Source organism: Methylotuvimicrobium sp. KM1 (genome assembly GCF_044788715.1).
Classification (GTDB): Bacteria; Pseudomonadota; Gammaproteobacteria; order Methylococcales; family Methylomonadaceae; genus Methylotuvimicrobium.
Map to the genome: position 1 here is coordinate 3,805,593 of NZ_CP173170.1, position 57,671 is coordinate 3,863,263.

46 protein-coding genes (3 of these 46 running past the window's edge) are annotated in these 57,671 nt (G+C 48.1%); 16 read left to right on the plus strand and 30 right to left on the minus strand.

Going from position 1 to position 57,671, the window contains the following annotated elements; all coding sequences use genetic code 11:
- Position 1: a 1-nt sliver of a type II secretion system F family protein gene (locus ACINK7_RS16325; protein ID WP_404356863.1), read on the minus strand. It extends 902 nt beyond the left edge of the window; just 1 of its 903 coding nucleotides falls inside the window; only part of the start codon is in view: it crosses the left edge, with 1 base visible at position 1; the stop codon falls past the left edge of the window.
- Positions 1 to 1,283: the 5' portion of a CpaF family protein gene (locus ACINK7_RS16330; RefSeq protein WP_404356865.1), read on the minus strand. 7 nt of this gene lie to the left of the window's left edge; 1,283 of the gene's 1,290 nt are visible here — the first part of the coding sequence; the start codon lies at positions 1,281 to 1,283; the stop codon falls past the left edge of the window. Before ACINK7_RS16330 ends, ACINK7_RS16325 begins: the two co-directional genes overlap by 8 nt.
- Before the next feature lie 11 nt (positions 1,284 to 1,294).
- The gene (locus ACINK7_RS16335) at positions 1,295 to 2,512 is read right to left on the minus strand and encodes a CpaE family protein (RefSeq protein WP_404356867.1); all 1,218 of its coding nucleotides are present in this window, start codon (positions 2,510 to 2,512) and stop codon (positions 1,295 to 1,297) included.
- Positions 2,513 to 2,516: 4 nt separating this feature from the next.
- Entirely contained in the window at positions 2,517 to 3,878 is a 1,362-nt protein-coding gene (locus ACINK7_RS16340) for a type II and III secretion system protein family protein (protein WP_404356869.1), read from the minus strand.
- Positions 3,879 to 3,929: 51 nt separating this feature from the next.
- The gene (cpaB, locus tag ACINK7_RS16345) at positions 3,930 to 4,907 is read right to left on the minus strand and encodes a Flp pilus assembly protein CpaB (RefSeq protein ID WP_404356871.1); all 978 of its coding nucleotides are present in this window, start codon (positions 4,905 to 4,907) and stop codon (positions 3,930 to 3,932) included.
- 853 nt (positions 4,908 to 5,760) lie between these two features.
- Positions 5,761 to 6,270, minus strand: coding sequence for a TadE/TadG family type IV pilus assembly protein (locus ACINK7_RS16350; protein WP_404356873.1), 510 nt, complete (start codon positions 6,268 to 6,270; stop codon positions 5,761 to 5,763).
- Between the two features lie 277 nt (positions 6,271 to 6,547).
- Complete coding sequence (locus ACINK7_RS16355; protein WP_404356875.1) at positions 6,548 to 7,066, minus strand: prepilin peptidase; 519 nt, start codon at positions 7,064 to 7,066, stop codon at positions 6,548 to 6,550.
- Between the two features lie 49 nt (positions 7,067 to 7,115).
- The gene (locus tag ACINK7_RS16360; protein WP_404356877.1) at positions 7,116 to 7,307 is read right to left on the minus strand and encodes a Flp family type IVb pilin; all 192 of its coding nucleotides are present in this window, start codon (positions 7,305 to 7,307) and stop codon (positions 7,116 to 7,118) included.
- A gap of 461 nt (positions 7,308 to 7,768) precedes the next feature.
- Entirely contained in the window at positions 7,769 to 9,142 is a 1,374-nt protein-coding gene (locus ACINK7_RS16365; RefSeq protein WP_404356879.1) for an alanine/glycine:cation symporter family protein, read from the minus strand.
- 26 nt (positions 9,143 to 9,168) lie between these two features.
- Positions 9,169 to 9,651, minus strand: a complete 483-nt coding sequence (locus tag ACINK7_RS16370; RefSeq protein ID WP_404356881.1) for a hypothetical protein — start codon at positions 9,649 to 9,651, stop codon at positions 9,169 to 9,171.
- Between the two features lie 248 nt (positions 9,652 to 9,899).
- Positions 9,900 to 10,106 (minus strand): cold-shock protein, encoded by a 207-nt coding sequence (locus tag ACINK7_RS16375; protein WP_026130375.1) that lies wholly within the window; start codon positions 10,104 to 10,106, stop codon positions 9,900 to 9,902.
- Between the two features lie 1,112 nt (positions 10,107 to 11,218).
- Positions 11,219 to 12,601, minus strand: a complete 1,383-nt coding sequence (locus tag ACINK7_RS16380; protein WP_404356883.1) for a type VI secretion system contractile sheath domain-containing protein — start codon at positions 12,599 to 12,601, stop codon at positions 11,219 to 11,221.
- 170 nt (positions 12,602 to 12,771) lie between these two features.
- A complete protein-coding gene (locus ACINK7_RS16385; protein WP_404356885.1) occupies positions 12,772 to 13,731 on the minus strand; it encodes an alpha-L-glutamate ligase-like protein in 960 nt (319 codons plus the stop codon).
- A 4-nt stretch (positions 13,732 to 13,735) separates the two neighbouring features.
- On the minus strand, positions 13,736 to 15,256 hold the full coding sequence (locus tag ACINK7_RS16390) for an inactive transglutaminase family protein (protein WP_404356887.1): 1,521 nt from the start codon (positions 15,254 to 15,256) through the stop codon (positions 13,736 to 13,738).
- Positions 15,257 to 15,319: 63 nt separating this feature from the next.
- Positions 15,320 to 15,877 carry an ATP-dependent zinc protease gene (locus ACINK7_RS16395; RefSeq protein ID WP_404356889.1) on the minus strand — a complete coding sequence of 186 codons (558 nt, stop codon included), beginning with the start codon at positions 15,875 to 15,877 and terminating at the stop codon, positions 15,320 to 15,322.
- Between the two features lie 879 nt (positions 15,878 to 16,756).
- A complete protein-coding gene (gene rluB, locus ACINK7_RS16400; protein WP_404356890.1) occupies positions 16,757 to 17,596 on the minus strand; it encodes a 23S rRNA pseudouridine(2605) synthase RluB in 840 nt (279 codons plus the stop codon).
- A 19-nt stretch (positions 17,597 to 17,615) separates the two neighbouring features.
- A complete protein-coding gene (scpB, locus tag ACINK7_RS16405; RefSeq protein WP_404356892.1) occupies positions 17,616 to 18,275 on the minus strand; it encodes an SMC-Scp complex subunit ScpB in 660 nt (219 codons plus the stop codon).
- A gap of 466 nt (positions 18,276 to 18,741) precedes the next feature.
- Positions 18,742 to 19,557, minus strand: coding sequence for a segregation and condensation protein A (locus tag ACINK7_RS16410; RefSeq protein ID WP_404361468.1), 816 nt, complete (start codon positions 19,555 to 19,557; stop codon positions 18,742 to 18,744).
- Positions 19,558 to 19,596: 39 nt separating this feature from the next.
- Positions 19,597 to 20,253, minus strand: coding sequence for a site-2 protease family protein (locus ACINK7_RS16415; protein ID WP_404356894.1), 657 nt, complete (start codon positions 20,251 to 20,253; stop codon positions 19,597 to 19,599).
- A gap of 15 nt (positions 20,254 to 20,268) precedes the next feature.
- Positions 20,269 to 20,889 (minus strand): L-threonylcarbamoyladenylate synthase, encoded by a 621-nt coding sequence (locus ACINK7_RS16420; RefSeq protein WP_404356896.1) that lies wholly within the window; start codon positions 20,887 to 20,889, stop codon positions 20,269 to 20,271.
- Between the two features lie 39 nt (positions 20,890 to 20,928).
- Entirely contained in the window at positions 20,929 to 21,612 is a 684-nt protein-coding gene (gene tsaB, locus ACINK7_RS16425) for a tRNA (adenosine(37)-N6)-threonylcarbamoyltransferase complex dimerization subunit type 1 TsaB (RefSeq protein ID WP_404356898.1), read from the minus strand.
- Positions 21,609 to 23,528, minus strand: coding sequence for an ATP-dependent DNA helicase (locus ACINK7_RS16430; RefSeq protein WP_404356900.1), 1,920 nt, complete (start codon positions 23,526 to 23,528; stop codon positions 21,609 to 21,611). The genes tsaB and ACINK7_RS16430 overlap by 4 nt, the downstream gene beginning before the upstream one ends.
- A 9-nt stretch (positions 23,529 to 23,537) precedes the next feature.
- On the minus strand, positions 23,538 to 24,572 hold the full coding sequence (gene lpxD / locus ACINK7_RS16435; protein WP_404356902.1) for a UDP-3-O-(3-hydroxymyristoyl)glucosamine N-acyltransferase: 1,035 nt from the start codon (positions 24,570 to 24,572) through the stop codon (positions 23,538 to 23,540).
- A 470-nt stretch (positions 24,573 to 25,042) separates the two neighbouring features.
- Between lpxD and fusA the strand changes: the two genes are divergently transcribed.
- The 6 genes from fusA (at position 25,043) to ACINK7_RS16465 (ending at position 32,109) form a co-directional block, all read left to right on the plus strand.
- Complete coding sequence (fusA, locus tag ACINK7_RS16440) at positions 25,043 to 27,127, plus strand: elongation factor G (protein WP_404356903.1); 2,085 nt, start codon at positions 25,043 to 25,045, stop codon at positions 27,125 to 27,127.
- A 170-nt stretch (positions 27,128 to 27,297) separates the two neighbouring features.
- Positions 27,298 to 28,629 carry a flavohemoglobin expression-modulating QEGLA motif protein gene (locus ACINK7_RS16445; protein ID WP_404356905.1) on the plus strand — a complete coding sequence of 444 codons (1,332 nt, stop codon included), beginning with the start codon at positions 27,298 to 27,300 and terminating at the stop codon, positions 28,627 to 28,629.
- A gap of 250 nt (positions 28,630 to 28,879) precedes the next feature.
- Positions 28,880 to 29,497, plus strand: coding sequence for a phospholipid-binding protein MlaC (locus ACINK7_RS16450; RefSeq protein ID WP_404356907.1), 618 nt, complete (start codon positions 28,880 to 28,882; stop codon positions 29,495 to 29,497).
- Positions 29,498 to 29,592: 95 nt separating this feature from the next.
- Positions 29,593 to 30,117 carry a glycine cleavage system protein R gene (locus ACINK7_RS16455; RefSeq protein WP_404356909.1) on the plus strand — a complete coding sequence of 175 codons (525 nt, stop codon included), beginning with the start codon at positions 29,593 to 29,595 and terminating at the stop codon, positions 30,115 to 30,117.
- 9 nt (positions 30,118 to 30,126) lie between these two features.
- Complete coding sequence (locus ACINK7_RS16460; protein ID WP_404356911.1) at positions 30,127 to 30,600, plus strand: peroxiredoxin; 474 nt, start codon at positions 30,127 to 30,129, stop codon at positions 30,598 to 30,600.
- A gap of 96 nt (positions 30,601 to 30,696) precedes the next feature.
- Positions 30,697 to 32,109 (plus strand): PhoH family protein, encoded by a 1,413-nt coding sequence (locus tag ACINK7_RS16465; protein WP_404356913.1) that lies wholly within the window; start codon positions 30,697 to 30,699, stop codon positions 32,107 to 32,109.
- Positions 32,110 to 32,214: 105 nt separating this feature from the next.
- On the opposite strand, the gene ACINK7_RS16470 is transcribed toward ACINK7_RS16465, so the two are convergent.
- Both ACINK7_RS16470 and glgX read right to left on the minus strand, forming a co-directional pair.
- Positions 32,215 to 33,315 carry an AI-2E family transporter gene (locus tag ACINK7_RS16470; RefSeq protein WP_404356915.1) on the minus strand — a complete coding sequence of 367 codons (1,101 nt, stop codon included), beginning with the start codon at positions 33,313 to 33,315 and terminating at the stop codon, positions 32,215 to 32,217.
- Positions 33,316 to 33,714: 399 nt separating this feature from the next.
- Complete coding sequence (glgX, locus tag ACINK7_RS16475; protein WP_404356917.1) at positions 33,715 to 35,838, minus strand: glycogen debranching protein GlgX; 2,124 nt, start codon at positions 35,836 to 35,838, stop codon at positions 33,715 to 33,717.
- A 323-nt stretch (positions 35,839 to 36,161) separates the two neighbouring features.
- Here glgX and ACINK7_RS16480 point away from each other — a divergent pair, with 323 nt between their 5' ends.
- Entirely contained in the window at positions 36,162 to 37,616 is a 1,455-nt protein-coding gene (locus ACINK7_RS16480) for a M48 family metalloprotease (RefSeq protein ID WP_404356918.1), read from the plus strand.
- 488 nt (positions 37,617 to 38,104) lie between these two features.
- On the opposite strand, the gene ACINK7_RS16485 is transcribed toward ACINK7_RS16480, so the two are convergent.
- Positions 38,105 to 40,423 (minus strand): TonB-dependent receptor, encoded by a 2,319-nt coding sequence (locus tag ACINK7_RS16485; protein ID WP_404356920.1) that lies wholly within the window; start codon positions 40,421 to 40,423, stop codon positions 38,105 to 38,107.
- 213 nt (positions 40,424 to 40,636) lie between these two features.
- Between ACINK7_RS16485 and ACINK7_RS16490 the strand changes: the two genes are divergently transcribed.
- The 6 genes from ACINK7_RS16490 to ACINK7_RS16515 all read left to right on the plus strand — a co-directional run bounded on the left by ACINK7_RS16490 (position 40,637) and on the right by ACINK7_RS16515 (position 47,079).
- The gene (locus ACINK7_RS16490) at positions 40,637 to 41,584 is read left to right on the plus strand and encodes a ZIP family metal transporter (RefSeq protein WP_404356921.1); all 948 of its coding nucleotides are present in this window, start codon (positions 40,637 to 40,639) and stop codon (positions 41,582 to 41,584) included.
- A gap of 49 nt (positions 41,585 to 41,633) precedes the next feature.
- Positions 41,634 to 42,293 carry a TMEM165/GDT1 family protein gene (locus ACINK7_RS16495; protein ID WP_404356923.1) on the plus strand — a complete coding sequence of 220 codons (660 nt, stop codon included), beginning with the start codon at positions 41,634 to 41,636 and terminating at the stop codon, positions 42,291 to 42,293.
- Positions 42,294 to 42,482: 189 nt separating this feature from the next.
- Complete coding sequence (locus tag ACINK7_RS16500; RefSeq protein WP_017842585.1) at positions 42,483 to 42,677, plus strand: hypothetical protein; 195 nt, start codon at positions 42,483 to 42,485, stop codon at positions 42,675 to 42,677.
- Between the two features lie 305 nt (positions 42,678 to 42,982).
- Positions 42,983 to 44,155, plus strand: a complete 1,173-nt coding sequence (locus ACINK7_RS16505) for an EAL domain-containing protein (protein WP_404356924.1) — start codon at positions 42,983 to 42,985, stop codon at positions 44,153 to 44,155.
- Positions 44,156 to 45,047: 892 nt separating this feature from the next.
- Positions 45,048 to 45,872: an HAD-IIB family hydrolase gene (locus ACINK7_RS16510; RefSeq protein ID WP_404356926.1), complete on the plus strand. Its 825-nt coding sequence runs from the start codon at positions 45,048 to 45,050 to the stop codon at positions 45,870 to 45,872.
- Positions 45,865 to 47,079: a glycosyl transferase gene (locus ACINK7_RS16515; protein ID WP_404356928.1), complete on the plus strand. Its 1,215-nt coding sequence runs from the start codon at positions 45,865 to 45,867 to the stop codon at positions 47,077 to 47,079. Before ACINK7_RS16510 ends, ACINK7_RS16515 begins: the two co-directional genes overlap by 8 nt.
- Before the next feature lie 111 nt (positions 47,080 to 47,190).
- Here ACINK7_RS16515 and ACINK7_RS16520 read toward each other — a convergent pair whose 3' ends face one another.
- Together ACINK7_RS16520 and ACINK7_RS16525 are read right to left on the minus strand one after the other, a co-directional pair.
- Positions 47,191 to 49,371 (minus strand): putative bifunctional diguanylate cyclase/phosphodiesterase, encoded by a 2,181-nt coding sequence (locus ACINK7_RS16520; protein ID WP_404356930.1) that lies wholly within the window; start codon positions 49,369 to 49,371, stop codon positions 47,191 to 47,193.
- Positions 49,361 to 50,143 carry an MBL fold metallo-hydrolase gene (locus ACINK7_RS16525; protein WP_404356932.1) on the minus strand — a complete coding sequence of 261 codons (783 nt, stop codon included), beginning with the start codon at positions 50,141 to 50,143 and terminating at the stop codon, positions 49,361 to 49,363. The genes ACINK7_RS16520 and ACINK7_RS16525 overlap by 11 nt, the downstream gene beginning before the upstream one ends.
- 764 nt (positions 50,144 to 50,907) lie before the next feature.
- Here ACINK7_RS16525 and ACINK7_RS16530 point away from each other — a divergent pair.
- A complete protein-coding gene (locus ACINK7_RS16530) occupies positions 50,908 to 52,359 on the plus strand; it encodes a circularly permuted type 2 ATP-grasp protein (protein WP_404356933.1) in 1,452 nt (483 codons plus the stop codon).
- Positions 52,359 to 53,330 (plus strand): alpha-E domain-containing protein, encoded by a 972-nt coding sequence (locus ACINK7_RS16535; protein ID WP_404356935.1) that lies wholly within the window; start codon positions 52,359 to 52,361, stop codon positions 53,328 to 53,330. Before ACINK7_RS16530 ends, ACINK7_RS16535 begins: the two co-directional genes overlap by 1 nt.
- 611 nt (positions 53,331 to 53,941) lie before the next feature.
- Here the strand turns inward: ACINK7_RS16535 and ACINK7_RS16540 are convergent.
- Together ACINK7_RS16540 and ACINK7_RS16545 are read right to left on the minus strand one after the other, a co-directional pair.
- Positions 53,942 to 56,626, minus strand: coding sequence for a GNAT family N-acetyltransferase (locus ACINK7_RS16540; protein ID WP_404356936.1), 2,685 nt, complete (start codon positions 56,624 to 56,626; stop codon positions 53,942 to 53,944).
- Positions 56,627 to 56,774: 148 nt separating this feature from the next.
- Positions 56,775 to 57,044, minus strand: a complete 270-nt coding sequence (locus ACINK7_RS16545; protein ID WP_404356938.1) for a hypothetical protein — start codon at positions 57,042 to 57,044, stop codon at positions 56,775 to 56,777.
- Between the two features lie 479 nt (positions 57,045 to 57,523).
- On the opposite strand from ACINK7_RS16545, the gene ACINK7_RS16550 reads away from it, so the two are divergent.
- Positions 57,524 to 57,671, plus strand: the 5' portion of a protein-coding gene (locus tag ACINK7_RS16550; protein WP_404356940.1) for a hypothetical protein. It continues 263 nt past the right edge of the window; only the first 148 of its 411 coding nucleotides appear in the window; the start codon lies at positions 57,524 to 57,526; its stop codon lies beyond the right edge, outside the window.

Genomic DNA, 57,671 nt, shown 5'->3' on the forward strand with positions numbered 1-57,671 from the left:
AACGATTGACCTCCTTCTTCCGGAAACAAACGACCACCATCTATTTCGAATTTTTGACCGGACGGACGGGAACTGCTTGTCGAAAAATTTTTATTGACCCTATCGAACCTAAATAGCTCGTTCAGTCTAAACTGCCCTTCATGTAAACCATCCACTTCTGCGATTGAAATGATACGGCGCGTTCCGTCCGAAAACCGAGCGATTTGAACAATGATATCGATCGCACATACGATCATTTGCCTAAGTATTTCCGCTCCTCCTTGAAAGTTCGCCAAGGCCGCCAACATCTCCAGGCGACCTAAAGCGTCCCGAGCGCTATTGGCATGCACCGTACTCATCGAGCCGTCATGGCCGGTGTTCATCGCCTGAAGCACATCCAATACTTCTTCGCCGCGCACCTCGCCCAGGATAATTCGATCCGGCCGCATCCGCAAAGCATTACGAACCAAATCTCGAGCCCTCACCTCGCCCGAGCCTTCGACATTAGGTGGGCGCGTTTCTAGGCGAACGACATGATTATGACCGAGTTGGAGTTCCGCTGCGTCCTCAATGGTTACAATTCGCTCTTGCTCTTCGATGAACCGGCTCAAGATATTAAGCAACGTGGTTTTACCGGACCCTGTTCCTCCGCTCACCAAAATATTACAACGATATCTAACCGCTTTTCTAAGAAATTGCAGCATCGCTTCGTTAGCCGTCCCATAAACCAACAAATCGGACTCGCGTAGCGGGTCCTTGCGGAATTTGCGCACGGAAAGGCAAGGGCCATCGATAGCCAACGGCGGTATGATCGCGTTAATCCTGCTACCATCGGACAAACGCGCATCCACCATCGGACTCGACTCATCCAACCGGCGTCCGAGCGGTGCGATAATTCGCCTAATCACACGTAGCACATGGTCGTCATCGATGAACCTTAGATCGGCCTGCTCTACCTTTCCATTACGTTCTAAAAAAATATTTCGGGCGCCGTTTACCATGATATCGCTGATTTGGTCGTCCGCGAGGAGCGATTCAAGTGGACCGTAACCGGTCAGCTCGTTAATCATCTCTTCGGTCAGGTCATCGAGATCGTAGCTCGTAACGGCCAGTTGTAATTGAGCGGCATACCGCGATACATGATCATGCACATAATTTTCGATTTGCTCGTGACCCCATTCATTTAATGGAACATTGTCTTCTTCAACGCAATCGATCAAATAACGATGCAAGGAATACTTGAGATCCTGATAAGTTTCGGTATGTTTAAGACTGTAGTCATAGAGCGGATATTTAAGTCCCATTCTAAATGCCTCTACTTAACACTAAACCAAGAAACCAGATTTTTGAGAACCCCATTGTTTTTATTTTCTTTTTTAACCTCGCCGAGATCACGACTCATGATCTTCTTCGCTAACTTTTTAATCGCCAGGGTATAGGGATCGCGGGGCGCGCATTTGAATAAACTTTCACCGGAATTCATCATGCTCAATCTGGCCATGCCGGAGGGCGGCAATGTCGTCTGGAGCGGCAAACCGAATCCGCGCGATAAACTTTCGGCATCCGGAGGCAACTGAGGAAGATAACGGTCGACGATTAACTCAACGGAATCCATTGGAATCTTATGTTCGATCATTTTCTTTACTAATTGCATATTTTGCTTACAACTTGGTACGCTCTGCTCAACGAGCACCAGGGTATTATCGGCATTACTAAGCAGTAAATAAAGAAAATCCGATCTTGGAACACCGCCGAGATTAAGGATGATCCGAGAGAAATAACGACGCAGCATACCGAGCAAGACATAAATATCCGCGGAAGTAATTTCACTCATCGCGCTTTGCTCTTCCGGTAATGCCAATAAACTCAGACCGCTCTCATGTTTGGCGAAAGCGCTATCGATTAACATCGAATCGAGACGACGTAGACTCCTGACCGCATCGCTAAAACTGTAAGGCGAATTGAGCCCGAGATAAGTCAAAGTATCGCCGACGGGATTCCCAAGATCGAGTAGCAGCGTATTGCGTTCTGTTTGTTTGCCTTGCATGGCCAGAGCGAGATGAAGCGCCAGCATGGGCGTATCGGCCCCTGGACGGGCGCTGACTAAAGCGGTAATTTTACCCAACGAAGCCGTCGGCACATTGGGAGCCGGTGCGCGATTTTGTAAGCGTTGAACCAAGTTAATAACTTCACCGGGGCGGCTACCAGATACAATATAATCACGCGCACCGGCGCGCATGGCCGCTAGCAACATCGCATTATCGACATGGTCGGCCATCGCGATCACCGACAATAATGGTTTAACCGCAACCAAACCCTCGATCAGCGCGGTATCTTGCCGTAGCGACAATTCCGTCAATGCCACAAAAACGACTTGTGCACCGGTCAAATCGAGTATCTGTCGCACGCGTTCCATAGACGGCGAATCGGCAACAACCACCTCGCCTTCTTCACGAAATACAGTTTGCAACCAACGTAGGTGCTCCTGATTATTGGTGACAGCAACGTAACTGTGTTTGCGTATGATCGTCATGTCGTTATTTCGAAAAGCCCGACCGTGCGGGAGCCTTGACCTTAAACGAGCCCGACTCCAGGAAGAATGTTTGAAAAAAATTCGGGTCGTATTGTCGGAAACGTTCACCCGGCATCGCCGGTAAATCGGCGCCCTTCGCGAGTGGCTGCACCAAATGCGGCGTTACCACCATAATTAACTCCCTATCGTTGCGATCAATATGTGTGGAACGAAAAAATGCGCCGAGAACCGGAATATCGCCTAGCCATGGGAATTTATCGACACTCGCCAAGGTATTCTGACTGACTAAGCCGCTAATCACGAAACTTTCGCCATCACCCAGCGAAATACTGGTATCGGTTCGGCGAACGCGCAAGGCCGGCACCGCGACGCCTCCGCTTTGGATACCGGCGGTAAAATCCAGCTCACTGACTTCGGGCGCGACTTTTAAAGCGATACGGTTTTGATCCAGCACTGTCGGCGTCAACGACACACGCACCCCAAACTCCTTGAATCGAATGGTATTACTGCCGGACTGCGCGCCGCCCTGGGGAACGGGAATAGGAAATTCGCCACCCGCTAAAAAATTGGCGCTTTGCCCGCTCATCGCCATTAACGAAGGTTCGGCCAGTGTATAGGCAAAACCGTTGTTCTCAAGTATGGAAACCACACCGAGAATGCCTTCGCTGGCATTACCGTAAAGAAAATTGAAAGCCTGGGCATGAGGAAAGAAGCCGCTACTAAGCAAAGAAATCGCACCTTCGCCGGCAGATTCAAAACTGCCGACACCACTCAAATTTCCCGGCGTGGAGAGGGCCAAGGTTGTGTTCGCGGTATTTCTTCCGAGAAATAGACCGGCATTCTGCATGCGTCTGCGGCTGACTTCGACAATTTTGATATCGATCTGCACTTGCGTATCGAAATCCAAAGTCGTGGCGTCAATTGTGGATTCACTTTTTTCACTCAACGCTTCGAGCGCTTGATGATGCGCTTCGAGCGATTCACTTTTGCCGGTTAATTTTAGCTTTTCACCGGCTTCCGAGACTTGTAAACCAACTTCTTCTAGCTTGTCAAGCGCATGCCTTTCCAAACTAGCGGATGCTGTGACCATTAATTCCGTTTGAAAATCCGGCGCTGTAGAATCCATACCATGCCAAAGCATCAAATTCGTCACGCCCGGTTTTTTAGGCGTGATCAACAATTGCCGGTCGTCGATGACATCGATATCGGCAATTTGCGAATCGCCAACGGCGATACGTTTAAATCCACTTAAATAACGGAAGCTATGTTGCTTACCCATTTCGATATGGATCGTAGAATCGAAGGCATAGGCTAAATGAGTCGCACCTAAAAGAGTCGCAAAAAATACAGCTTTGAAAAAGTTCATCTTGGCAATTGCCTAACCCATCTTTGTAATAATTCTATTCGATAAGGCACGTTAACGCCCCAAGGTCAAAGTTTCAATTGAACTCCCTCTATGTACAACAATACTTCCTTGGTCCCGAGAACTGATGCTTTCGACATGAGCAGTCGACAGCGCCGATCCAGGTCTAAGCAAATCACTTAACACCCTATAATACCTACTCTGCGGGTCTTGTTCGGATTCGGCATAAGAATAATCGATATCGTTTGCACCAACCTCGGCGCTAGCCGAAACCTTAGCTCCCTGTTGGACGCCCCGTAGCGCCAGCCTAATCTTGCCGCCGGATTCGGCGAGCATCAGTATCGACGCATCGGACACGGCGACGGCTAATACGGCAGTCTTGCTTTTTTTACCGGTAGGCTCTACTTTCTTAGACTGCCCGGTAACGGCTTTGATGCCGCCGCTACTTGTTTCTGGCTGGCGACCACCGTCCTCATCAGAGTGCTGATCCGGCGACTGCAGCATATTGCCGAAAGCCAGCACGCGCACATCCGTTAAAACCACTTGGGCCGAACTATTCGGACCCGTTTCACGATCTGCCCGCAAATAAAGAAGCACATCAACGTGATCTCCCGGCTCGATGAAACCGCCTGTCCCGGTGACTTCGTCGACCTTAACAGCTACCGCCCGCTCCCCATGATGAAGGCTCAGCGCCAGTTGACTATAAGTCGGGAAATGTCCGGACATCAGCATTTCCCCCGTGGCGATATCGACTCTAGGTCTGCGGCCAACAATAGCGATGCCTGTAGCGTAAGATCGAACAGGACGGGTCGGCACAAGCGAGGTAGTCAAATCATCCTCAACAATAGCCTGCCCCGCCGGAATATCCCGCGCGGCGAATACGACCGCCTCGCCTTTTGGCTCTTCCGCCTCGACGCGCACGACTTCTTGATTGGGCGGTTGATGCTGACTGGCTCGATAACCGAAATAACCGATCGCAATAGCACCGATCGCCAACAATAAAGCGAGTACTCGTAAAACCGTACTACTCATGTCACCTCCTCCATCGACCGCGTCAGTCTATTTTTAATTATGATACTTCGACCGTTATGCGAATTATCCCCAGTAATCAGCCAGGCGTTTTAACGAGTACAAACATCAATTCGTTTTGAGCGCTTCGTCCGCGCCCCGGAGAATACTGAGGAACGAGCATGAAATAACTTCGACAACTGTCGGAAGGAAGTTGGTGGCTCGATTGACAGGTATCGGCGGCAGGGCAGATTTTTGCTCCTCGGCCATTGCTCCTGCATTGCCCTAATACACGCCATCCGTGGCGTAATGCAAAATCTGCATTCATGCCATCCTTGGCAATCAGTCGCCGCCGTCAAGCTTACATGGACGTATTCTCCCAGCACCTACTCCCTTCTTACTAAATAATCATTCAACTTTGTTGGCTATGGTTCGTTCCCTTGGATAATTTAGGTGCTGGGTTCACGGCGCCCTGTCAAGCGAGTCACCGAACCGCCGCAAAGCCTACTACTTGTAGCAGTTATTTTGTGCATATTCCTAAGGGACATAATTATATACTATTTGAGGCTTTATAATTTGTGTCCCGTAAGTGATCAGCAATTCCCAATTTGAAGATAAAAAAGGGTGCGGGGTATGCTTGGCGAGGATGTCGGAGGCAGGGCAGATTTTTGCTCCTCGGCAATTGTTCCTGCATTGCCCTAATACACGCCAAGGATGGGTTTACGGCGCTCCTCGACAGACATACCCCGCACCCTGAACACGGCGAAACCTCTTAAGCTGGGAATGGCTGGTAAGTGACGCGGCGGCTTTTTAATAAAAAATGGAGTGATGAAACTTGTTAGAATTATGAAAGAAGACACATTGCCTAGCCGGCCGCTCATAGCTGTACGGAGGCCCGCCCGGTTAAATGCTGAGGCAATCTTGGCACCGCGCCGATTCCGGGAAAGACTAGAATCGGAACCAATGGATTATCCGGATAATCCATAAAACTAACCGTTACAGTCAATAAACCACTTGCTGGGTCGAAAACCACCTGAACATTCTGATTACCTTCCCCTAACACCGCTACATGAGCGGCGGGCGGCAGCCAATTTAATAGCTCACCTACAACGTTACGAACTCTAGGCGCCACACCGTTTTGAATGTAATCGTCAGTACTACCGAATTCGGTCGATTCCACAGCAACGGCCGACCTGGCGCCTGAAGCCGCCGCATGCTGAAACGCCTGCAACATCAAAAGTGGCATCGAATAACTGACGATGGCATAAAACAACGTAAAAAAAATGACGAACAACAGCGCCGCCTCAATGGCTGCCGCTCCACGCTGGATACGCAAGCTACTTGATAATGGCTTAATAACGGTCCGTTGACGAGGCGTCTGTTTCATCGAAAACTCGCTCATCCGAGACTGTAAAAGAATTTTGGCCAAGACATCATAAAAAAGCCTTATTCGCTATGAAGTGCACGAAGATAACGAAAAAAAGAATTAGCACTTCAATGAAATAAATCTTCATATTCTTCATGCCTGTTTTCGTGGCATCGAATATATTCACAGTTTGGTAGGCATCTCTCAAAGCTGCCGGCCGTTCCCACGCTATTGAAAAGACATGCCCTGTGAAGCCAAGCAGGCCGGGTACGGCAGACGCCCAGCCCGAACCGCATGATTAAAACGGCAATGGCGCCGAGCCGGAACCGAACCCGAACAAAGCCACAAGAAATCCGGCTGCCAGCGCCGAACCGAACGGTAGGAATCTGCCTTTCGGTTCGGGCACGCCGGCAATGGAGATACCCATGCGCGACAACGGCAGCTCCAACAGAAAAAACCATCGGTACGCCGCCAGCCACAACAAGGCGACTCCACCCGCAAAAAAACTCGCCAAGGCAAACGTAATCAATGCCGCGTCGAAGCCGCCCAGCAAGCCCATCGCGGCAAAGAGTTTGACATCGCCCGCGCCGAGCTTCTTCAAGACATAGCCGGGCAAGGTCAAGGCCAGCGCCAAGGCCCAACCGGCCAGCCCTGCCGTCCACGGCACACCCAGCCAGCCTTGCCCGGTCACGGCATAAGCCGCCAGCGCCGCGCCCTGCGCACCGAGCGTCAGACCATTGGGTATGCGGCGCTGAATTAGGTCATACCCACCGCAAACAAGCGTCCATAACGCTACCAACCAATAGGGTAGTGACACTAACGTTACTATAACCAATGGCTGAATCTAAACCACTGAATTCTTGACCTTAACCTCCACCTCCAGCCGGTAACGCACCTTGAATTTGGGTAAATAAATTTGCAACCGCCGTATTAATAGGATCTACAAAAGCAATCAACGCCAATGCAACCATGGCTGCAATCAACGCATATTCAATTGCGCTCGCACCTTCTTCATCGTGCAGAAACTCGCCCCACCATTGTTTGAATTTAATGTTCATTTTTAACCTCTCCTTGGGCTATCAATTGACATTGCCCAATTTAGTTATTGTTGAAGGCTAACGATTCCTTTCGACTTTTTACGTCTTAACCTAAAACGCTAGATTAATTCGTTAGTTAATTATTATTCTCTTCCTTGCTAGCCATAGTCACAGAAAACCGTTAAAAAAAAGCCCGGCTTATTCACAGTTCTTAACTATTATTTGTTTAACAATTTAACGATAACTGCTAACGCGCCTTTCTTTCATCGACCAAATCCTGACAGGCTTTATGAGCCCATAACATTGGGCTTCTTGATTTATCAAATGCTTCAGATCCGCCGGTAACCATCATCAGGACAAGCCCACCTATCATCCGCATCCGGCAAAACTAGGCATTTATCTCGCATTAGATACTATAGCCGGCTCCGAGGACTTAACGCACAAGAGTCAAAATCCTAACCCCCAAACTCCGCCTGGTCAAGCTATTTCCTATCAAAAAACTCAACTTTTAGACTGTTTTCCGAGTTCACGTTGCGAGCGCTAAAGTAGCGCCGCGTCTCAGCGCGCACAACGTTAGAGAGCAGCAACAGCCCAATCAAGTTGGGCATGGCCATTAGGCCATTCATCAGGTCCGAGAAATTCCACACCAATTCCAGCTGCATCGTCGCGCCGATCACGATGACAGCAACGAAGACAACGCGATAAAGCACGATGACTCGCGCGCCGAGTAAATATTCTACGGCTTTTTCGCCGTAATAGCTCCAACCGATCAACGTCGAAAATGCGAACAATACTGTCGCCAGCGCGACGACCAGCGTTCCGGCGCTACCCAGCGTCTCGGCAAAACTCAAGCTAGTCAGAACCCCGGCACTGACACCTTCAGTCCACGGTGTCGCGGTTAGAATAACCAGCGCGGTGATCGTACACACCAGCAAGGTATCGATAAACGTTTGCGTCATCGATACCAGAGCTTGCTTGACCGGATCGCAAGTCCGCGCGGCCGCGGCGGCTATCGGCGCCGAGCCGAGCCCCGATTCGTTGGAAAACACCCCACGCGCCACGCCGAAGCGGATAGCGGCGGCGATAGTTGCACCGGCAAACCCGCCGCCCGCCGCAATCGGACTAAAAGCGTGATAAAAAATTAAACACAACGCGTCCGGTACTTCACTGATATTGATCGCGATAACGGTCAGTGCGGCACCGATATAAAGCACGATCATGAACGGCACCAACATTGATGTAAATCGACCGATGGAACGAATGCCGCCGATCAGCACGAAGCCGGTCAACGACATCAATACAATACCGGTCGCCCAGGGTTCGACGCCGAAGACCTTGTCCAGCATGACCGCGACCGAATTAGCTTGAGTCATGTTGCCGATGCCGAACGCCGCGCCGGCCGTGAACAACGCAAACAGCCAACCCAACCAAGGCAGCCCCGCACCCTTGGCAATGTAATACATCGGGCCGCCGCGCATGCCATGCTTACCTTGCTCGCGGTATTTAACCGCCAATACCGCCTCGGCATACTTGGTCGCCATGCCGACGATGCCGGTCATCCACATCCAAAATACCGCGCCCGGCCCACCCAGTGTGATCGCGGTTGCCACCCCGACGATGTTACCGATACCGACCGTGGCCGCCAATGCGGTGGTCAAGGCAGCAAAATGACTGATATCGCCGACCCCCTTGTGATCCTTGTCGAAAATCAATTTCAATGCGTGGCCGAGCGCCCGAAATTGCAAGCCGCGCAACAGAATCGTCAAATACAGTCCGGTACCCACCAACAAAATGAGCATCGGCGCGCCCCAGACCCAGCCCGATAAAGTAGCGACAACATTTTCGAAGGTTTCCATGGATATTCTCTTTATTGGTATTCGGCTTAGTTCGCGTCCAAGGATTGCATATTCCGGAACGCGGCAAAGAGTTTATAGAGCAATGCTTTTTCACTTTCGATAATACGGCCTCGTAAAGCATAAGGGTATTGTGTCGTGCAAGCAGCGGCGATATCCATGCAATATTTCAGAATGCTTCGAGTCCGCACAGGATCGGTCGATAGCGCCGAGACGACGACCATTTCGTTCAACGCGTCGAGCAGTCTTTGCTGCGGCCGTTGATGTGCGAAACGTTCTAAAAAATCATTCGCGTCATCGGTCGATATCAATGGAATTCCCGCCGCACGGTCAAGATGCGCGATGTGTTCTATGGTAAATTGATACAGCAATGCCAGCTCGGCTGGTTGATTCTCGCCGTCGGCCCATATCATTTCAATTAGCGGGATAAGATCTAGGAAATAGTAATCCGAAAGTTTAAGCTCGAACTCTTTTGCCAATAATTCAAAGTTATTTTGTTTGTCGTTACTCATAGGGCAACCATTATGCCAGTCCAATTGAAATGTTAATCCAGCTTTAACATTTACCTATTATACCTTTCACACTTCAAGTTTCTTGGCAAAAACAAAATGTTGGGGACGGGTTAAATAACCCGCCCCGCAGAGGGATACCATGTTTTCTCGCTTTCGAACCCTGCCCAACTAACTCGCAAAATACGCAGCATTCTTCAGGCATAAAAAAACCCGCGCCCATGAACTGGGCGCGGGTTTTTTAAATCGGTTTAGATAACCGTTACTTCTTCGGCTTGCGGTCCTTTTGGGCCGCGTGTAATTTTAAACTGAACATGCTGGCCTTCATCCAGTGATTTGTAGCTACTGGTGCCGCTCAGGATATTCCGGAAATGAACGAAAACGTCCGGACCTTGTTGTTGTTCGATAAAACCGAAACCTTTATCTGAATTAAACCATTTAACGGTGCCGGTAGTCATTGCTGCAGTATTCATAGTAGTCCTATAAAATTTTTAAATTAAAACCTTAAAAAAGGCGGGTAAAGCTGATAACGAGGAAATTACTATATGAAAAACAGGACGAATAACTACTGAAGAGACATCGAAATGGTAAACAAAGGTAAATCTAGTTTTCTAGCTGGGGCCTATTGTAGGCCGATTATTAGCATTGTCAATTTAATTCTGGAAAATCCGTCGATTTATTCTGTTTCCCTAGATTCTTCGCTCGTCGTCGCTCGCTGAAAATCTTGGAAACGGAGCGCTAGCGAAGTGAAGATTTTTAGTCCCCGATAGCCGTAGCGCCGGGTGTTTTGCCGGAGTCTGCGCGAATAGCGCAGGCGGAGGCAAAATACAAGGCATCGCGACACGGCGTAAAGCCATTTGTGGGAGTGCTACGGAGCCGCATCGAGTTGACGATGATGTGGCGTAGTGGCACGGACGCAGGGCGAATCGGGGCCGCCGAAGGCAATAATCGCCAAGTCATTTTTCGCTGCTGAAATCGGACGGACCCCATTTCAGCTTTCGCGAAAAATCTTGGCGCGCTTGTATATGCTGATTGTCGCCTAACGCTCTTGTCTTTCCCTCTCCTAGCGTTAGGTGAGGGACGATCTGGAAATCGCTCCCACAGAGCATTCGGAACCCCTTGTGGGATCGACGCCTTCGTCGCGGCTATCGAAGCCGCTAACGCTTTAACACCAATAGCCTTTCCGGACGGCACGACCATTTATACCTTTCGCACTTCAAATTTCGGTAGTGCCTAAGGAGGCGCCGGGGTGCGCGGCAAAGGCTTTGCCAGCATGGAGCTGGCATAGAGCCTACATGGATGTATTTACGGCGTCCTTTGACGGGCACCCCGGTGCCGAATTTTGATCTACGAAGGGTATAGCGCTGGAAAGAAAAATAGCGAGCCCGAAAGCCTGACCGATTTATACTTCGCGCGGCCATGTTTGCGGATTTTATGACAATGGTATTTTGTTCGCGAGCAAGGCTCGAAAACAGGCGCATAGCAAGCTATGTAACTGTTTTCGCAACGCAGCTATCGAATAAAAGAGCGCGTTAGAAAGCTGCAAATGTGGCCGCACGAAGTATATGGTTCAACGATCCGCTAACATCGAAATTATCGGCAACTGAACGCCTTGACGCTGACGGAATCCAATCAACGGTGTGATGCCTTTCGATAACAAAGCATTGACTTGAGTCTCGTTCAATAATGTTTCGGTGCCGGGCTGCAAAACCGGCTCATCATCTAAGGTATAACTAAATACCGGCACATCGCTCATCAATAATGCATCGTCAGTATCTTCTTGAGCCATTCTTATCAGCGCACGAACGCATAACAGGGCTGGATTTCCCCATAGCAGTTCATTCCGGACGGGGACCTCCGAACACTCTTCAAAAGCCAATGTTTCAATTGGATCACGCTTCAATCCGTAAGGTAATCTCAATAAGTAGCGAGGATATGCCAGCACCACGCTATCGGCATTAATCTCGCTACGGTATCGAGCCCAATCGCCGTCTTTTTGAGATTCCCCTAAGATAGCGTTATCGATCAATGACTGGTCAGCAGCGCCCAGAAAACAACCGCCGCAAGCTGTTGCCGTAGCGCTCAAAAACTTAAGCAATTCACCATCTTCAGCACTGTCGGTAAAGCTAAAATCGCCGACCAACAATACATCCCGCCCTTCGTCGTCCAATTGAACATGCGCCAATAAGTGCTGTTTAAACTCGCTGCCCCCTTCATTTACAGCGGCCATTAATTCGGCTTGACTGATATCGACTAAAAAGAAGCGTTGTTCGTCCGCGTATTCTTCATTGACTAATGCTTCGGTGGCTCGCCAAAGGGACTCGAGGCTTTTAAAGTCCTGCCGTTGCAGTAGGTTTCGCAAAAATTGGCTGATTGTATTTTCGATCACAACAATCAAAGTCTGATACTGCGGACTTACATCCTTGGTTATATAGGCCGACACCACCCGTTCGATCAATCTTTCCACCGTATCGGCTTTATCGGTCTTTGGCTCCGGCGCTTTGCCCAACAAACGCTGCAAGGTATCCGCTTCAGTCTCGACATCGACTTGCTGCGTTTGGGCCAAAATGTTTTGATTAGGGTCGGTTTGATTGAACGATTGAATTTTCGCCGCAGCCTGCGCCGCCGTTTTGGGATTACTCAACGCTTTTTTTAATTCCAGCAAGTCAGCCAAAATTCGGATTTTGTTAAACCAGGCATCCGGATGAAAGTCTTCGATCGATTCAAAATGCAATATCAAACCTGAGTCGAGATTGAGCGACGGCATGATTTGAGTCATTACCTGCTCAAATGTATCGCTGTCGATCCTTTTAATATTACGTTGACTCCATGCAGCATCTCGCTTTCCGGAAAAGTCCCCCAACACATAAATTCGATAGGCCTTAGCGTGTTCTTTTTTAGATGCTATGCCCCGGGCATTAAATCCCATCGTAAAATCAATTCTACTTGACATGCTTTTTCTCCCAACCCGACCGACAAAACCGGACAGTAGCAGACACGGTTTCATCAGACAAGCAATCAAATCGAATCATTTCTTTACGGTACGCGAAGCTCTGAAACTAAAAAGAGCAGCGTATCCTACAATTCACTTTGAATTTTGATCCGCGAGGGTACATGCCGAAGTTATTGTGTCCGATACAGTTTTTTGGCGAGTTCTACGCGTTCCGCAGCCGTTGCCGGGATTTTTTTAAGCTTCTCGACGGCTTCCAATCGGGGTAAAAGTCCTTTTTTATTAGCTAATTGAATGCTTAACCCGGGGCGAGCGTTGATTTCGAGCATCAGCGGACCGAGTTTCGAATCCAATACGATATCGACGCCGATATAACCGAGCGAAACCAACTCCTTGCAACCCGCCGACAACAGTAAGATTTCCTCCCAATTCGGCAAGTTTAGTCCTGTAATCGTATTCCCTGAATCAGGGTGCGCATCGATCATATCGTTTTGCCATACGCCGGTCGTGGTAACTCCTTGTTCGATATCGATACCCACACCAATCGCGCCTTGATGTAGATTGGCCTTACCGTCGGAAAGCCGAGTTGGCAAACGCAGCATCGACATCACCGGAACTCCCATAAAAATAATCGTCCTGATGTCGGGAACGCCTTGATAGCTCACTAGATCGAAAACCGGATCAAAATCGACCCGGTATTCAATCAATGCGACATCCGGTTGCCCGCCCAAACTGTACATGCCGCTCAATATATTGGAAATATGATGGCCGATTTCTTCCTCGGTCAACAAGGTGCCGTTCAGTTTGCGATAACAATTCTTGCTGCGACCATTGACAACGATAATCCCTTCGCCTCCGCTGCCATGCGCAGGCTTGATTGCAAACTCGTCGTAGTTTTTGAGCTTTTCGGCTAAACCGGCAATTTGATATTCCGCTTCAATGACCGCATAGAGTTCGGGGACGGCAATGCCTGAAGCTTGTGCGAGCTTTTTAGTTCGCAGCTTATCGTCGACCAACGGATAATATTTACGCGGATTGTAACGCAGTATATAGTCGCCATTACGCTGATTCATCCCCAATAAACCGACATCTCTTAGCCGTTTCGAGGGGCGTAAATAGTTTTTCCAAGACATGCGGCTATCCTTTTATGACGGAACGAAACCGCCACAGCTCAGTTAGGCGATAGCCGGTATAGCGGCCTAACAATAAGGTAAACGCTAGAAACGTCAATAATAATTCGGGAAATACAAAAATAAGATGCTCGAGTACGGGATGCGACATCAGCAAATAACTGATCGACGCGATGAATAAGCTGCCGATACATTGCTGCAGCGCCTCTGAAGGCCCGTGTTCTTCCCAAACCAAGGACATTCTTTCAATCGTCATCGAAATGATGACCATCGGGAACAAAGCGACCGACAAGCCGCGATCGATACCCATTTTATGACTCATCAAGCTTAGCAACGTCATCAATATCACAACGATGATCAGCACACTCGCGAGTCTCGGCACCAGCAGCAAACGCAAATACTCCAAATAAAAACGCAGCATTAAACCGAATGCGATTAGCAAACCAAATAAAAAAAGCCCCCAAGACAAGCCGGTCTCTCGAAACGCCATCCCGATCAAAATCGGCATGAACGTACCGAATGTTTTAAAGCCGACGACATTTCTCAAAACAACGATCAACAAGGCGCCGATCGGCATCATCAATAAAATCCGGTAAACATTTTGTGTTTGAATCGGTAAATGAAATAGCGAGAACTCCATAATCGGCGAATCGATTTTACCGATACGCTTTTGGGTTACCGCTGCCAATCCAAGCGACTGCTTATAAACCGAAAAGTCGATCTTTTCCGATCGCCCTCCTGTCACTTTCAGTAAGGGCGCGCTTCCGTAATACCAAATGATTGAATTTTCGGGAAAACCGGATGCCCCCGAATGCGGATCAAAGGTCAACCATTGTTCACCGTTATGCACCTGAAGCCAGGGCAGCAGCTTACTGTGTCTTGCCCCATCTTTAAGCATCAGGATGTTAACTTGACGAGTCGGAATCCTCGCCCCATGCAAAACATCGATCACTCGCTTCATCCAAGCTTCGGGACCGGTCGCGTCTTTTTTAATGATTTTTACATTGTCGTCGGGACTTGGCGCATTCAACCTTCGCAATAACTCTTGAGTAAAGGATTTGATATCCGCCGATTTGCTTCTGACATCGTCCAACAATGCCGAAACGGCCGTCTGCATTATCTCCGGATACTCGGGTTCTTCAGGATAAGGAACTTTTTTATCGATAAAAGTTTCTTTGTCCCCCGGAACGATTTGCATCCGGTAATACAACGTCTGTTCGCCTGCCGGTCGCCGAACCGCCCATTGAGCGATTCGATTATGATTGACGCTTTCAAGGGTAAGACCGTATCGACCTGAAACAAAGTTTTCATCCAAAAACATATATCCGGGAATTTGTTTCGGCAACATCAAATCGACTTTGGAAGGGCCGGGAGAAGGTTTATAGCTTACCTTGGCTTCTACAGCCCAAATAATCTCATCCTCGACCGGTAACAAAGGTAGATTTAGCTCTGTAACTTTGTAATAAGTGACCGCAACGCTCAATCCGACCAGGATAAGCGCCAAAACATTGACATGAAGGTTTTTCAAAACGATTGCCGTATTAAATAATTGTTGTTATAGGGCCTAAGATCAGAAAGAAACGATACCGAATTATTCTTCCAAGACCGGCTCCGGAAAACCAGGGGAACAAATAATATTTTTTAATTTTTTCGAGTGTTTATGCGTCACGCTTGGATCAACAACGACCTTGTTTTCCAGAAACCTACGACCTAGCAAGACCGGATAAATATAGTTGCCTCGGTCAGCTAGTGTGAACTCCGTCTCGTAATAATTCGAATTCATACAAAACCCTAATTCCACAACGAAACGCTTCGCCGATTCCAGTTTATGTCTTTTAATTCGCGTTTCCCTCACAACCGGCAGCTCTACAGTAGTCGCTTGAGCTTTTTTTTCCAAACCTTTCGGCAATGTAAAACGAATCCAGCTTTGCTCGTCCCGCTCGAACTCTTCAACATTTTTAGCATGGATCGAAGAGGTTCTCGCACCGGTATCAAGCTTTGCTCGAAACCGTATTTGCGCCGGAGATAGAATAATGTCTTCCACCCACCCTGCGATAATTTTTTGATCTTCATATGCGCTGGCTCGACCCAAAGGACTTAACATGACCAACACAATGAAAAGGCTTATACCAATATTTCGTTTCATCATATTTTTCATTAATAATCATATAGTTAAATCACCCATAAAGAGGGACTGATGCAGCACAATGTTTATAGCTTGTTTTTCCCATGAAGGGAAGAGAATTGAGCGCTTTATGAACCGTCCCAATATCACAGATAAACTCAATAGATAAACCCAATGCAGTAATATACCTTTCGCACTTCAAATTTCGGCAGCGCCAGAGGAGGCGCCTGGGTGTCCGATCGATTTTTGCTCCTGCAAAATCGACATTCACGCCATCCATGGCGCTCATAAAGGCTTTGCCAGCATGGAGCTGGCATAGAGCCTACATGGACGTATTCACGGCGTCCTTTAGCGGACACCCAGGCGCCGAATTTTGATCTACGACGGGTATACAATGTTTGTAACTATTCAGCCCTCCGGCAATTATCGCTCCCACGCTCTGCGCTCATCGTTATACATAAGTCAAAAATTACCGTTTTGCAATCTTAGCTAATGAGGCTTCGATACCATTTTTTGTCGCCCAACGTTCCCGACTTCGAAATCGCGATCTGGGGATCGCTCCCACAGAGCATCCGACCCTTTGTGGGAGCGACGCCTTCGTCGCGATTTTCGAAGCCATTGACTTTCAATATCCACTGATTTTTCAAACAGTACCGTTCACAGGTATTCGATAAACTCTGTTTAGCACCTTTACCGGTACTTGTGTATAACGGCGAGCGCTCTGCGTGGGAATGCCTGAGTACCGCTCCAGCGGTACGAGAAGCTCTTGCCCTGCGCTTTTGTCGAAGGGGAGCTTCTCGTACTGCATTCCCAAGCAAAGAGCTTGGGAACGAGCGAAATTGAAGCCCACGCCGCCATTCCCTGCTCCCACTGCTTACTGCTTACTGCTTACTAAATTAAAACTCACACCTTAGTTTTTTTATAGAACCCGTGCTTTCCGCTCTCCTGTTTACCGGGAGCTAAAGGCTTTTCCTTAGGCAAGCCGACCGATTCGAGCAACACATCCAATGTTTTCGATTCTAACTCGTGAAAAGCATGAGATTTTAATCCTTCCGGCATCATCAGCAAACCATAGCGTACGCGCATCAAGCGACTGACGGTTACACCTTGAGATTCCCATAACCGTCTAACCAAACGATTCCGCCCTTCGCTAACAACGACGTGATACCATTTATTAGCGCCTTCCCCGCCGTGAAATTGAATATCGTCGAATTTTGCCGGCCCATCGTCAAGTTCAACACCTTGTTTCAATCGTTCGAGTACCTCATCGGAAACCTCGCCCAAAATCCGCACGGCATATTCTCGATCGACTTGCATCGACGGATGCATCAATCGGTTGGCCAATTCGCCGTTATTGGTCAGCAACAGCAAGCCTGAAGTATTGATATCGAGACGCCCAACCGAAATCCAGCGGCCGACTTGCAACTTAGGTAATTGCGTAAAAACGACCGGCCGGCCTTCCGGATCTTGCCTTGTCACGACCTCACCGACCGGTTTGTGATAAATCAATACTCGGGTAGTTTGATGCGCAAATTTTTCCCAATGAACAACTCGGCCATTAAGCTGCAGATGATCGCCGTTTTGGATTCTATCACCGAGTTTCGCCTGCACGCCGTTAAGCCTGACTCGCCCCTCTTCTATCCAGCGTTCGATTTCGCGCCTCGACCCCATACCGCCGCGCGCCAAGATTTTTTGTATGCGTTCGCCGGTTCCATCTTGGGGCTTGGTCAATGTTTTTTTCATCGCGACGGGAGCCTCTACTTCATTCTTCCGTACTTTGGACGAAGGTCTCGACTTCTGCTTTAAATTCGGTTTCCTTCCCTTGTTCTGTGACTTCTGGTCGGTTGTTTTCTTGCTGTTCACTCTGTTCCTGCATTAGTTGCTGATTACTGGCTACCGATAAATCCAATTCTTTGATTTCCTGTAATGTCGGAAGCTCATGCAAGGAAGATAAATCGAAATAGTCCAAAAATTGTTTAGTCGTACCATACAGCGCTGGGCGTCCCGGCACTTCTTTATGCGCAATAATCCTGATCCATTCGCGTTCGAGAAGCGTGCGAATGATATTCGAACTGACCGCAACACCGCGAATATCTTCGATATCGCCTCTCGTAACCGGCTGTCGGTAGGCAATAATCGCCAGCGTCTCCAACAAAGCTCTGGAATATCTAGGCGGTTTTTCCTCAAATAAGCGTCCGACCCAAAATGATAATTCCGGCTTAACCTGAAAACGGTAACCGCTAGCGACTTTTTTCAAGGCTACAGGCCGCGTTGCGTAATCTTCAACAATCTCGTCAACGGCTTTTTGCAGCGTTTCGATTTCAGGTTGTTCGAGTTCGGGAAAAGTTTGCTGGAGTTGTTTGACCGTCATCGGTTTATCCGATGCGAATAATAGAGCTTCGACGATTCGTTTGATATCCACGAGAGTTGCTAGAAAGTTGCTTTTTTTAAGACTATACGTATTGTTAAATTTTTTCTCGCGCAGATGCGAAAGGGCGTAGAGGTGGTTTTACGAATTCGGTAATTCAACCCCTTCTGCGGGACGAATTATTTAACCCGTCCCCAACGTTTCGGTTTGTCCCCAAATATCTTGGATTGCGTTAGCAGGGTCGAAACATTTAAGACGGGGTTGCAACCCATACGCATCAAGCTAAAAACGGCCACCCCATATCTCGCTCTTTCCTAAGCTCCAGCTTGGGAAAGACACTCCGGAAGCTCCAGCTTCATGAGACCGACACAAGCTCCGCACATTCTTAATCAACCCCGACCTTCTCGTTCAATCTTCTTTGTTTGTCGGGAAGCTAGAGCTTCCTGATCAGGTTACCCAAGCTGGAGCTTGGGTAACAGCAAAATTCCTCTGCGCCTTTGCGCGAGAATCTTATTAAATCTTAAGCACTTGCAGCAACCGCTCTGACCACGATTTCGGTCAAAGGTTCGTGTTGAATGATTTCGATTAAGCCTTCTTTACTGAGCTCGAGAATGGCCAAAAAAGTTACGACGACGCCATGGCGTCCTTCTTGAGTCAGAAACAATCGATTAAAAATGACGCCTTCCCCGCCTTTGAGTCTCTCCAGGACACTCGACATGCGCTCTCGAACCGATAATGGCTCCTTAATAATGTGATGATGGCTTAATTGGTCGGCACGCTTTAATACGTCTTGCAAAGCCAATAACATTTCCCGCAATTGAATATCAGGTAACGGGCGTTCGATTTCAATCATCGATACATCGGCCTTGGCAATAAACAGATCCCGCTCCAGCCTCGACATGCCATCAATGTCCTCGGCCGCCTTTTTAATGACCTCATATTCCTGCAATCTTCGGATCAATAAGGCTCTCGGGTCTTCATCATCCTCTTCTTCGGCGACCTGCCTAGGCAGTAACATGCGCGATTTAATTTCGGCCAACAGTGCCGCCATGACTAGATATTCGGCGGCTAATTCGAGCCTAAGCTCGGTCATCATATCGATGTAACCGATGTATTGCCGAGTAATCTGCGCGATCGGAATATTCAGAATATCGAGATTCTGCCTCCGGATCAGATAGAGCAACAAATCCAGCGGTCCTTCAAAGGTATCGAGAAAGACACGCAATGCATCGGGCGGTATGTAAAGATCCTCGGGGAATTCCATGAACGGCGCGCCCTGAACAATAGCCAAGACTTTCTCAACCGGGGCCAAAACTTCCGCTTGCGCTACTTGCATCGTCAATAGATCACCTTAACCGAAAACCGATCAAAACTCTCATCCCAACCCAGCTAATGAAAAAAACATATTTTGCGCCAAAAACATCGGATAACCCAGTATGACATTCAATGTACCGGTGAATAACATCAGCAATAATATCAAAAAACCGTAACGCTCTAATTTGTTGTATTGCCAAGCCCATCGGTTCGGCAAAATGCCGGATACAACGCGACTGCCATCCAAAGGCGGTATCGGTATCAGATTAATCAGTGCCAGCACCAGATTGATCGATATCCCCGCAATACCCCAATAGATCATCGGCAGTGTCATGAAATCGACATTGATCATGACGCCCACTCGAGCGATCAACGCCCACCCCACAGCCATCAGTAAATTCGATACCGGACCCGCCAATGCGACGATGGCCATATCCTGCCGCGGATTCTTGAAATTTCGCGCATCGACGGGTACCGGCTTGGCCCAGCCGAATATAAAACCGGTTCCGGTCAATAACAATATGCCGGGCAGAAGAATCGTACCGACCGGGTCGATGTGTTTCAAAGGGTTCAAGGTCAATCGACCGAGCATTTTAGCGGTATTGTCGCCGTATTTTTTTGCGACCCAACCGTGAGCGGTTTCATGCACGGTAATCGCGAAAATCACCGGAATAACCCAGACGATAATACGCTGGATCAAAGACAATTCGTTCATCATAGAGGGATTTCTCGGTTAGTCCAACATCGGCGCTTGGCCTTTTCCTTGCCTGATAATTTCGAGATTTTTTCCCGAACATTCAATAATTGTAGTCGGTTCGTCCGGCACGATACCGGCATCGATTACGAGATCGAGTTCATGCTCGAGCCGATCGCGAATTTCATAGGGATCGGTTAGAGCCGACGACTCGCCCGGCAAGACCAGCGTCGAGCTGAACAACGGCTCTCCAATAGTCTCCACGAGTAATGAGGCGATCGCGTGATCAGGCACCCGAATGCCTATGGTTTTTTTCTTAGGATGTTGCAAGCGGCGCGGCACTTCTCGCGTAGCATTCAGGATAAAAGTGAACGGCCCTGGCGTCAATGCCTTGATCAACCGATAGGCGTCGTTATCGATTTTGGCAAAATTCGACACCTGCGTTAGATCCTGACAGATCAAGGTAAAATTGTGTTTATCGTCCAATTGCCTAATTCTACGAATTTTGTCCAGCGCCTGCTTATCGTCCATTTGACAGGCAATCGCATAGGACGAGTCGTTCGGATAGGCAATCACTCCACCATGCTGCAAGATCTCGACTGCTCGATTGATTAACCGTTGCTGCGGATTCTCGGGATGAATTTGAAAAAATTGCGCCATAGTATGCGTGCTTGAAATAAATTCGGCCATTATACCCGATTATCGCTCCGATTCTTTTTTTGCGACTTTATCGCGCAAATATACCGGCATTGCCTGTTCGACCGGTACGGCTTGATTCAAGTTGAAACTTCGCGCGCCGAGCAGTGCTATCGCCGAAGCTTTCGGCAAAGGCGTGTCGTCGACGCCGGCAAGCCAAGCATTCAAGCGCTCGTCCAATGCTTCACGGTAGGTTTTCCAGCCGCTACCGATGCCGTAGCCTTTTATTTCGGGGAAGTCGACGTTTTCAGCGGACCCTACCGACTCGGAGCCGAGCAATTCGGCAAACCCCTGGTCGTTTTTACGGTAAACACCCCAAAACACCTCGCCCATACGTGCATCCATACAGGCAAAAACCACGTCCCGGTCCGCGTGTTCAAAATAATTCTGAGCCAAGGCCGCCAGCGTCGAAACCGGAGCGACAAGCAAGTCTAAACCTAATGCAATACCTTGAATCACGCCGGTCGCAATTCTGACGCCGGTAAAAGACCCGGGGCCCCGGCCGAACGCGAGTCCGTCCAAATCCTGAGGCACGAACCCCGCCTCAGCCATCAGCGAATCAATCATCGGTAAGATCAATTGCGTATGTGTTCGCGGCGCCAGTTCAAAGCGTTCCAAGATTTCGCCATCGATATATAAGGCGGCCGAACAAGCTTCGGTCGCGGTATCTACTGCCAATAACTTCATGCATTTTGCTCGTTTTGAAAAAAAGCCCGGACATCCTCGATATCTCGAGTTCGCCGCATCGGCGGTACGCTGTCGAGAAACATTTGTCCATAAGCGCGTTTTAAGAGCCGCGGATCGCAGACCAGCAACACCCCGCGATCGCTGACATCGCGAATCAAGCGGCCGACGCCTTGTCTCAATGCGATCACCGCGGCCGGAATCTGGTATTCAAAAAAGGGATTCAAACCTTGCCGCTCCATCGCGCCGAGTCGAGCCTTCAAGACCGGGTCGCTCGGCGAGGCGAACGGCAATTTATCGATAATCACACACGACAAAGCCTCGCCTCGCACATCGACGCCCTCCCAAAAACTAGCCGTGCCCAGTAAAATAGCATTACCGGACCGTTTGAATTCATCCAACAAAATTGCTTTCGGCCGACTGCCTTGCACCAGCAACGGATATTTGATTTTTTGTCTCAATAGCAATTCCGCCTCTTTCAAGGCGCGATGACTCGTAAACAAAAAAAACGCCCGCCCCCGGCTCGCTTCGAGCACCGGCAACGCAAATTCGACGATCGTCCGGGTAAAGTTCGGATCGGCCGGTTTCGGCAAACCTTTCGGATGATAAAACAAGGATTGCTCGGCGTAATCGAACGGACTTTCCCAACTGAACCCCTCGGCATTCGCAAGCCCCAAACTTTTCGCGAAATGCTCGAATTTATTTGCAACACTCAGCGTCGCCGAGGTAAATACCCAGGTCGCCTTATGCTGCTGCATAAAGGCACGGAATTCGGAGGCAATGTCAATAGGCGTTCGACTGAGCGTGAAGGTCTTTTTATGGGTTTCGTACCAGCGTATCCATTTGCCGTCGTTCTCTTCGAGAATGGCCCGTAGTTGGTGCCCTAGTTCTTCTGCGCGTTTGAAACAAGACTCCAACCCCTTAGTCTTGACCGACGCCAATTCCAATTGCACGGTCAAACGTTGAAGTTGTTCCTGCAATTCAGAAAGGCCCGAAGAAATTTTCGGATGGGTCTCGATTTCGCGCCACTCGCCTCTTTTTAGCTCAATGCCGAATGCCAAGCGCAAATCCTTAATTTGGTGCTCCAGATCGTCGCATGCGGTGCGTAACTCGGGTAGATCGGTCGCATCCTTGAAATACTCAACCAAAGTATCCTTCGCCAAATCGCTTAATTGTCGGGCGCCGACCGTAATACCCAAAAAGTTAGAGGCGGTATCGGCCAATTGATGCGCCTCATCGATGATCACGATTTCGGCATCAGGCAACAACTCGCCGAAGCCGATCTCGCGAATCGACCAATCCGCGCACAACAAATGGTGATTGATGACCAGCACATCGGCTTCCTGGGCTTTTTTACGCGCCTTGACCAGAAAACACTTTTCGTAATCGGGACAATCCTGACCGAGACAATTATCGGCGGTCGAGGTCGCCTGAAACCACACCGGGTCGCTTTCCGGCACGTCCGGCATTTCTGCGACATCGCCCGATTTCGTTCGGTTGGACCATGATTTAATTTTAGTCAGCGACGCCGCATCGTCCTTACTGAAACCCAAGGTCGAATTGAGTGCGTTGCCGAGCCGATAAATACACAAATAATTGCTACGACCTTTCAGCAGAGCGGCCGCAAACGGCACGCTCATCGCTTTGCGAATGACAGGAATGTCGTTGTTAAACAATTGATCCTGGAGATTTTTGGTGCCGGTCGATACGATCGCTTTGCGCCCCGATAGAATCGCAGGTACTAGGTAAGCAAAAGTTTTCCCGGTGCCGGTGCCGGCTTCGGCGATCAAATGACGCTCTTGCTCGACCGCATCCCGAACCGCACAAGCCATTTCAACCTGCGCAGCGCGCGGCAAATAACCGGGAATAACTTTCGATAGCGGCCCGTCGCCGGCAAAAAACGCTTCCAATTCGTTCACAAGATCGTTTTATTGTTCAAGTTTGCCGAGTCTGATTTCGATATCCTTGATTTTTTTCAGTAATCCCGGCAATTTAGTCAATGCAGCCAACTCTTTCCAAGCGACTTTTCTTTCTTTCGCGGGACTGCCAAAGACCTGCGTAGCCGGTGCAATATCGTTCGATACGCCGGAGCGCGCCATCACGACCGCATGATGGCCGATTTTGACATGGTCGGCGATACCTGCGCTGCCAGCCAGAATCGCATTGTCTTCGATCGTGCAAGAACCCGAAATACCGGTTTGCCCGCAAATAATCACATTATTACCGATCGTGTTGTTATGGCCGATTTGCACCAGATTATCGATCTTCGACCCCGAACCGATCACGGTAGAACCTAATGTGCCTCGATCGATGCAGGTATTCGCGCCGATCTCGACATCGTCCTCGATTATGATATTGCCGACATGCGGCACTTTGATCTGTTGCTCATTGCGTTGCTTATAACCGAAACCGTCCGCGCCGATCACAGCGCCGGCGTGAATTACGACATTGTTACCGATACGACTGTGATCGTAAATCACGGCATTCGGATGAATACGACAATTAACTCCTAATATGACGTCATTGCCGATATAGGCGCCGTTAAGAATCTCGCAACCCTCGCCGATCAAACAACCTTCGCCGACACTTACGAACGGCGCAATATAGACGTTATGAGCGATCATTGCCGAATCGGCAATACAGGCACGCTCCGAAATTTGTTTAGGAAACTCCAATGACGGGTAAAGCAGGTGAATCGCTTTGATGAAACTAATCTCGGGATCTTTGCAAATCAGCAGTGCCATTTGCTCCGGCGGATTTTCGTGAAGTGTTTCGCGTTTGATAAAACAAGCGGCTGCCCGGGAATTGGACAAATATTGTGCATATTTGGGATCGTTCAAGATGGTAATTTGTCCAGCGGCAGCCGACTTGATATCGGCCGCCGAAGTAATAGAACACTGCTTGTCTCCGCCGACAATTTCCGCATCACAATGCTTGGCCAACTCTTCTAGGATTAATGTCATAAATAAATGATTAATTGAATAATAAATTTAAGGCTTTTCGCGTTTGATGTTCGGATTATAACCGAATAGTGAATAGTGAACAGTGAGAAGTGAGCGGCGAGTGGTGCGCAGTAAGTGGTCCGTATGCAGCGCCAGCGGAATACGGGGCATTCGTGGCCTCGCCCATCCCGGATTGCGCTGCGCTCCATCCGGGCTACGCTGCTTTTCACCTTTCACCTTTCACCTTTTCCCCTTAAATAAACATTTTCATTCTGTGTTTGACGTTATTTTAGGTTAGAATAGCCAGTTTTTTGAAACTGGATGAGAAAAAGATTACGCCGGAACTTTCGGATTCTCATCAGTACCCGGCTTCGGCTTGCTGCGATATCCGAATTCCAGCCATTCGTTGCAGGGAAAAGCCTACTTTCAGGACAATATCTTGGGAGTCCGTCGAAAAAAATTTTTAATGCCTTAACCTTTAGAGTAACAACATGACAGACCTATCGCATTACAGAAACATCGGCATCTTCGCTCACGTCGATGCTGGCAAAACCACGACTACCGAGCGTATCTTAAAACTCACCGGAAAAATCCATAAACTAGGCGAAGTTCACGAAGGCGAATCGACCATGGACTTCATGGATCAAGAAGCCGAACGCGGCATCACGATTCAATCCGCGGCAACCACTTGTTTCTGGAAAGACCACCGTTTCAACATCATCGATACTCCCGGTCACGTTGACTTCACAATTGAAGTTTACCGCTCACTGAAGGTTCTCGACGGCGGCGTCGGCGTTTTCTGCGGTTCCGGCGGCGTGGAGCCTCAATCGGAAACCAACTGGCGTTATGCAAATGATTCTAAGGTTGCCCGTGTCATTTATGTCAACAAACTAGACCGTATCGGCGCCGATTTCTACCGTGTCGTCAAACAGGTTGAAAAAGTTTTAGGTGCAAACCCTATCGTCATGACCCTGCCGATCGGAACCGAAGATCAGTTTGTCGGCGTTGTCGACTTATTGACTGAAAAAGCTTGGGTCTGGGATAACTCCGGCGATCCGTTGAATTACGAGATTCAAGACATCCCTGCCGACATGCTTGAAGACGTTAAAACATGGCGCGCGGAATTGATCGAAAAAGCGGTCGAGCAAGACGATGACGTCATGGAAAAATACCTGGAAGGCGAAGAGCCCGATATCGACACACTGAAACGCTGCATCCGCAAAGGCACGATCGAACTGAACTTATTCCCGACCTATTGCGGCTCGTCGTTCAAAAACAAAGGCGTGCAATTAGTTCTGGACGCGGTCGTCGACTATTTGCCAAGCCCTACCGAAGTCAACCCGCAACCTGAAGTCGATTTGGAAGGCAACGAAACCGGTAATTTTGCTATCGTCGACCCAAACCGTCCTCTGCGTGCACTGGCGTTCAAAATCATGGACGACCGTTACGGCGCATTGACCTTCATTCGCATTTATTCAGGTCAATTGGGGAAAGGCACGACCGTACTGAATACCTTTACCGGCAAAACCGAACGTATCGGCCGTATCGTAGAAATGCATGCCGATTCGCGCGAAGAAGTTGAATCTGCGCAAGCCGGCGACATCGTCGCGGTATTGGGCATGAAAAACGTCCAAACCGGACATACTTTGTGCGATCCGAAAGATCCGGCTACATTAGAGCCGATGGTATTCCCCGACCCGGTCATCTCAATGGCGGTCGCGCCGAAAGACAAAGGTGCGTCCGAAAAATTGGGCGTTGCGCTGGGCAAAATGATCCAAGAAGATCCGTCTTTCCGCGTCGAAACCGATATCGACAGCGGCGAAACGATCCTGAAAGGCATGGGCGAACTGCATCTCGATATCAAGGTTGACATTCTGCGCAGAACGCACGGCGTCGATGTCATCGTCGGCAAACCGCAAGTGGCCTACCGAGAAACCATCACGCAACGCGTCGAAGACAGCTACACGCATAAAAAGCAATCGGGCGGTTCCGGTCAATACGGGAAAATCGATTATTTCATCGAACCGGGCGAACCGGGCAGCGGCTTCGTTTTCGAATCGAAAGTTGTCGGCGGTAACGTACCGAAAGAATACTGGCCTGCCATTCAAAAAGGTTTTGAATTGAGCATGGGCAAAGGCGTACTGGCCGGTTACCCTTGCTTGGACTTTAAAGTCACACTGGTCGACGGCGCCTTCCATGCGGTCGACTCATCGGCCATTGCGTTCGAAATCGCCGCGAAAGCCGCTTATCGTCAATCGATTCCGAAAGCCGGCCCGCAATTAATCGAGCCGATCATGAAAATCGACGTATTCACCCCGGAAGATCATGTCGGTGACGTGATCGGCGACTTGAACCGCCGCCGCGGTATGATCAAATCTCAAGAAGCCGGCGTAACGGGCGTTCGCATCAAGGCCGAAGCGCCGTTAAGCGAAATGTTCGGTTATATCGGCGACTTGCGTACGATGACTTCAGGTCGCGGACAATTCTCGATGGAATTCTCGCATTATCTGCCGTGCCCGAAAAATGTAGCGGACGAAGTCATTAAGGAAACTTTAGAGCGCAACGCGAAAAAGTAAATATCCTTTATTTTAATGATTGCCGGACGAGTCATTCGTCCGGCAATTTATTTTTACTCTCCTCTCCTCTCCTTATCGCATTCATGTCCGGCAGCTTCAGCCGATAATCTTTTGCTCTTCCATCAGAATATTAGTAAGCTCGGCATCATCCCTCTATCAGGAACACAGCCGTGGCTCATTCATCCTATCGGGAACGCCTGCTTGCACTTTCCGACCGTCTCATTCAAATTCAAAAACCCATTCAAATCCTCGATTCAATTAAATGGCCGCGCAATTTTCGCGAGCAATTTTTCGCCGGCGACTCTCAATTTCTACCGCCCGCCGACCGTGAGTTCTATCAAGATCAAGCGCTAAGCTTCGACGCAGTAAACGTATACGCCGCGCTGAAGGACTTAAGTCGAGACATTACTAAAAACTTGGGACACAACGATTCGCTCGGCTCGATTCTGCAAGATACGGTTAGTCAATACATGCGCGTGATCGATTTATTACATAGCCGCGGCACTCCCGATTTTTTAATCCATAGCCATGCACTTTACGGTTCGGCGCGAGATCATTTACTCGGCGACAATAAAACCCTTTTGGAACTCGGTGAACGATTATGCGCCATTTTTTCGTTGCCCGGGGCCAAACATCTTAACCGCGCTCACCCGAAAGAAATAAATGCCGAAACCGCAGTACTGTCGCTGAGGCAACGCCTATCAAGCCATTTCGACGACGGCGCCTTGAGCGTCGTTTTGAGTGATGGCATCGTTTCCGATGCCTCGGCCGGAGGAGACAAAATCAAGATTAATAATAACGCTTGGTTTTCCGAGCTCGATTTGAAAGTCTTGGAGGTGCATGAAGGCTGGGTGCATGTCGGAACCACATTAAACGGAAGATTGCAACCTTGGGCCACCTGGCTTAGCGTCGGTTCGCCGCGCATCACCGCGACACAAGAAGGTTTGGCCGTTTTGATCGAAACCCTAACGTTCAGCTCTTTTCCCGATCGCGCCCGACGCATCAGCGACCGAGTCATTGCGATCGACCTGGCCGAACAAGGCGCCGATTTCATTGAAGTTTACCGTTACTTCCTGGAGCGGGATGTAAGCCCTCATGACAGTTACACGATCGCTCAGCGAGTGTTTCGCGGCGGCATGGTCGAAGGTGGCGCTTGTTTCACAAAAGACCTATCCTATGTCCGAGGCTTTATCGAATTAGTCAATTTCATCCGTAGCGCAACGCTGGAAGGCTTGCCGGAACTGTTGCCAATGCTGTTCGCCGGCAAGGTCACGCTGGACGACATCCCTATACTTTATGAACACTACTTAGATGGCTTAATTGCAGAGCCAAAGTACCTGCCACCCATGTTTAGGGATCTAAACGGTCTTTATGTCTGGTTCGGTTTTGCCTCGGGCATCGCGCAAATCAACATCGAAAATGTACAGGCTCATTTCAATCAGCTATTTCAAAATCTACCGAGAACGCCGGATCAAGCGTCTGAAGATACCGAAATCGATTAATACGAAACATCACACCTAAACTCCATAATCTATTGGGTAAGATCAAGCGCTGGATTAACGCCATTCATGGGGTAACAAAGGGTATATAATACTTCGGCGCTTCTGTGGTTAGATGCTTTTCTTTTAGAATTATCAGAAATCGATGCATTGATGCATTGATGCAAAATCGTAATAAAATGCAGCTAATTTTCCTTGGTTTGTAATTCGTAATACTATAGCGCTTTAAATTTACTTTTCCCGGAGATTTTTCATGCACAACAGGTGTCCGCTGTCACTACTATTTTTCTTGTTTTGTTTGGTCACGACTTTGTACCCGCTTAATGCCGCAGCCAACCTGACCCCGCCTCAACAAATCATCCAAAACAGCTCGGATAGAATCCAACAGACCCTCAGTCAGCCGCTTTATCGCAACGATTTTGCCAGAGCCACGCAATTTGTCGATGGCGTAGTCGGCGATTTCGTAGACATGGAGAGAGTCGCGATTTTGGTTTTAGGTCGGCATATCCGTCAAGCCACTCCAACTCAAAGACAACAATTTATAAAAGAATTCAGAACATTACTGGTACGAACTTATACTAAGGCATTTCAAGAATATACCGACTGGCAGATTACTTTCGCACCCCAGATCAGCGGTGAAGATCCAACCAGAACCATTGTCCGAACCATCGTCGATCAACCGGGCCAGCAACCTATAAACATTAACTATCGCATGATGAAAAACAGAAGCGGCGAATGGAAAGTTTTCGATATCCTGATCGAGGGCGTCAGTCTCGTCACTAACTACCGATCGACTTTCAATCGAGAAATTACCCAAACGGGATCTATCGATGGCGTTATCAAGATGTTGGTCGATCGTAACAGACGCTAAGTCCACTTAAGTAATGAGCCGATCGAGAGTCAAGCGAATCCAACGCCCTCTCTTTTCGGTCTTTACTGTCGCTCTGAAAAACAAAAAATAATGCCATGCAACTTGCAATCACCGTACTTGGAAAACGTCAGTCTCAATATATCGAACCTATCCTAGCCGCCGTTAGCCGGTGTAAGTGTAGTATCGCTGAAATACGGTCGACCGACTTGACCGAATCTACAGCAGCCTATATGTTAATCGAAGGTAATTGGAACCATATTGCCAAACTCGAAAATCTACTCGAAACGCTGCAAAAACAACTAAAAATTCACATTCATAAAGCACGACAAGAAAAATCGGGGACACCCAAATCCGGCCTGCCCTATACTCTCGAAGCGATGAGTCTGGATCAAAACGATATCATCCTGTCTATCGTAACCTTTCTAGTGGAACGTAACATCGCAATAGAGGAAATCAAAGCCTACCGCTACCCCGCTGCCTATATTCAAACACCGGTTTTTTCGACACAGCTCATCATTATCATTCCATCGGAACAACGTTTGTTGCAACTTCGCGAGGATTTCCTCGATTTTTGCGATCAGCTGAATCTCGATGCCATTCTCGAACCCATTAAACGCTAACTGATTATTATGACAACGCTTAGCATAGGCACCGCCATGCCCGATTTCGAAGCCGCCTCAACCGGCGATAAAAGCATAACGCTTTCCGACTTTTTAGGAAAAAATGTTGTTATCTACTTTTATCCAAAAGATAACACGCCCGGATGTACGCAGGAAGGCATAGCCTTCCGCGACCATATTGACGAATTTAACGCATTTAATACCGTTATTCTCGGCGTTTCACGAGATTCGGTTAAAGTTCACGAGGGTTTCAAGTGCAAACAGGCATTCCCGTTCGACTTGCTGTCCGATCAAGATGAAACCCTGTGCAACTTGTTTGGCGTCATTAAAATGAAGAACATGTACGGCAAGCAAGTCCGAGGCATCGAACGCAGCACTTTTTTGATCGATGAGCAAGGCATCCTAAGACATGAGTGGCGCGGCGTAAAAGTCAAAAACCATGCCGCAGAAGTCCTGCAAGAACTCAAGATCTTGACACAATAATATAATCATCGCATCAAATTCGGTTTTTTTCTTGCACCCCCCCGCCCTCCCGAGGGAACGAATGTGCCGAAACTTGAAGTGCGAAAGGTATAATTAATGAATATTCAAAGCTCACCAAAACTCAAATTGTTCGTACTAGACACTAACGTGCTGATGCACGATCCCGCCGCGATTTTCCGTTTTCAGGAACACAACATATTTATTCCGATGGTCGTTCTCGAAGAACTCGATCATAGTAAAAGAGGACTATCAGAAGTCGCCCGAAACGTCCGTCAGGTCAGCCGTTTTTTGGACGAACTAATTCAAGGCGCTACGTCCGAATCGATTGAAGAAGGTTTTCCTCTCTCGCGTATCGAACACGCCCCCGATAGCGACATACAGTTCGGACGTCTTTATTTCCAGACTCGCCAACTCACTTCAATGCTTCCCGACTCGATGCCTGGCCATATTGCCGACAATTCGATTCTGGTCGTCGTGCTGGCTTTAACGCAAAAATACCCCGATACCAATATCACCCTAGTGTCGAAAGACATCAATATGCGCATCAAGGCGGCGGCGCTGGGCTTACATGCCGAGGATTACCATAACGACCAAACACTTGACGATATCGAACTACTGTATCGAGGGTCAGCCGCCCTCGAGTCGGATTTCTGGGATATCCATGGCAGTAAGATGGAATCTTGGCAGGAAAACGACCGAACATTTTACAAACTGCAAGGACCTCTTGTTAGCGAATGGTATCCGAATCAGTATTTATATATGGATAACGACAGCGACTTCGAAGCCATCGTCAGAAGCTGCGACGGTAAAAGCGCTGTACTCGAACTGGCGCACGACTACCGAACGCCTCATAACAATATATGGGGAATCACTGCCAAAAACCGCGAACAGAATTTTGCGCTTAACGTTCTGCTCGACCCTGAGATTGACTTCGTAACACTTTTAGGCACTGCTGGCACCGGTAAAACCCTATTGGCATTGGCAGCTGGTCTCGAATTAACGCTGGAAGAAAAAATCTATAACGAAATCATCATGACTCGGGAAACCATTCCGGTCGGAGAAGACATCGGCTTTTTGCCCGGTACCGAAGAAGAAAAAATGGCGCCGTGGATGGGGGCTTTAATGGACAATCTGGAACTATTAGGTAGCCGCTCGGGACACAACGAATGGCAACAAGGCGCGACCAGCAACCTTGTTATGAACCGGATCAAAATTAGGTCGCTCAACTTCATGCGCGGCCGCACCTTTCTAAACCGCTATTTGATCATCGACGAAGCGCAAAATCTGACTTCCAAACAAATGAAAACGTTGATCACCCGAGCCGGCCCCGGGACTAAAATCATTTGTATCGGTAACCTAGGTCAAATCGATACACCCTATTTGACGGCCACCACATCGGGACTCACTTATATTGTCGACCGTTTCAAGACCTGGCCGCATGCCGCGCACATCACCTTGAAACAAGGCGAAAGATCCCGTCTAGCCGATTATGCATCGGAGATTCTATAAGCCTAACGATCTTAAATATGCATGGCGGGCTTTGCAACCCCGTCATGCATAACCGTAGGATGGGTAGCAGCGAAACGGAAATCCATCGCTATTCTTCATTCCCTTTCAAAATGCCGTATTCAATCCGCTATCGCCGACTTTAGGCCAAGCTCTAATCACCGCTTTAACCACGGTAGCGAGCGGAATGGCGAAAAATACCCCCCAAAACCCCCACAAGCCGCCGAAAAACAAAATAGCAACGATAATTGCAACCGGATGTAAATTGACCGCTTCGGAAAACAGCAAGGGAACTAGTACGACCCCATCCAATGTCTGAATGACTGCATAAGCAATCAAAACATACATAAACTCATCCGTAGTCAATCCCCATTGGAAAAATGCCACTCCCAATACCGGAATAGTAACCAAGGTAGCGCCGACATAAGGAATAATCACCGACAGTCCTACCAGAAAGGAAAGCAAGACGGCGTAATTCAGGTTCATCGATGAAAAAGTAATATAACAAGCCGACATCAAAATAATGATTTCAGCGAACTTACCTCTTATATAGTTGCCGATCTGGCTGTTCACTTCCATCCACACGTTTTGAGTCAACAATCGGTCCCGCGGCATAAACTGTCCGACCCAGCCGACTATGATCGATTTGTCCTTCAAAAAAAAGAACACCATCATCGGCACCAAAAACAAATAAACGATTGCCGTCATAATCCCGACCAACGATGCAGCCGACATTGTGACCAACTCCTGACCATAACTCAACAATTTTTCTTGAATAATCAACGTAATTTCCTTGACCCTTTCCTTAGATAACAACTGAGGATACAACTCCAGCATTCTAATGATTTCACGCTGAATTCTTTTAATGATTTCAGGAAGATGATTAACGAACGCAAAAGCTTGCTCCGACAGCATCGGTATCAAGATAAAAATCAAAAACCCGAATACGGCTATAAATCCTATAAAAACCATATGCACGGCGACCAAGCGCGGCATTTTGAGCGACACAGCCTTTTGCACCAGTCCTTCTAATAAATAGGCAATCACTACCGCAGCAAATACCGGCATCAGAAAATCGGATAACGACACCACCAAAACCAAACTTAACAGAATGATGATTAGCAGCGCCATTGCCTGAGAATTAGGCAGAATACGTTTTAAACTATTCTTGAGAAAATCGAAATAAGAAAAGTCGGCTTGTGAAGTCATTATTTATCTAATAGTTATTATTATTCTCCGGACATTCTACCGGATGTCAGCCAAGCTTTGTTATTATACTTTTCGCACTACAAATTTCGGCGATGCTTAAGGATAGTGAATAGTGAATAGTGAATAGTGAATAGTGAATAGTGAATAGTGAATAGTGAATAGTGAATAGTGAATAGTGAAATGATGCAGGATTTTTCCCGCTTGTCAAGCGCCGATTTCACCTTTCACCTTTCACCTTTCACCTTTCACCTTTCACCTTTCACCTTTCACCTTTCACCTTTCACCTTTCACCTTTCACCTTTCACCTTTCACCTTTCACCTTTCACCTTTCACCTTTCACCTTTCACCTTTCACCTTTCACCTTTCACCTTTCACCTTTCACCTTTCACCTTTCACCTTTCACCTTTCACCTTTCACCAATTTACTTCGCGCCTCAAAAACCATAATACTCCGAGCCTCGACAGCACAGGCCAAACCTACCCAAACGGATTGATCGGACCTCTCGACAGCATCCAAAGGCGGTAGTTGCGCGGTATCGATCGCAAGATGCCAAAACCGGTCGGAAACCGGGGGTAATTGCGCGGCGATTTTATGATCCGACATGTTTAATAAGACATACAAGTCTTCTTCGTCGACGGTTAAACCCGCCAACATAAAAGCTAAAAACCGGACCTGCTCATCATCCCATGCCGGCTCACCGAGGTCTGCATCATGCCAAACGATATCCGGAAGATTGCGCGCCGGAATAATCTCGCCGGTCAAAAAACTGCTACGATTCAGGCTAGCATGACGGCGCCTCAAGGCAATCAATTCTTTGACAAAACGAAGCATATCGCTATTTTTTTCAACGAGATGCCAATCGAACCAGGAAATTTCGTTATCCTGGCACCAAGCATTATTATTGCCGCCTTGAGTACGCAGCACTTCATCACCGGCGTTTAACATCGGCACCCCTTGACTTAACATCAACAAACTCAACACATTTTTGGCTTGCTGCCGGCGCAACTCATTAATTTTTCGGTTGAACGTTTCGCCTTCGACGCCGCAATTCCAACTCAGGTTATCGTCGGTGCCGTCCCGATTCCCCTCGCCATTCGCTTCGTTATGCTTATGCTCATAAGTTACCCAATCGTGCAACGTAAAACCGTCATGACACGTCACAAAATTGATACTGTTCACCGGCAAACGATCGCCGTCCGCATAGAGATCGCTACTGCCGGCAATGTTGGTGGCGACAGCCCCGATTAAACCCGGATCGCCCCTGACGAAGCGGCGAATTACATCACGGTATCGACCGTTCCATTCCGACCAGGTCATTCCGGGAAAGGCACCGACTTGATAGAGCCCTTCGGCATCCCATGCTTCGGCAATCAAAGGTAATTCGGATAATAGCCTGGACGATTCGATTCGCCATGGCAAAGGCGGATGATCCATCGGCACACCGTTGTCTCCCCGCGCAAACACGCTGGCCAAATCGAAGCGAAATCCGTCGACATGCATCTGCTCAACCCAGTATTCCAGACAATGAACAATGAATGCCGTCACCATCGGATGGTTACAATTGAGAGAATTTCCGCAGCCGCTGAAATCCAGATACCGCCGCCGATCGTCAGCATCGAGGTGATAAAAAATATCGTTCGCCAAGCCCTTGAAATTAATTAACGGCCCCTCTTCATCGCCTTCGGCGGTATGATTGAATACTACATCGAGAATGACGCCGATACCTGACGCATGCAGCGCTTTGACCAATGTTTTAAACTCTTCTTCGTGCGTGCCCAGCTCCGGCGTTATGCAAAAGCCGGGATGCGGACTGTAAAAACTATGCGTACTGTAACCCCAGTAATTTTTAAGCCCTTTGGCTTGAACCCCAGGCGGCACATGCTGTTCGTCGAATGCCATCACCGGTAACAGCTCTACATGTGTGATACCCAAAGCCTGTAAATACGGAATTTTTTCGATTAAGGCGGAAAATGTACCCGGATGACTGGTTTTCGAAGATTTATCTTTGGTAAAGCCTCCAACATGTAACTCATAGATAATTGCCCCTTCGAGCCCGCATTCGATGGACTGCTCACCCTCCCAATCGAATCGGGAGTCGGTAACGACGGCTCGAAACGAATGATGACCAGCTTCATTAGTGGCGCAAGCTAGACTTCGATTCCACATATCATCGGTTACTGCGCGTGCCCAAGGATCAAGCAGTTCCTTGCGGATGTTGAAGCGGCGTCCGCTCTCGGCGGTATCATTCGCACCATCCGTCCGCCAGGTATAATGTGTTCCCAAAGGAAGTTCCTCGACGAACACATGCCAATAAAAATAAGCGCGATGGGATTTACGGTCGAGCGAAATAATCTGAAACGGTTCGGGGCTATCGGCAGCCCTATAAAGCAACAATTCAACTCGGCTCGCATGACGACTGAAAACAGAAAAGTTGATACCGCCGGTCATCGGCGTCGCGCCGGGCGGAAAACGAACTCCGGGACGAAAGCGATAGGATTCGGTTAGTGCAATGCGACTGTCCATACCATTCAACCTGTGCCAGCAAAAATTTCATTATACTTGGATCCAAAAATTTTGCGGGGTTTGCAAAGCTTTTTTCTTAAGTAACTGAAACCGGTCTTATTGCTGGAATTTGTGTGTTATTTAACGTACGCTATCGATATCAGGGAATGCGTAACTCCAGCAATTAAACCCCATGTTTTTTGGGCTACTTTTAATATTCCAGCATAATTTAAGTGGGGATAAACGGCGTCCGTTAATGCCCCCGGCGCCGAATTTTGATCTACGTATAATTTCGATGAAATCGCATGTGGAACAAAGTCGGTTAGCTTTTTGTCACATCGCGCATGATTAAAAAACCAGCCTTATTATTAATTTTAAGTTTGTTTTTACAAGGCAACCGCCCTTTTGCGCCCGATATAACCAAAATCGAATTACCGGATATGGGCGACTCTTCCGGCACGTTGATATCTCCTGCTCAAGAACAACAACTAGGCGAGGCATTTTACCGAAGCCTTCATTCGCAAATCGTCATTAGCCAGGATGCCGAAATTCAGCAATATATCGAAGGAATCGGTCGGAAACTGGTGGCCAACAGCGACACCCCAGGCAATCCGTTTCATTTTTTCGTAGTCATGGATAACGCGATCAATGCTTTCGCCGGACCAGGCGGTTACATCGGCATCAATTCGGGACTGATATTGACATCCGAGGCGGAAAGCGAACTTGCTTCTGTGATGGCACATGAGATCGCTCACGTTACCCAACGCCATCTTTACCGTGCGTTCGAAGCCGCCAGCCGTCTGTCTATACCGACCGCAGCGGCGACTTTGGCGGCGATCTTAATCGGCACACAATCACCGGAACTCGCTCAAGCGGCAATCATGGCCGTTCAAGCAGGCAGCATACAGTTTCAGATCGATTTTACCCGCGATAATGAACAGGAAGCCGACCGGGTCGGTATGCAAACGCTTGCGGCATCCAATTTCGACCCGCGTAGCATGCCGATTTTTTTTGAGCGTTTGCAACAATCCAGTCGTTACTATGGACGGGGCGTTCCTGAATTTTTAAGGACTCATCCGGTAACTTCGTCTCGGATCTCCGACACCCGTGGCCGAGCCGAAAAATATCCCTACCAGCAATACCCCGATTCAATGGGTTATTTGTTGACGCGGGCAAAGCTCAGAGTACTTAGCGCCAACGATTACACACCAGTTTTAAATTATTTCAAACCTCGACTTAGTCAAGGCACGCAACAACAACGAGCCGTCGCTCGTTACGGAACGGGTCTTGTCCATCTAAACACAAGAAACTTCCAAGAAGCCGAACAAATTTTCAAGGCCTTGACCCAGGAATATCCCGAGCAACCTCAGTTTGCGACAGCTTACGCTCGATGCGCATTGGAGGCACAAAACTTTTCGAATGCATTATCACGCTATCAAGCCGCAATGCAGCAATTCCCCGGTAACCAAGCGATCAAGCTCGAGACCCTATCCGCGTTGCTGAAAGCCAGCAAACCCGAACAAGCCAGACAAATTTTGCAAATGCTGGACGCGAATACAAAACGGCAACCCGTCTATTTTAAATTGCTGGCACAAATCTACAGCGATCTGAAGCAACCGGCCGAATCGCATCGCTATCTGGCTGAATTTTATTATGCAATGGGCCAAACCGACGCCGCCATCACGCAAATCAAGCTCGCACAAAAATCGCCAGGAATCAATTATTACTTATCGGCAATTCTTAACGAACGATTGGTTTTTTTTATACGTGAAGAAGAACAGCGTAAACGCAACCAATAAAACCCAACTCTTTTACTTGGTTAGAAATAAACTGAATGCAACCTGAATAGCTAGTTACAACTGGCAGGCATTGCCGTTCAATTTACCAAATAAGCAATTACTAATCGTTTATATCCCGTTGTTTTTACTATATGTTTTCGACCCGAAACTATTTTTTAACTAAAATCGTTTTTTTTGATAGACATCACTAATTTCAATGATATAAAATTCTTTCCAGCTTACGGAGTGAGCCCGATTAAATAATCGGTAATGAGGAGGACAAGGCTTAAACGCCTTGAATTATAACAATAACAAACGAGCAAACTGCTTAGTTGTCTTGGCGACAACAACGTTCAAATAAATAATAACAATAACAATCTGAACACGCCCGCTTTATGCGGGCTTTTTATTGCCTGAAATTTTGTTACGGCATTCGCCTCAACAAAGTTTTGACACATCCCTGTGCCGGAAAATCACGTCTTGTTACAGTCGACAACAACCCTCGAACATCACATACTCAAGCGGACACCTATCCAACCCGCCCTTGGCATGCCCGGAGAGACAAAACGGCCATCCTCATAATCGTCGCCCAACACTTCATCGGCTTCGCCGTAAACGCCAAATGTGTTGTAGTTTGCATCGAAAATATTATCGATTCGGCCGAATAACGCAAAGTTGTCGGTAATCTTATATTCAGCCCTGCCGTTGAACAGCCAGTAACCGCCTAATTTAGCATGTTGATTGGCTTCGTCCCCCCGGTAATACCGAGCACCGCTATAGACACCATCGATACCGAGCATTAATTTTTGCCACAAATCGACGCCGACCGAGGCCTTGAACATGTGCTCCGGGAGCCCCGGAATTCGGCGGCCTTTATCGACCCAAACGCCATCCTCGTTATCCTCGTCAACCGGATCTTGAACCCTGAATCCGCTTAAAAACCGTGCATTCAAATAGGTGTAATTGGCCGAGAAATACCAATCGTCTATCGTGCTGAACAGCTGCGGATAAGCGATCGAGGTACCGGCCTCTATGCCGTAACGCCGTGTCTTGCCGATATTGCTGAAAAAACCTTCGCTGATGCTGTCGCCGCCGCGCTGAAAAATGATGTCATCGGAATTGATGGTATGGAAAAAACCGAGATTCCATTTCAAGTCGCCTTTACCGAGCAATTCGTCCAAATCACCCCGAAAACCGCCTTCCCAAGTTTTCGCGACGACTTGTGCCAACGGAGGATCGGCGACAAACGAGTTCGGTAGTTTACACGGCGCCTCGGGATCGGCGCAGCTGAGTTCCATTGGCGTCGGAGCCCTGGCCGATTCGCTGTAACTGCCGTACACAGTCAGGTTGTCGAAAATGCGGTACGTCAGGCCGGCTGACGGATTGAGCCGCTCGAACGTATGCGAGCCGTTCAAGTTTTTTTCCGCATCAGTGATATAACCGTCCGACATATTCATATGAATATAGTTATAGCGTCCCGCAACCGTCGCGACCAGGTCGTCGGTGATCGAAAAGCTGTCGGACAAAAACACGCCGACCGCCGAAGTATCGGTATTCAAGCGTACTCTCGATTCATCGACCAAAATGCCGCTACGCGTCGTACCGCGTGTTTCGGTCAATGACCCCAATTCGGTATCCGATTGAAAATGCACTTCGGAATAATCGTAACTGACGCCGACAGTCAGGTTGTTTTTGTGGCCGAACAAGTCTTGGCCGAAAGCCGTCTGTATCGTGCCGCCGCGGCTGCGCATGTTGGTCTGACTGAAATTGTTGGTCGCACCTTCGACGCTGTCGGATGCGAGAACTTCGTTACCATTGATATCGACGACACGCTCTTCGTCATCGCCCTCTTCTTCGCACAGGAAACCGGCATTGCCCGGATCTTCACACGCTTCATAATCGCTGTCGTCGCCATTGAAGGTCTTGATACGATTCTGCCTGAAATAAGCATTACCGCTGAGCACGATGTCGTCGGTCAGGTCGTACTTGCCTTCGAGTTCGGAAAAAAACATACGCGTGATAGTCCGATCCGGATGAGTAAAAATTGCGTTTCGGTCTTCCTTCAGCAATTGTACGGGCACCGCACCGTTGCCCAGCAACTTGTTGTCGTTCGCGCCGAGCGTCAAATCGAGCGAGCCCCTATCGCCGCGCCAGCTCAACGTGCCGAACACTTGGTCTGCCTTGGTCGGGGAAAAATCGCGCCAACCTTCTTCCTCGAAATGACGCAGATCGATAAAATAGCCGAACGTGCCGTTGTTCCAACCGCTGGTCAATTCCTCCGAATGCCTGTCCCAGGAACCGCCATAGACTTCGAGCTCATGTTTCGGCGCGGAAAAACCGGTCTTGGTCTTGATCGAGATAGCTCCGCCCAAGCTGTTCAAACCGTAAACCGGGTTCGACGGATACAAGGCCATCGACTCGATCGCACCTTCCGGAATCAAATCCCAGTTCACGGTATCGCCGAACGGCTCGTTGAACCTGACGCCGTTGACATAAGTCGACAAACCCTGGGGCAAACCCAACAACGGCGACGCGACGAAACCGCGATAATAAATATCCGGTTGCAGCGGATTGTTTTGCGCTTCGTTGACATGTACGCTGCCCATATAGCGATTCAAATAGTCGGCCAACGAGATGCTTTGAGCTTTTTGCAAATCGTCGGCATGCGCCGTCTGAACATGGGAAGGTATTTGATCGATCGGCACTTCGGAGCCTGGTATCGGCGACACGCCGACCACCTCGACCTTTTCCAGCTCCATGATATCCTGCCCTGCTTGTACCGCCGTAGCACCCGAAAGACCAAGAATCGCAATAGCTATTTTTTTCATAATCCCCTCTAGACTAATTTAGCCGCATATTGTCGACGGTTGGTCAATTAAAAAATAGTCGCACCCAATAAAAAGGAAAATTTCCCAAATCGACCATTGCAAATCAACCCGCTCTGCGTGCTCAAAATCTTATTCGTTTCTTGTATGTAAACTCTTTAAAATAACGCTACTATTCTTAAGTTATTTTCAAAACCACTCAACCGGGCCGCACTCATGACACAATCCACTTTCTCGACGACCATTCAAGATTATTTTTTTCGCCAATGGGAAACCATCACTTCGAGCGACCGCTATCAAAAAATCATGGCATTGCCTCCCGCCCAACGCCGGCTGACGTGGACCGGACTCTTTGCCGCTTCGCAAGTTGTCGTTTTCGGTAGCCTCTATCTGATTTTCGGCGAAATCGTCGTGATCGGCTTCTTGGCAAGCATTCTGGCCGGCCTCGCAACAGGAGCCGGAGCCCTGCCTGCCCTATTCTTTACCGAAATATCGAAAAATCTATTTAATAGCCTCTTAGGCGCGGCTGCCGGCGTAATGCTTGCCGCTACCGCCTTTTCTCTGCTGGTGCCGAGCATCGATTACGGCAACCAAATTTGGCCCGGCAACGGGCTTTGGGTGGCCTCTTTAGGTATGATGATCGGCGCATTGTTTCTCCATTTTGCCGACCGCAAACTGCCTCATATTCATTTCGATAGCATTTCCGATCAACATCTAAACTCCATAAATAAAATTTGGCTGTTCATTATTGCGATCACGATCCATAATTTTCCGGAAGGTATGTCGGTCGGCGTGAGTTTCGGCTCGGGTGATATGAAAAACGGCATCGTCCTGGCAACAGCAATTGCTCTGCAAAACATTCCGGAAGGCCTCGCCGTCGCACTTCCTTTAGTTGGCTTAGGCTATAACAAATGGAAAGCGGTCGGTATCGCAACTTTAACCGGCCTGGTAGAACCGGTTGGGGGATTATTAGGCATCACGATGGTTACGATTTTCACGCCGATTTTACCGATTGCGATGGGCTTCGCCGCCGGCGCAATGTTATTCGTCATCAGCGAGGAAATCATTCCCGAAACCCATTCCGAAGGCAGGTCCAGGCACGCCACATTTGCCTTGATGATCGGTTTCATCATCATGATGATTTTGGACAACTTACTCGGCTAATTTACTATTCACTACTACCCACATTAAAAACCATTAATTTCAAAAAACCATGGATCCTATTCATCTACAGTGGCAACAAATTTCAAGCCTGCTTTTTTCCGATAATCTTGCCGAGTTTTCCACCGCTTCATTGACCTCTTTCGTACTGATTGCAGCTGCCGAAATCGGCGATAAAAGCCAGTTAGTCTGCATGACCTTGGCCGCCCGGCACCGCGCTTTACCGATTATTTTAGGCGCAATTGCCGCGTTTGCGCTGTTAAATACTCTGGCGGTCATTTTCGGCGCAGCCATAGCAAAATGGCTGCCTGAATACATCGTGGCCGCATCCGTGGCCGTTTTATTTGTTCTATTCGGAGCGCATGCACTCCGTGTTAACGAGGAAGAAGACACCGATGAAGTGATCAAAGAAAAAAGTGGACACGGAATTTTCTTCACGACCTTTTTTTTAATTACCGTCGCGGAATTCGGCGATAAAACACAATTGGCGGTCGCGGGATTAAGCAGCACCACCCTTCCCGCCGCCGTCTGGCTAGGCTCAACTGTCGCGCTAGCCATGACTTCGATACTGGGAGTTTTGGCCGGCCGAACACTAATGAAAAAAATTCCGTTATCGACGCTCCATAGACTCAGCGGCATTATTTTTATAACACTTTCAATCGTCGCCGCGCATAAAGCCTATACCGCATATACCGGCACTTTAAATCTCTAGCTTTTGATTCCCTTACCAAAATAAAAGTTTTTAATAATAGTTTTTGACATGTTTCTTCGATCATGTTAAAAATTGTCCCGTCGTGGAAATTCAATTTCGGCGAACAAGCTCTATAACTGACTTTTATAGAGTCCCCCTTTGAGGAGAAGGGGATTAATAACACTACTAAAATAACAAGAGGATAATAAAATGGCAGAAGCACAAGAAAAAGATACTTTTTGGCTGTGGATAGGCGCACTTATTCTTGGCACAGTAATCGGCGTATTCTTGCTGAAAGGCAGAGAAACCGAACATCTTGAAAGCAAAGCTGTCGGTCAAAGCGAAGCTCAAGTTCAAGCCGCAGAACAAAGAAGAAAAGCGGCTAAAAACGTTTTCGTAGAATAAAAACGTAAAAAAAGCCCTCCGCCCACAAGGCGGGGGGTTTTTTTATACCTGAAATAAATTACCGCCCCACAAAACACCTACTCTGCTTTAATAAACCCTGCTTATTGTAGCAATCCTCCGCCGCCCCACTTTTGCCCATCGCCACCGTTAAGCGCACCATTTCGGCAACAAAACACTTCATCTGTTTCCACGCATCTTTGCCAGCAAACATAAAAAATCGTCCACTACAATAAAAAAGGCATAACTATTGCTTGCTCATATTGGTTTTGCTAAAACCCCCTCTTGCAAACCTCATATATTCGGACATGGACTACAATCAATCTTTATTTCCTTATTTTCAACCCATTCTCGGTGCTGCCAGCGGCAACATAGTCGGCTACGAAGCCTTGGCCAGACGCCGCGACGAAAACCGCCGAATTGTGTCCGCCGGAGGGCTTTTTTCCGATCCTGAAATCGCCAACACGGAACGCATCGAATATGACCGCATCGTCAGACGCCTTGCACTGGAGAAGTTCACTCTTTTACCCGGAAACAGTTATCTTGCCATCAATATTTCAGCGGCATGGCTGGATTTACTCGATAACCTCCATGCTATCCCCACACTCCGCATGATCGATGAATTAGGAATCAATCACCAGCGTATCATCATCGAGATTACCGAAGCTCAAGGCGATCTACACAAACTCGCCGAAACGGTGAAAATTTACCGCAAAAACGGCTTAAAAGTGGCCATCGACGACTTCGGCACCGGGTTTTCACAACTCGAAAGAGTCATGGCCATTAAACCGGACTTTATCAAATTGGACATGCGCTTATTCAAAATGGCCGTAAAAGGCGGCATCGCCAGCGATGTTGTTCATTTACTATCCAGACTCGGAAAGCTCAACGGCTGCAAAATTGTTTGCGAAGGTATCGAAACCGACGACGAATTTTTTTTCGGTCTACGTTGCGGCGCTCAATTCATGCAGGGCTTTCTATTTTCAGAGGCTACGCCAGACTTCGCCCCTACGGAAAAATACAGTCGCCATATCGCCTCGCTACGAAAAAAATTTCTACAGAAAACAGTTGAGACCGAACGTAAAAAAATCTCTCGGATTAACTTAATAAAAAACTTGATAGCACAATTGCAAGATGCACTACAAAATGACTTCAACTTAAATGAACTCGCGGAACGACCTTTCGAAAAAAGCGGCATCCTCCGATTCTATCTATGCGACAATCAAGGTACGCAAATTTCATCAAACTTTAATTTCAAACTCGGAAAATGGTTCGAAGACCCTAAGCAAATCGGCTTTAATTGGTCGTGGCGGCCTTATTTTTATCAACTACTGGCATTAGAACAAGCGGAGACCACCTCTCGCCCAGTCGCCTCATCGCGATACAAGGACTTTAACACCGATCAACTGTGTAAAACCCTGGCAATCCGGTTAGATAACGACCGCATCTTATTGGTCGACATTACCGCTGATTGGGATTAAGGATGGCTATGTATGCGTTAATAGTTGATACTTTTGAACTGAAAGCCAACATGAAACCCAAGGATACAACTCTGAATAACTTTCCTATATTCAATATCGTGCTAATGGTTGTAAGGAGGGTACGGTTGCTCGATTGACAGGTGTCGGCGGCAGGGAAAGCCGCCGTCAAGCCTACATGGATGTATTTACCCAGCACCTAAATTATCTATGTAATCAATCATGGCCAAAAGGCTATGAAATTTAGGTGCTGGGTTTACGGCGTCCTGTCAAGCGAGTAATCGTACCCTCTTCCACGCTCAGTGTTTTGGAAAGCAATCATAGACTATTTCCTAAATGGTTTATTTAGTAGCAAAGAGAACCGTTTCAACTGCTATACCTTTCGCATTTCAAGTTTCGGCAGTGCCTTAGGAGGCGCCGGGGTGCTCGACAAAGGCTTTGCCAGCATGGAGCTGGCATAGAGCCTACATGGACGTATTCACCCAGCACCTAAATTCCACAGCCCATTGGCTAGGATTAATTATCTTGGATAATTTAGGTGCTGGGTTCACGGCGTCCTTTGACGGGCACCCCGGCGCCGAATTTTGATCTCCTATGGGTATAACGCGAACATAGCCTTAAGGATTGGGTCGTAAATATACCTTTTGCTAGTTAAATTTCGGCGCCGGGGCACAAGTTCCATTAGGTGAGGGAATATAGAACCAACATGGAAGTATCTACCCAACACCTAATTCCATAGCCCATTGGCTATGATTAATTGTCTTGGATAATTTAGGTGCTGGGCCTTTGACGAACACCCCGGTGCCGAATTTTGATCTACGGTGGGTATATTAATCGACTTTTAGCCGATGCCCCATCCTCTCCGACCGGAAATCCATGAAAACCAAGCACCATTATGTATCCTTATCTCATTTTTTCAGATCTTGATGGCACCTTATTGGGTCATTACTCCTACTCATTCGCACCATCTAAGGGCGTTCTAGCAAGAATCGCAGCCCATAAAATCCCGCTTATCCTAAATTCCAGCAAAACACTGCCCGAAATCCTCGACATCCGAATAGCGCTCCACAATAACGACCCTTTTGTGGTCGAAAATGGGGCTGCAATCTATATTCCGGCTAATTTATTTAGCGAATATACGGCACCACTCACACCCGTTCGCCTAGGCCCCGATTACGATGAAATCTTAGCCGTCTTGCAGAGACTCAAAGCCGAGCATCACTTTCCTTTTACCGGATTTTCAGAGCTCAGCCTCGAAGCCGTCAGCAAACTGACCGGCTTAGCCTTGACCAAAGCGGCGATGGCCAAACAAAGAACCGGCTCAGAACCGCTGCTTTGGCAAGGCGGCAATGCTGAATTAGCGCACTTCGAACAAGCCCTGGCAAAAAACGGACTAAAACTATTGAAAGGCGGCCGTTTTTTTCATGCACAAGGGCAAAATACCGATAAGGCCAAGGCCATGTATCAACTGATTAAGCTCTATCATCGAAACTATGGCATCGACTTTACCAGCATCGCGCTTGGCGACAGCCAAAATGACAGAGCCATGCTCGAGCAAGCAGACCTGGCTGCGGTCATTCGCAAAAAGTCAGGCACATCTCTTGCAATAAATAAACCTGATGCTGAAGTCATCTATACTCAACATCAAGCCCCCGAAGGATGGCGCGAAGCGATGGAGGCTATTTTCAAACGTATCGACGGAGGAGCCGACCATGAGTGATTTTTTTCAAAACGGTGCAATTACGACCTTACACCGCCTGCAACATAACCGACTGGCCGAAATGGAGAATGAATTACTGGCCTTTTCCAAAGAGAGGCCAATGGCGTTAGTATTGCCTTCGCTCTACTCGGAACTACAAGGCCCGGCACTGAATAACATTATCGAGCAAATACGAGAAATTCCTTATTTAAGCCAGATTGTCATCGGACTGGACCGTGCCGACCGTAGCGAATTTAACCATGCTCGTGAATTTTTCAGCAAACTGCCGCAGCCCCATAAAATTCTTTGGAACGACGGGCCCAAATTGCAAGCGATCGATCGCTTGCTTGCCGAAGAAGGACTCGCGCCGATCGAACCCGGTAAAGGGCGCAATGTCTGGTATTGTTACGGCTATGTTCTCGCCTCGCGCCAAGCGGAAGCGGTCGCGTTGCACGACTGCGACATATTGACCTATAACAGAGAACTGCCGGCCCGACTGTTTTATCCTGTCGCCAACCCCAGCTTTAATTATGAATTCTGCAAAGGCTATTATTATCGGGTCGCCGATAATAAACTAAACGGACGGGTCTGCCGTCTATTAGTCACGCCGTTGATCAGAGCACTAAAACAAGTCATCGGCAATATGGATTATCTCAATTATTTGGACAGCTTTCGTTATGCTTTGTCCGGCGAGTTCGCCACTCGCGTCGACAGTCTCAAGGAAATTCGCATACCGAGCGATTGGGGACTGGAAGTCGGTGTATTGTCCGAAATCTACCGGAATCATTCCAGCAATCATATCTGTCAAGTGGAAATAGCCGATGCTTACGATCACAAGCATCAAGAGCTATCGGAAGAAGATGCCAGCCGCGGATTATCCAGGATGAGCACCGACATCGCCAAGGCAATTTACCGCAAACTGGCAACGCAAGGCGTGATTTTTAACAAAGAAACGTTTCGAACCCTAAAAGCAACGTATTACCGAACCGCGCTCGATGCGATCGAAGCGTACTACAACGATGCCTGTATCAACGGCTTGAAGTTGGATCGGCACCAGGAGGAAAAAACCGTCGAATTGTTTACTCGTAATATTATGCGCGCCGGCGATTCTTTTCTCGACAACCCAATGGAAACCCCGTTCATGCCAAGCTGGAACCGAGTCATCAGCGCAGTCCCCGACATCATGCAGCGCCTGGACGAAGCCGTCGAAAAAGACAATACTCAGTAACCAAGCAACCAGCCGTTTGAACTTCGATGAAGCGGAATGGAATAGCGGCAGAGCCGACTCGCCTTCCCCCCTATCCCACTGCGTTTCATCGAAACACCCACCTACCCGCCTTCAAATTTTATCATCCGGCAAACTGTCGAGCGGCAAGCCGATATGAAATCCTTGGCCGAAATTAATCCCCATGCTTTTCAATAAATCAAAAATTTCCTCGGACTCGACAAACTCGCCGATCGTCATAATATCGAGCTCCTGACACAAATTCGACAAATTGCGCACCAGCGCTCGGTCGATCCTGGAATTGACGATATTGCGCACGAAAGCGCCGTCGATCTTGACATATTCGAAGCGTAATTCGCGCAAATAATGGAACGAATTATAACCGCTCCCGAAATCGTCCAAAGCAAATGCAAATCCCTTTTTGCGTAAATTGGTTAGAAATTTCCCCATATGCGTAATATCGCCGATTGCGTCGCGCTCAAGAATTTCGAACACGATACTGCTCGGCGGCACCTCCAATTGTGCACATAACTCCTCCGCATAACCTAAAATTCCGCGGCCTTGAATTTCCTGAGCCGATAAATTGATGAACAAACGTTTCGGTCGGCCCTGCGTCTGCATGATCGCTTTATTGGCCTCGATGACCTTACGCACCATTATCCGGTCCAACTCACGGCCCAAACCGTATTTTTCGATCGTTTCAATGAATTGACCGGCGGCTGTAATTTTGCCGTCGGTCTCGATCAAACGAGCAACCGACTCATACGCAAAGACTTCACCGGTTTTGCAATCGACAATCGGCTGAAAATAAGGTTGGATGCGCTCTTCGCGAAGCGCCAGCCGCAAATCTTCGACAAACGAACGGCTATCGCGCATGATTTGCGTCAAATGTGCAGCCGCATCGAATTCGCAAACTTCGTTCTTACCCAAGCCCTTGGCTTTATATAACGCCACATCGACGCCCGACATTAAATCTTCGACAGTCTGCATGTCGCGCGGATAACTAATGATACCGACCGATGTCGTAATATGGAAAGCCTTTTCTGTCGGCGTTTTGAAGGCAATGCTTTGCAAATTGGCCCGGATCGACTCGGCCGCGACCTTAGCGCCTTCCGGCGAAGTTTCCGGCAGAATGATTGCGAATTCATCACCGCCCATACGCGTTGCAATATCGCCCTTGCGCATATGAGATGTAATCGATTCTGCGATTATTTTCAATACCTCATCGCCTAATGGATGCCCGTATAAGTCGTTGATATCCTTAAAATCGTCAAGATCGAGCAACAATACCGAAAACTGATGATTATGCCTTTCCGATCGCCCGATCTCGTATTCCAGCATATCGTTAAAATAACGGCGATTATGAATCCCGGTCAAAGGATCATGTATCGAATAATATTCCAATTCGGAAAGCGTTCGGCTCAATACTTTACTAGACCCGACCACCATCACCATTACCGACAACAAAGAACGAACGATTGCTTGTTCTTGGGCCGTTAATGTATTAACCGAGGCATAGGCAATGCCTAAAAGCCCATCTAAACCGTAAGCCTGGTCAGGGACCGGCACGGTAATCATCTTGATATCGCAGACATCGATTAAATTAACCTCGCAAGGAATCTCATACTCTTCGATATCGAGCAGCGCATTGTCCGGTAACCCGAGTTGACTTAGCATGTCCTTGGCAAGGCGGCCGCGAACTTCTTGTTTTGCCGCATCGGAGTAATTACCCATGTAATAAAAATACAAGGACAAACCATGCTCTTCGGCAAACGCGATAAAGAAAAAATTAAACGGAAAAATTTCATGAAAACCGATCAGGATCTCCTGAACAAACTCCTTCCATTGCGATACTTTCTCATGCGAAAAGATAATATTTTCCAGTACTTGGCTCTGCCGCTCGAGCAGACCCTTTTCCACCAACACCGAAGCTAAATAAGAGGTGGTATCACCCAATTCGTCGACTACCGATTTCAAATATTTTCCGTTTTTATACCATTGCCGCTGCCTCTCATCGACCAGCTTTTCGAAAGCCATGTCAAGGCTTTGACAATCTGTGATCGCTTTACGGAACATCGCGACGGTCACCGGATCGTCGATACGCGCCAGGACTTGTTCAAAATTTTCTAGAATCTCACCATGGACACGACGCACCAAAGCACTGATTGAAGATGCGAAACTTCGAGTTCGCGTTTGACTTTCAAGAAGCGAAAAAAGCTGGTTCATCAAGCGTACACGCAAATCCTCGATATGATCGGGATATGCAGACGCTCCTTTACCAGAATCATGACGCATTTCGGCTCTCCATCTCGAAATGCCCGCTTCTGGTCATTAAATCGACACCACATTGAAGCGTTTTAAACCAATTCAAAAAATCTGCTACGGCCCGCCCTCGATAAACCGGCCCATGCTGAGGAGCCAGCATCTCGATATCCAAAGCCGATACGGCATCGACCCAAAGACGCGCGGCTTTGTTGGAAACCATATAGCGGCGGTGGAATCCTTCTATGTAAGGTAAGTGCGCGGCAAAGTCGTCAACGAATTCATATTCGACATCGACAGGCAACATCGCTGCACCAATATCGCCGGTGAACAACACTTTGGCTATAGGGTCGTATACATTGATCTGACCCTCTGAATGCAAGAAATGCGCGGGAACCAATTGCAATACAAAATCTTCAGCAAAGCGGCACTGCTTTCCCGCATCCGGAACCCCAACAAATTGAGCCATGCTGGCAATACCATAGTGCGGCAAAAAGCGGAGCCAGATGCTGGACACATATACGGGAGCATCGGTTAACTCCAACCAAGTAGACAATCCGCCGACAATATCGGGATCTTGATGCGACAAAATAATCGCTTTGATTTGTTCGGTCTTGATGTAGCGCAACAATTCGGTGAGCACACTCGGCATCACTCCGAATCCGCCCGGATCGAGCAAAACGCCATTATCGCCATGCACGACGAGATATTGATTGGAACGAATCCCCTCCTCCTCGCCGGGTTCGCTTTCATTCAATAGTACGAATTTATGCACACCCGAATCGAACAGTTTAATGTTACGCATAAAATTTTCTCCTCTTTTATAGTTTACTAATTTCCATTATCACAACCAGCATGCCGACATTTTGCATTACATATCAAAGCTCTAAAGAATTCATGCAAAAACCCGCACACCAAATTATACCGACATCAAAACTCTACCCAATAACCTTATGAATAACAAGGATAAAAATCACAACATCAAACGCCTTATTCAAACCGAATCTTTCTTAAAATATCCCAACCCGCAACCTTAATGCACGCTTAACCAAGAATGCAATGCGCTCAATAACATTCTGCTTACCGGTTCACTAATTTGCACTTCTACTTCGAGCGATCGAATCGGCTCGCACGGGAATTGAGCGCACCAATATGGACAAAAATTAAATTGGCACGCATCACTTTGGACAACCAAGCCACATATCGATCCCTGCTCTGCGTCACGGCCATTAAGTTAAATTGTCATGTGACTAAAGATCGGAACCTTCCTTGTTCCCACCGCTTCAGCGTGGGGATACATACCGATCTTACTACGGCAGCTAAGGCATGGGGCTCCACGGAGAACCGTGGAAACCAAAAATAGTCGGGAAGTTATTTGTTGCGAAGCCTTAAATCGAGACCAAAACTTCATGTGTAAAGAGTGTATTATTGATCATGTCCAATCTTTAATTCTCTAGGACTTTGTTTATCATTCAATTCTGAAATATACCAGGAAAGCACCTCTTCTTTAATCAACTGGCACTTTTTATGCTTATTTTTTCTTAGCCCCCTTTAAGAAACCGAATTTTTATGTCTAGTATTTGGGAAAACTACAACACCGAAAACGCATACGACGAACTGATGCATTCGGAGTTTCAACCACGAGCGGTTAGCTACAATCTATGCCAGTATTTGAATACGCTCAATAAGGAAGATATCGACAAACGTAAAACCGCCGCCGAACTGGCAATCATGGAAATGGGAATCACCTTTACCGTCTATAGCGACGAAGGCAATATCGATAGGGCTTGGCCTTTCGATATCATTCCTAGGATCATCGATGCAAAAGAATGGCACATCATCGAACGAGGTCTTAAACAGCGATTATCTGCGCTCAATTACTTTATCAGCGATGTCTATGATAAACAGTCCTTTATCAAGGAAGGCCTGATTCCCGGCGACATCATCAACAGCTCTAAAAACTTTCGTAAGGAATGCATCGGAATGAAGCCTAGACACAACGTTTGGGCCAACATTTGCGGCACCGATTTGGTGCGCGACCGAGACGGCATGATGTATGTTTTGGAAGACAACCTCAGAGTGCCCTCGGGTGTTTCCTACATGCTGGAAAACCGCGTCATTACTAAGCGCGTTTTTCCGGAATTATTGCAAGACATTAATATTCTGCCGATCGACGACTATCCGACACAACTACTTGAAATGTTATCGTCGATTGCACCGAATCAAAACGGACGTCCTCAAATCGCGGTATTAACACCCGGCATCTATAATTCGGCTTATTTCGAACACGCCTATTTGGCCCAACAAATGGGCGCACAATTGGTCGAAGGCTGCGATCTGATGGTCGACGATGACGATTGCGTTTACATGCGCACGATTGAAGGACCGGAAAAAGTCGATGTGATTTACCGACGTATCGACGACGATTTTCTTGATCCGGAAGTGTTCCGCAAGGATTCGGTATTGGGCGTACCTGGCCTAATGCGCGCATGGCAAGCCGGTAATGTGGCACTTGCCAATGCACCGGGAGCCGGCGTTGCCGACGACAAGGTCGTCTATGCCTATGTACCGGAAATGATACGCTATTACCTGAATGAAGAACCGATTTTGCCCAATGTCGAAACCTATCTCTGCAGTCACAGCGAACATCTCGATTATGTGCTCGCGCACCTGGCCGAACTCGTCGTCAAACCTGCTAACGAATCCGGCGGTTACGGCATGCTGGTCGGGCCTCATTCAACCGCAAAGGAAGTCGAGGCCTTTAGAAAGGTCATTCTCAAAAACCCTCGCAATTATATCGCCCAACCCACGCTAGCTATTTCGACTTCGCCGACTTTATGTAAGGATATTTTAGAGCCTCGCCATATCGATTTACGCCCGTTCATACTGCAAGGCGAAAAAACCTTTGTCACCGCGGGAGGACTCACCCGCGTCGCGCTCAAAAAAGGCTCGCTGGTCGTCAACTCCTCTCAAGGCGGCGGCAGTAAGGATACATGGATTATCAACCGGGAGAACGACTAATGCTGTCACGCTCCGCCGAACGCCTCTATTGGCTCGCCCGTTATCTGGAACGCACCGAAAATCTTGCTCGCCTAGTTAGCGTACACATGAATTTATTAATGGACCTGCCCAAAGGGGTCGAGATGGGCTGGCAACAATTGATCCATATCAATGGTTGTCAGGAGGCCTTTCATGAACATTACAAACTGGCTCAAGAGCGTAATGTTACACGCTTCCTATTAACGGATCCCGGCCATCGAAATTCCCTTTTTTCATGCTTAAGCCTTGCCCGCGAAAATATTCGTACGACACGCGAGCTATTGCCCGACGAAGCTTGGGAACAAGTCAACGAGCTTTACCTATATACTAAAAAACATCTGGATTCTGTATCGAGCCGGCGCATGAGGGTTTTATTTTTGAATGAAATCCTCGAAGGCTGCCAGCGTTTTACCGGTCTGCTATCCGGCTATATGAGCCACGACCATCCTTACCATTTCATTTTGCTCGGCAGAAACATCGAACGAGCCGACATGACTAGCCGGATATTGGACTTGAGTTCGTTATTACTGTCGGAATCGCGCAGCGATGAAATGCGTCAATATGAAAGCCTGCTGTGGATGAATGTGTTGCAGTCCTTGAATGCGCTATTAATGTATCGACGCCATGTGCGCAGCCGAATAAAAGGCGACGACGTGTTAAATTACCTGATATTGGATAGCGCGCTGCCCCGCTCGATTAATTGCTGCCTTTACGAAATGGCCGATGCCATCGGTAAGTTGCCTAATCACGATAAACTGCCCGAAGATGTCGTCGACCTGAAAGACTTTGTGCTATCGATCGACACGCGGCAAACCACCCAATTGCAATTACGCAATATCCTCGATCAATTACAAACGAAATTGGCCTTTTTACACGAACGTATCGCGAACAATTGGTTTTTAGCACATTCTGTCGATGATGCCGTCATTCAACAAGAACAAAAAGCCAGTTGAGCCGGAAACCTTTTGGCTAGCGTTCATGAATCCAGTGTATCACCACGGAAAATGAAAGTGTGCGGGCGCGCGGTCACTCGCCCGACAGCCCCCCGGTGCCGAATTTTGGTCTACGATGAATATAACTTTTACGCTTCATGATCTTCATGGTGAAATGCTTTTTTCTAGGTTATACCTTTCGCACTTCAAATTTCGGCAGTGCCTGAGGAGGTGCCTGGGTGTCCGATAAAGGCTTTGCCAGCATGGAGCTGGCATAGAGCCTACAGGGATGTATTCACGGCGTCCTTTAGCGGACACCCAGGCGCCGAATTTTGATCTACGATGGGTATACATATGCATTTTTATGACGAGCTTGCCGGTTCTTTCACTCCCCACTGTTATACCTTTCGCACTTCAAATTTCGGTAGTGCCTAAGGAGGCGCCGGGGTGCGCGGCAAAGGCTTTGCCAGCATGGAGCTGGCATAGAGCCTACATGGATGTATTTACCCAGCACCTAAATTATCCCAGATAGTTAACCATAGCCAATGGACTATGGAATTTAGGTGCTGGGTTTACGGCGTCCTTTAGCGGACACCCAGGCGCCGAATTTTGATCTACGAAGGGTATAATTATCACATCCTTAAATCCTTGACGACCCTAACGACTTCACTATCGCCGTGAATGGGCTCGATCGTAAAGCCGAGTTTCTTAACCAACGACAACATCGGTTTGTTAATTGCCAGCACCTCGCCTTCAAAAAAGGATATCCCTTTATATTTTGCAGCTTGCATCAGCGTCTTCATGATCCTCGAACCTATCCCCATACCATGGCACTCATCGGAGACCACGACTGCAAACTCGACCGAATGCCCATCCGGATTAGCCATGTAACGGCCGACACCTAACTCATTAGGCTTTCCGTCTTGTTCTTCGGTCACGGCTATAAACGCCATTTCACGGTCATAATCGATTTGCGTAAAACGAACCACCATATCCGGCGTTAACTCTTGCAAGGCCTGCATAAACCGAAAATATTTCGAACGCTCCGATAGCTTATGCACAAAATCCTTCTCCATCTCGGCGTCCTCGGGACGAATCGGGCGAATACAAATATTCATACCGTTCGGCAATTGGTAATGCTGAATCATCTCGTGCGGATAGGGATGAATCGTCATATGGCTATAGGGACTCAACTGATGCGAAACACAGGCCTTGATCCGCGCATCGACCGCCATCACCCCTCTGTCGTCGACAATCAATGGATTGATATCGAGCTCCACTATTTCCGGTAATTCGCTGACCATGCTCGACACATTCAACAAAGCATTGACCAACGCTTTCATGTTGACCGGCGGCAATTGACGGAACGCTTGAAGATACTTAGCCGCCTTGGTCTTGGCAATCATTTTCTCGACCATATATTCGTTCAACGGCGGCAAGCCTACGGCTTTATCGTGTAGAATCTCAACCATCGTTCCGCCTAATCCGAAACTGATCGCAGGCCCGAAAACCGGATCGCGAATGACACCGATCATAAGTTCGCGCCCATTGAAAGACTTATGCATCGGCTCGACCGTCATCATCACCCTGTCGATCTCGGGATATTTTTGCTTGATCAGATTCTCCATTTCCTGAAAATGATGCGAAATATCCTTGGCACTCGAGATATTCAGCCGAACGCCGCCAATATCGGATTTATGGCTGAACTCGAACATATTGACTTTCAAGACGACCGGAAAACCCATCGTCTCAGCCGCGATCATCGCATCCTTTGGACTGTCGACTTTAATCGTCTGCGAAACCGGAATCCGGAAAGCGGCTAGGATCGCTTTGGATTCCTGAGTCGTTAGAACTTCGCGGCTCTCGGCTAATACCCGCTCGATAATCAAGCGGGCGCCGTCGATATCGGGCGTCGCCAACTCGTTTTCCGCGCTGGGTATCTGTTTGAGAAGAATTTGGTTTTGTGTATATTGCGCCAGAAACGAAAATGCATCGACAGCGACTTCGGGCGTACCGAAGTGGGCCACCGTGCTATTGTCAAACAAGGCCCGCCCTTCTTCGACGCGCTTGCCACCGGTCCAGGAAGCCAACACCGGTTTCCGGGTCATTTTGGCCGCTTCAATAACCAGTTCTGCGACCTGTGTCGGATTGGTCATCGCCTGCGGCGTCAAGATACAGAGCACACCGTCGACATTATCGTCTTTCAAGCAGATATCCAGAGCTTGTTTATAGCGTTCCGGCGTTGCATCGCCGAGTATATCGATCGGGTTGGCATGAGACCATTGTACCGGCAGCACTTTATTCAACTCATCGAGACTGCCCGCACTCAAACCGGCCATCGCCACGCCGGTCTCCTCTGCACGGTCGGTACTCATAACCCCGGGGCCTCCGGCGTTGGTAATAATCGCCAGACGGTTCTGTTTGACGACATAATTATTGGCCAGTACCCGCGCCGCCGAAAAAAGCTGTGCGATACTGTATGCCCTCACCACGCCGGCCCGCTCGATCGCCGCATCGAATACATCGTCACCGCCGACCATCGCGCCGGTATGCGACATTGCCGCCTTACTGCCGCTTTCATGGCGCCCCGATTTAATCAAAATCACCGGTTTTAGGCGAGCCGCCGCCTTCAAGCCGCTCAAAAAACGCCGTGCATCGCGGATACCTTCTACATACATCAGGATCCCGGTCGTCTTGCTATCGAGCGCTAAATAATCCAATACTTCGCCAAAATCGACATCGGCAGCTCCCCCCATCGAGACAACCGTTGAAAAGCCGATATCCTGCGACTGCGCCCAATCCAAAATAGCAGTGCAAACCGCTCCCGACTGCGAGAGCAGCGCTAGACTACCGTCTTTGATCATTCCGCTGCCGAAGGTCGCATTCAAATGCCCGCTTGGACGAATAATGCCGAGACAGTTAGGACCGACGATGCGTATACCGTAGCGATGGGCAATATCTAGCACTTCTTGTTGTAAACGCTTGCCTTCACTACCCAATTCGCCAAAACCCGCAGTAATAATCACCACCGAATCCACGCCTTTCTCCCCGCACTGCCTTACAATATCCGGAACAGTCACTGCGGGCGTAGCAATAATGGCCAGCTCAATTTTGTCGGGGATCGCATCGATATTGGGGTAGGCTTTCAATCCTGAAATTTGCTTCCGTTTATTATTGACTGGATACAGACCACCTTTAAAGCCTGCTTCCTGCATATTGACCAATATCCGATGACCGACACTTTCAATGCGTTCCGAAGCGCCGATGACGGCAACGGTTTTAGGCGTAAAAAATCGACTGAGATAATGAGGACCCATGATTGCTCCGTAATAGCATGAGGGATTGGAATGCAGGGTTTAAGACCGCAACAGCTTTCAACGGTATCTTGAAATTCGAAGTTTTATGAAGAATAAGGCAGATCGCCTATTCACTGCTAACAGCCATTAAAACTCTAAACAATTACCATTATTGGTTATTAACATTAACCATTACTCGGTAACAATATTCCGTGGAGTCCTTAGTGCATTGAATCTGGGATAAAATACCTTTTTCGATCAAACCCTCTAAAGATTGCTCGATAACCAATCGTTCGAAGCTACAAAAACAGCCATAAATAAAACGTTTCGGACAGTCGGGGCAATCTTGTTCATTTTCAAAAAGCGGCCGAATATGCTCATGCCAAGCATCGATAGCTTTTAATATTGAAAGCTCGGTTTTGGATAAGTCTTCTTTCATTTTATTTCTCCGACCGCTAATGAATATCGCTCTATCTTACCAAGTAACCGACTTACTCACCCAGCACAAAAACCATTGAATAAAAACAAAAATAGTATCCGACTTTTTAAGACGCGCAAAGATTAATTAATCCCATACTTTCAATAGAGCCTCGACTTGAAGATATGAAGCGCCTTTAACAATGTGAAGACGGGGGGCAACCATCAAATTTACCTGTATCCAATGGCTATCAACAACAGAAACAATTTACTCTTTTTTGATCGAAAAACCGGCTAGGGATAAAAGGGATGAACTGTATCTTGCGAGGATCAATCCTGAAGACCACCAATTTCCGTGAAAGGTTGATGAAAGGAAGTATCGATACAATACCATCGAACCAAAAAAAACAAATTTCAAGTCATTTTCGAATTTTAAGATTTAAAGCAGTCCGAAAAATCGATATGTATTTTGATTAACTAATTTTTTACGGTAAAGCAGACATGACATTATCGACCAATATAAAAATCGCAATTATTATGTCCGCATTGGCGGCTATCCTGATCATGCCCGGAACCGCTTTTTGGTTACTGGAATCGCTTGTTATAGGCTTATTTGAAGTGCTTGAATTAGCATTGGATGAAATTGTCG

What these genes read in the sequence shown, in the direction of transcription:
- ACINK7_RS16410 (WP_404361468.1), bottom strand. Translation starts at nt 19,557, where the DNA reads ATGCAAGTAGCGCAAGCGGAAGTTTTGGCCCCGGTTGAGAAAGTCTTG.
- ACINK7_RS16545 (WP_404356938.1), bottom strand. Translation starts at nt 57,044, where the DNA reads ATGAAAGAAGACTTATCCAAAACCGAGCTTTCAATATTAAAAGCTATC.
- ACINK7_RS16375 (WP_026130375.1), bottom strand. Translation starts at nt 10,106, where the DNA reads ATGACTACCGGCACCGTTAAATGGTTTAATTCAGATAAAGGTTTCGGT.
- ACINK7_RS16385 (WP_404356885.1), bottom strand. Translation starts at nt 13,731, where the DNA reads ATGTCTTGGAAAAACTATTTACGCCCCTCGAAACGGCTAAGAGATGTC.
- ACINK7_RS16490 (WP_404356921.1), top strand. Translation starts at nt 40,637, where the DNA reads ATGACACAATCCACTTTCTCGACGACCATTCAAGATTATTTTTTTCGC.
- tsaB (WP_404356898.1), bottom strand. Translation starts at nt 21,612, where the DNA reads ATGAAGTTATTGGCAGTAGATACCGCGACCGAAGCTTGTTCGGCCGCC.
- ACINK7_RS16485 (WP_404356920.1), bottom strand. Translation starts at nt 40,423, where the DNA reads ATGAAAAAAATAGCTATTGCGATTCTTGGTCTTTCGGGTGCTACGGCG.
- glgX (WP_404356917.1), bottom strand. Translation starts at nt 35,838, where the DNA reads ATGGACAGTCGCATTGCACTAACCGAATCCTATCGCTTTCGTCCCGGA.
- ACINK7_RS16370 (WP_404356881.1), bottom strand. Translation starts at nt 9,651, where the DNA reads ATGAGTAACGACAAACAAAATAACTTTGAATTATTGGCAAAAGAGTTC.
- ACINK7_RS16415 (WP_404356894.1), bottom strand. Translation starts at nt 20,253, where the DNA reads ATGATGAACGAATTGTCTTTGATCCAGCGTATTATCGTCTGGGTTATT.
- ACINK7_RS16535 (WP_404356935.1), top strand. Translation starts at nt 52,359, where the DNA reads ATGCTGTCACGCTCCGCCGAACGCCTCTATTGGCTCGCCCGTTATCTG.
- ACINK7_RS16340 (WP_404356869.1), bottom strand. Translation starts at nt 3,878, where the DNA reads ATGAACTTTTTCAAAGCTGTATTTTTTGCGACTCTTTTAGGTGCGACT.
- ACINK7_RS16455 (WP_404356909.1), top strand. Translation starts at nt 29,593, where the DNA reads ATGCAACTTGCAATCACCGTACTTGGAAAACGTCAGTCTCAATATATC.
- ACINK7_RS16495 (WP_404356923.1), top strand. Translation starts at nt 41,634, where the DNA reads ATGGATCCTATTCATCTACAGTGGCAACAAATTTCAAGCCTGCTTTTT.
- lpxD (WP_404356902.1), bottom strand. Translation starts at nt 24,572, where the DNA reads ATGACATTAATCCTAGAAGAGTTGGCCAAGCATTGTGATGCGGAAATT.
- ACINK7_RS16470 (WP_404356915.1), bottom strand. Translation starts at nt 33,315, where the DNA reads ATGACTTCACAAGCCGACTTTTCTTATTTCGATTTTCTCAAGAATAGT.
- ACINK7_RS16350 (WP_404356873.1), bottom strand. Translation starts at nt 6,270, where the DNA reads ATGAAACAGACGCCTCGTCAACGGACCGTTATTAAGCCATTATCAAGT.
- ACINK7_RS16395 (WP_404356889.1), bottom strand. Translation starts at nt 15,877, where the DNA reads ATGATGAAACGAAATATTGGTATAAGCCTTTTCATTGTGTTGGTCATG.
- ACINK7_RS16380 (WP_404356883.1), bottom strand. Translation starts at nt 12,601, where the DNA reads ATGTCAAGTAGAATTGATTTTACGATGGGATTTAATGCCCGGGGCATA.
- ACINK7_RS16365 (WP_404356879.1), bottom strand. Translation starts at nt 9,142, where the DNA reads ATGGAAACCTTCGAAAATGTTGTCGCTACTTTATCGGGCTGGGTCTGG.
- ACINK7_RS16465 (WP_404356913.1), top strand. Translation starts at nt 30,697, where the DNA reads ATGAATATTCAAAGCTCACCAAAACTCAAATTGTTCGTACTAGACACT.
- ACINK7_RS16530 (WP_404356933.1), top strand. Translation starts at nt 50,908, where the DNA reads ATGTCTAGTATTTGGGAAAACTACAACACCGAAAACGCATACGACGAA.
- ACINK7_RS16515 (WP_404356928.1), top strand. Translation starts at nt 45,865, where the DNA reads ATGAGTGATTTTTTTCAAAACGGTGCAATTACGACCTTACACCGCCTG.
- ACINK7_RS16460 (WP_404356911.1), top strand. Translation starts at nt 30,127, where the DNA reads ATGACAACGCTTAGCATAGGCACCGCCATGCCCGATTTCGAAGCCGCC.
- rluB (WP_404356890.1), bottom strand. Translation starts at nt 17,596, where the DNA reads ATGAAAAAAACATTGACCAAGCCCCAAGATGGAACCGGCGAACGCATA.
- ACINK7_RS16525 (WP_404356932.1), bottom strand. Translation starts at nt 50,143, where the DNA reads ATGCGTAACATTAAACTGTTCGATTCGGGTGTGCATAAATTCGTACTA.
- ACINK7_RS16505 (WP_404356924.1), top strand. Translation starts at nt 42,983, where the DNA reads ATGGACTACAATCAATCTTTATTTCCTTATTTTCAACCCATTCTCGGT.
- ACINK7_RS16520 (WP_404356930.1), bottom strand. Translation starts at nt 49,371, where the DNA reads ATGCGTCATGATTCTGGTAAAGGAGCGTCTGCATATCCCGATCATATC.
- ACINK7_RS16500 (WP_017842585.1), top strand. Translation starts at nt 42,483, where the DNA reads ATGGCAGAAGCACAAGAAAAAGATACTTTTTGGCTGTGGATAGGCGCA.
- ACINK7_RS16540 (WP_404356936.1), bottom strand. Translation starts at nt 56,626, where the DNA reads ATGGGTCCTCATTATCTCAGTCGATTTTTTACGCCTAAAACCGTTGCC.
- fusA (WP_404356903.1), top strand. Translation starts at nt 25,043, where the DNA reads ATGACAGACCTATCGCATTACAGAAACATCGGCATCTTCGCTCACGTC.
- ACINK7_RS16510 (WP_404356926.1), top strand. Translation starts at nt 45,048, where the DNA reads ATGTATCCTTATCTCATTTTTTCAGATCTTGATGGCACCTTATTGGGT.
- cpaB (WP_404356871.1), bottom strand. Translation starts at nt 4,907, where the DNA reads ATGAGTAGTACGGTTTTACGAGTACTCGCTTTATTGTTGGCGATCGGT.
- ACINK7_RS16480 (WP_404356918.1), top strand. Translation starts at nt 36,162, where the DNA reads ATGATTAAAAAACCAGCCTTATTATTAATTTTAAGTTTGTTTTTACAA.
- ACINK7_RS16360 (WP_404356877.1), bottom strand. Translation starts at nt 7,307, where the DNA reads ATGAACATTAAATTCAAACAATGGTGGGGCGAGTTTCTGCACGATGAA.
- ACINK7_RS16420 (WP_404356896.1), bottom strand. Translation starts at nt 20,889, where the DNA reads ATGGCGCAATTTTTTCAAATTCATCCCGAGAATCCGCAGCAACGGTTA.
- ACINK7_RS16450 (WP_404356907.1), top strand. Translation starts at nt 28,880, where the DNA reads ATGCACAACAGGTGTCCGCTGTCACTACTATTTTTCTTGTTTTGTTTG.
- ACINK7_RS16335 (WP_404356867.1), bottom strand. Translation starts at nt 2,512, where the DNA reads ATGACGATCATACGCAAACACAGTTACGTTGCTGTCACCAATAATCAG.